52 protein-coding genes and 1 riboswitch (1 of these 53 cut by a window edge) are annotated in these 55,800 nt (G+C 72.4%); of the genes, 14 read left to right on the top strand and 38 right to left on the bottom strand.

The features are described 5' to 3' along the window. From ACFVVO_RS20780 to ACFVVO_RS20770, 3 genes are all read left to right on the top strand, one after another. Positions 1 to 727: the 3' portion of a glycerophosphodiester phosphodiesterase gene (locus tag ACFVVO_RS20780; RefSeq protein WP_390056825.1), read on the top strand. The gene continues 50 nt to the left of window position 1, outside the view; the window shows 727 of its 777 coding nt (coding positions 51-777); its start codon lies beyond the left edge, outside the window; its stop codon occupies positions 725 to 727. Between the two features lie 61 nt (positions 728 to 788). Continuing rightward, entirely contained in the window at positions 789 to 2,135 is a 1,347-nt protein-coding gene (locus tag ACFVVO_RS20775) for an MFS transporter (RefSeq protein ID WP_390056823.1), read from the top strand. A 255-nt stretch (positions 2,136 to 2,390) separates the two neighbouring features. Next, positions 2,391 to 2,765 carry an RNA polymerase-binding protein RbpA gene (locus tag ACFVVO_RS20770; RefSeq protein ID WP_003977404.1) on the top strand — a complete coding sequence of 125 codons (375 nt, stop codon included), beginning with the start codon at positions 2,391 to 2,393 and terminating at the stop codon, positions 2,763 to 2,765. A 106-nt stretch (positions 2,766 to 2,871) separates the two neighbouring features. Here ACFVVO_RS20770 and fxsA read toward each other — a convergent pair whose 3' ends face one another. The 4 genes from fxsA to ACFVVO_RS20750 form a co-directional block, all read right to left on the bottom strand. Next, a complete protein-coding gene (gene fxsA / locus ACFVVO_RS20765) occupies positions 2,872 to 3,423 on the bottom strand; it encodes an FxsA family membrane protein (RefSeq protein ID WP_390056821.1) in 552 nt (183 codons plus the stop codon). Positions 3,424 to 3,477: 54 nt separating this feature from the next. Further along, positions 3,478 to 4,332 (bottom strand): polyprenol monophosphomannose synthase, encoded by an 855-nt coding sequence (locus ACFVVO_RS20760; protein WP_390056889.1) that lies wholly within the window; start codon positions 4,330 to 4,332, stop codon positions 3,478 to 3,480. 499 nt (positions 4,333 to 4,831) lie between these two features. Next, entirely contained in the window at positions 4,832 to 6,436 is a 1,605-nt protein-coding gene (locus ACFVVO_RS20755; RefSeq protein ID WP_390056820.1) for an amidohydrolase, read from the bottom strand. Positions 6,437 to 6,488: 52 nt separating this feature from the next. Continuing rightward, positions 6,489 to 6,929, bottom strand: coding sequence for an Lrp/AsnC family transcriptional regulator (locus tag ACFVVO_RS20750; protein WP_004002750.1), 441 nt, complete (start codon positions 6,927 to 6,929; stop codon positions 6,489 to 6,491). A gap of 289 nt (positions 6,930 to 7,218) precedes the next feature. Between ACFVVO_RS20750 and ACFVVO_RS20745 the strand changes: the two genes are divergently transcribed. Beyond that, positions 7,219 to 7,656 carry a hypothetical protein gene (locus tag ACFVVO_RS20745; RefSeq protein WP_390056818.1) on the top strand — a complete coding sequence of 146 codons (438 nt, stop codon included), beginning with the start codon at positions 7,219 to 7,221 and terminating at the stop codon, positions 7,654 to 7,656. Positions 7,657 to 8,077: 421 nt separating this feature from the next. On the opposite strand, the gene ACFVVO_RS20740 is transcribed toward ACFVVO_RS20745, so the two are convergent. After that, positions 8,078 to 9,250: an acyl-CoA dehydrogenase gene (locus tag ACFVVO_RS20740; protein WP_390056817.1), complete on the bottom strand. Its 1,173-nt coding sequence runs from the start codon at positions 9,248 to 9,250 to the stop codon at positions 8,078 to 8,080. 336 nt (positions 9,251 to 9,586) lie between these two features. Here ACFVVO_RS20740 and ACFVVO_RS20735 point away from each other — a divergent pair, with 336 nt between their 5' ends. Further along, positions 9,587 to 10,834, top strand: a complete 1,248-nt coding sequence (locus ACFVVO_RS20735) for a glycoside hydrolase family 18 protein (protein ID WP_390056815.1) — start codon at positions 9,587 to 9,589, stop codon at positions 10,832 to 10,834. Positions 10,835 to 10,895: 61 nt separating this feature from the next. Here the strand turns inward: ACFVVO_RS20735 and ACFVVO_RS20730 are convergent, their stop codons facing one another. The 5 genes from ACFVVO_RS20730 to ACFVVO_RS20710 all read right to left on the bottom strand — a co-directional run bounded on the left by ACFVVO_RS20730 (position 10,896) and on the right by ACFVVO_RS20710 (position 16,012). Then, the gene (locus ACFVVO_RS20730; protein ID WP_390056813.1) at positions 10,896 to 11,549 is read right to left on the bottom strand and encodes a TetR/AcrR family transcriptional regulator; all 654 of its coding nucleotides are present in this window, start codon (positions 11,547 to 11,549) and stop codon (positions 10,896 to 10,898) included. Between the two features lie 85 nt (positions 11,550 to 11,634). Further along, positions 11,635 to 11,775, bottom strand: a complete 141-nt coding sequence (locus ACFVVO_RS20725; RefSeq protein ID WP_390056812.1) for an SCO1431 family membrane protein — start codon at positions 11,773 to 11,775, stop codon at positions 11,635 to 11,637. Between the two features lie 107 nt (positions 11,776 to 11,882). Then, positions 11,883 to 13,256, bottom strand: a complete 1,374-nt coding sequence (locus ACFVVO_RS20720; RefSeq protein WP_390056810.1) for a peptidase C39 family protein — start codon at positions 13,254 to 13,256, stop codon at positions 11,883 to 11,885. A 215-nt stretch (positions 13,257 to 13,471) separates the two neighbouring features. Continuing rightward, on the bottom strand, positions 13,472 to 15,013 hold the full coding sequence (locus tag ACFVVO_RS20715) for an amino acid permease (RefSeq protein ID WP_390056809.1): 1,542 nt from the start codon (positions 15,011 to 15,013) through the stop codon (positions 13,472 to 13,474). Between the two features lie 42 nt (positions 15,014 to 15,055). Continuing rightward, the gene (locus ACFVVO_RS20710) at positions 15,056 to 16,012 is read right to left on the bottom strand and encodes a hypothetical protein (RefSeq protein ID WP_390056807.1); all 957 of its coding nucleotides are present in this window, start codon (positions 16,010 to 16,012) and stop codon (positions 15,056 to 15,058) included. A 211-nt stretch (positions 16,013 to 16,223) separates the two neighbouring features. Here ACFVVO_RS20710 and ACFVVO_RS20705 point away from each other — a divergent pair, with 211 nt between their 5' ends. Together ACFVVO_RS20705 and ACFVVO_RS20700 are read left to right on the top strand one after the other, a co-directional pair. Then, a complete protein-coding gene (locus tag ACFVVO_RS20705; RefSeq protein WP_390056805.1) occupies positions 16,224 to 16,907 on the top strand; it encodes a uridine kinase in 684 nt (227 codons plus the stop codon). A gap of 431 nt (positions 16,908 to 17,338) precedes the next feature. Next, positions 17,339 to 19,201 (top strand): AAA family ATPase, encoded by a 1,863-nt coding sequence (locus ACFVVO_RS20700; RefSeq protein ID WP_390056804.1) that lies wholly within the window; start codon positions 17,339 to 17,341, stop codon positions 19,199 to 19,201. Between the two features lie 106 nt (positions 19,202 to 19,307). Here ACFVVO_RS20700 and ACFVVO_RS20695 read toward each other — a convergent pair whose 3' ends face one another. From ACFVVO_RS20695 to ACFVVO_RS20655, 9 genes are all read right to left on the bottom strand, one after another. Further along, positions 19,308 to 20,393, bottom strand: coding sequence for a hemolysin family protein (locus ACFVVO_RS20695; protein WP_390056802.1), 1,086 nt, complete (start codon positions 20,391 to 20,393; stop codon positions 19,308 to 19,310). Further along, positions 20,390 to 21,724, bottom strand: coding sequence for a hemolysin family protein (locus tag ACFVVO_RS20690; RefSeq protein WP_390056800.1), 1,335 nt, complete (start codon positions 21,722 to 21,724; stop codon positions 20,390 to 20,392). The genes ACFVVO_RS20695 and ACFVVO_RS20690 overlap by 4 nt, the downstream gene beginning before the upstream one ends. Before the next feature lie 207 nt (positions 21,725 to 21,931). Continuing rightward, positions 21,932 to 22,384 (bottom strand): PH domain-containing protein, encoded by a 453-nt coding sequence (locus tag ACFVVO_RS20685; protein ID WP_390056799.1) that lies wholly within the window; start codon positions 22,382 to 22,384, stop codon positions 21,932 to 21,934. Between the two features lie 15 nt (positions 22,385 to 22,399). Further along, positions 22,400 to 23,248: an ATP phosphoribosyltransferase gene (gene hisG, locus ACFVVO_RS20680; RefSeq protein ID WP_390056797.1), complete on the bottom strand. Its 849-nt coding sequence runs from the start codon at positions 23,246 to 23,248 to the stop codon at positions 22,400 to 22,402. A 53-nt stretch (positions 23,249 to 23,301) separates the two neighbouring features. Then, positions 23,302 to 23,574, bottom strand: coding sequence for a phosphoribosyl-ATP diphosphatase (locus ACFVVO_RS20675; RefSeq protein WP_019983911.1), 273 nt, complete (start codon positions 23,572 to 23,574; stop codon positions 23,302 to 23,304). 34 nt (positions 23,575 to 23,608) lie between these two features. Then, positions 23,609 to 24,094, bottom strand: a complete 486-nt coding sequence (gene ribH, locus ACFVVO_RS20670; RefSeq protein WP_390056795.1) for a 6,7-dimethyl-8-ribityllumazine synthase — start codon at positions 24,092 to 24,094, stop codon at positions 23,609 to 23,611. A gap of 22 nt (positions 24,095 to 24,116) precedes the next feature. After that, positions 24,117 to 25,430: a bifunctional 3,4-dihydroxy-2-butanone-4-phosphate synthase/GTP cyclohydrolase II gene (locus ACFVVO_RS20665; protein WP_390056793.1), complete on the bottom strand. Its 1,314-nt coding sequence runs from the start codon at positions 25,428 to 25,430 to the stop codon at positions 24,117 to 24,119. Continuing rightward, the gene (locus ACFVVO_RS20660) at positions 25,427 to 26,068 is read right to left on the bottom strand and encodes a nicotinamide riboside transporter PnuC (protein ID WP_390056791.1); all 642 of its coding nucleotides are present in this window, start codon (positions 26,066 to 26,068) and stop codon (positions 25,427 to 25,429) included. Before ACFVVO_RS20660 ends, ACFVVO_RS20665 begins: the two co-directional genes overlap by 4 nt. Next, complete coding sequence (locus ACFVVO_RS20655; RefSeq protein WP_390056790.1) at positions 26,065 to 26,670, bottom strand: riboflavin synthase; 606 nt, start codon at positions 26,668 to 26,670, stop codon at positions 26,065 to 26,067. The genes ACFVVO_RS20660 and ACFVVO_RS20655 overlap by 4 nt, the downstream gene beginning before the upstream one ends. 156 nt (positions 26,671 to 26,826) lie before the next feature. After that, positions 26,827 to 26,957: riboswitch (FMN riboswitch) on the bottom strand. Positions 26,958 to 27,266: 309 nt separating this feature from the next. On the opposite strand from ACFVVO_RS20655, the gene ACFVVO_RS20650 reads away from it, so the two are divergent. Continuing rightward, positions 27,267 to 28,010 (top strand): SDR family oxidoreductase, encoded by a 744-nt coding sequence (locus ACFVVO_RS20650; RefSeq protein ID WP_390056788.1) that lies wholly within the window; start codon positions 27,267 to 27,269, stop codon positions 28,008 to 28,010. 250 nt (positions 28,011 to 28,260) lie between these two features. Here ACFVVO_RS20650 and ACFVVO_RS20645 read toward each other — a convergent pair whose 3' ends face one another. Further along, on the bottom strand, positions 28,261 to 29,475 hold the full coding sequence (locus tag ACFVVO_RS20645) for an ROK family transcriptional regulator (protein ID WP_390056787.1): 1,215 nt from the start codon (positions 29,473 to 29,475) through the stop codon (positions 28,261 to 28,263). Positions 29,476 to 29,593: 118 nt separating this feature from the next. On the opposite strand from ACFVVO_RS20645, the gene ACFVVO_RS20640 reads away from it, so the two are divergent. Then, complete coding sequence (locus tag ACFVVO_RS20640) at positions 29,594 to 30,808, top strand: MFS transporter (RefSeq protein WP_390056785.1); 1,215 nt, start codon at positions 29,594 to 29,596, stop codon at positions 30,806 to 30,808. Here ACFVVO_RS20640 and ACFVVO_RS20635 read toward each other — a convergent pair. Continuing rightward, entirely contained in the window at positions 30,768 to 31,226 is a 459-nt protein-coding gene (locus ACFVVO_RS20635) for an acyl-CoA thioesterase (protein ID WP_390056783.1), read from the bottom strand. The genes ACFVVO_RS20640 and ACFVVO_RS20635 overlap by 41 nt on opposite strands. A gap of 198 nt (positions 31,227 to 31,424) precedes the next feature. On the opposite strand from ACFVVO_RS20635, the gene ACFVVO_RS20630 reads away from it, so the two are divergent. From ACFVVO_RS20630 to ACFVVO_RS20620, 3 genes are all read left to right on the top strand, one after another. Further along, positions 31,425 to 32,816 carry a uracil-xanthine permease family protein gene (locus ACFVVO_RS20630; protein WP_390056781.1) on the top strand — a complete coding sequence of 464 codons (1,392 nt, stop codon included), beginning with the start codon at positions 31,425 to 31,427 and terminating at the stop codon, positions 32,814 to 32,816. A 198-nt stretch (positions 32,817 to 33,014) separates the two neighbouring features. Further along, positions 33,015 to 33,701 carry a DUF5995 family protein gene (locus tag ACFVVO_RS20625; protein ID WP_390056779.1) on the top strand — a complete coding sequence of 229 codons (687 nt, stop codon included), beginning with the start codon at positions 33,015 to 33,017 and terminating at the stop codon, positions 33,699 to 33,701. Positions 33,702 to 33,799: 98 nt separating this feature from the next. Further along, complete coding sequence (locus ACFVVO_RS20620; protein ID WP_390056778.1) at positions 33,800 to 34,729, top strand: LLM class F420-dependent oxidoreductase; 930 nt, start codon at positions 33,800 to 33,802, stop codon at positions 34,727 to 34,729. Between the two features lie 41 nt (positions 34,730 to 34,770). Here the strand turns inward: ACFVVO_RS20620 and ACFVVO_RS20615 are convergent, their stop codons facing one another. Together ACFVVO_RS20615 and ACFVVO_RS20610 are read right to left on the bottom strand one after the other, a co-directional pair. After that, positions 34,771 to 36,483, bottom strand: coding sequence for a flavin monoamine oxidase family protein (locus ACFVVO_RS20615; RefSeq protein WP_390056776.1), 1,713 nt, complete (start codon positions 36,481 to 36,483; stop codon positions 34,771 to 34,773). A 49-nt stretch (positions 36,484 to 36,532) separates the two neighbouring features. Further along, positions 36,533 to 37,321, bottom strand: a complete 789-nt coding sequence (locus ACFVVO_RS20610) for a carbon-nitrogen hydrolase family protein (RefSeq protein ID WP_390056775.1) — start codon at positions 37,319 to 37,321, stop codon at positions 36,533 to 36,535. Between the two features lie 305 nt (positions 37,322 to 37,626). On the opposite strand from ACFVVO_RS20610, the gene ACFVVO_RS20605 reads away from it, so the two are divergent. Continuing rightward, on the top strand, positions 37,627 to 38,172 hold the full coding sequence (locus ACFVVO_RS20605) for a Repetin (RefSeq protein WP_390056773.1): 546 nt from the start codon (positions 37,627 to 37,629) through the stop codon (positions 38,170 to 38,172). On the opposite strand, the gene ACFVVO_RS20600 is transcribed toward ACFVVO_RS20605, so the two are convergent. The 13 genes from ACFVVO_RS20600 to fmt all read right to left on the bottom strand — a co-directional run bounded on the left by ACFVVO_RS20600 (position 38,169) and on the right by fmt (position 51,268). Continuing rightward, complete coding sequence (locus ACFVVO_RS20600; protein WP_390056771.1) at positions 38,169 to 38,552, bottom strand: DUF742 domain-containing protein; 384 nt, start codon at positions 38,550 to 38,552, stop codon at positions 38,169 to 38,171. The two genes, ACFVVO_RS20605 and ACFVVO_RS20600, sit on opposite strands and share 4 nt — an antisense overlap. 7 nt (positions 38,553 to 38,559) lie before the next feature. After that, positions 38,560 to 38,997 (bottom strand): roadblock/LC7 domain-containing protein, encoded by a 438-nt coding sequence (locus ACFVVO_RS20595; protein ID WP_390056770.1) that lies wholly within the window; start codon positions 38,995 to 38,997, stop codon positions 38,560 to 38,562. Further along, entirely contained in the window at positions 38,987 to 41,434 is a 2,448-nt protein-coding gene (locus tag ACFVVO_RS20590; RefSeq protein ID WP_390056769.1) for a nitrate- and nitrite sensing domain-containing protein, read from the bottom strand. The genes ACFVVO_RS20595 and ACFVVO_RS20590 overlap by 11 nt, the downstream gene beginning before the upstream one ends. 141 nt (positions 41,435 to 41,575) lie before the next feature. Continuing rightward, complete coding sequence (locus tag ACFVVO_RS20585) at positions 41,576 to 42,028, bottom strand: Lrp/AsnC family transcriptional regulator (RefSeq protein WP_390056768.1); 453 nt, start codon at positions 42,026 to 42,028, stop codon at positions 41,576 to 41,578. Positions 42,029 to 42,055: 27 nt separating this feature from the next. Continuing rightward, a complete protein-coding gene (locus ACFVVO_RS20580) occupies positions 42,056 to 43,543 on the bottom strand; it encodes an amino acid permease (protein ID WP_390056766.1) in 1,488 nt (495 codons plus the stop codon). A 248-nt stretch (positions 43,544 to 43,791) separates the two neighbouring features. Beyond that, entirely contained in the window at positions 43,792 to 44,184 is a 393-nt protein-coding gene (locus ACFVVO_RS20575) for a hypothetical protein (protein ID WP_390056765.1), read from the bottom strand. 184 nt (positions 44,185 to 44,368) lie between these two features. After that, positions 44,369 to 45,811, bottom strand: coding sequence for a GuaB1 family IMP dehydrogenase-related protein (locus tag ACFVVO_RS20570; RefSeq protein ID WP_390056763.1), 1,443 nt, complete (start codon positions 45,809 to 45,811; stop codon positions 44,369 to 44,371). A gap of 94 nt (positions 45,812 to 45,905) precedes the next feature. Beyond that, entirely contained in the window at positions 45,906 to 46,274 is a 369-nt protein-coding gene (locus tag ACFVVO_RS20565) for a barstar family protein (RefSeq protein WP_390056761.1), read from the bottom strand. Further along, complete coding sequence (locus ACFVVO_RS20560) at positions 46,271 to 46,732, bottom strand: ribonuclease domain-containing protein (RefSeq protein WP_390056759.1); 462 nt, start codon at positions 46,730 to 46,732, stop codon at positions 46,271 to 46,273. Before ACFVVO_RS20560 ends, ACFVVO_RS20565 begins: the two co-directional genes overlap by 4 nt. 159 nt (positions 46,733 to 46,891) lie before the next feature. Beyond that, positions 46,892 to 47,935 carry a sugar-binding transcriptional regulator gene (locus ACFVVO_RS20555; RefSeq protein ID WP_390056758.1) on the bottom strand — a complete coding sequence of 348 codons (1,044 nt, stop codon included), beginning with the start codon at positions 47,933 to 47,935 and terminating at the stop codon, positions 46,892 to 46,894. A gap of 90 nt (positions 47,936 to 48,025) precedes the next feature. Then, positions 48,026 to 48,712 (bottom strand): ribulose-phosphate 3-epimerase, encoded by a 687-nt coding sequence (gene rpe / locus ACFVVO_RS20550; protein WP_390056756.1) that lies wholly within the window; start codon positions 48,710 to 48,712, stop codon positions 48,026 to 48,028. A gap of 123 nt (positions 48,713 to 48,835) precedes the next feature. After that, the gene (locus ACFVVO_RS20545; protein ID WP_390056755.1) at positions 48,836 to 50,254 is read right to left on the bottom strand and encodes an RsmB/NOP family class I SAM-dependent RNA methyltransferase; all 1,419 of its coding nucleotides are present in this window, start codon (positions 50,252 to 50,254) and stop codon (positions 48,836 to 48,838) included. Between the two features lie 81 nt (positions 50,255 to 50,335). Next, positions 50,336 to 51,268: a methionyl-tRNA formyltransferase gene (gene fmt / locus ACFVVO_RS20540; protein ID WP_390056753.1), complete on the bottom strand. Its 933-nt coding sequence runs from the start codon at positions 51,266 to 51,268 to the stop codon at positions 50,336 to 50,338. A 259-nt stretch (positions 51,269 to 51,527) separates the two neighbouring features. Here fmt and ACFVVO_RS20535 point away from each other — a divergent pair, with 259 nt between their 5' ends. Beyond that, positions 51,528 to 52,061: a hypothetical protein gene (locus tag ACFVVO_RS20535; protein ID WP_390056751.1), complete on the top strand. Its 534-nt coding sequence runs from the start codon at positions 51,528 to 51,530 to the stop codon at positions 52,059 to 52,061. A 105-nt stretch (positions 52,062 to 52,166) separates the two neighbouring features. Here the strand turns inward: ACFVVO_RS20535 and ACFVVO_RS20530 are convergent, their stop codons facing one another. Both ACFVVO_RS20530 and metK read right to left on the bottom strand, forming a co-directional pair. Next, positions 52,167 to 54,314 carry a primosomal protein N' gene (locus ACFVVO_RS20530; protein WP_390056749.1) on the bottom strand — a complete coding sequence of 716 codons (2,148 nt, stop codon included), beginning with the start codon at positions 54,312 to 54,314 and terminating at the stop codon, positions 52,167 to 52,169. A 180-nt stretch (positions 54,315 to 54,494) separates the two neighbouring features. Continuing rightward, positions 54,495 to 55,703 carry a methionine adenosyltransferase gene (gene metK, locus ACFVVO_RS20525; RefSeq protein WP_390056748.1) on the bottom strand — a complete coding sequence of 403 codons (1,209 nt, stop codon included), beginning with the start codon at positions 55,701 to 55,703 and terminating at the stop codon, positions 54,495 to 54,497. Positions 55,704 to 55,800: the final 97 nt, after the last annotated feature.

The following is a 55,800-nucleotide window of genomic DNA, read 5'->3' as shown; positions in this document are numbered from 1 at the left end:
CCCGATCGCCTTCGCCCACCGGGGCGGGGCGGCCGACGGGCTGGAGAACACCGTGGCCCAGTTCCGGCGCGCCGTCGAGCTGGGCTACCGGTACATCGAGACCGATGTGCACGCGACGGCGGACGGCAGGCTCGTCGCCTTCCACGACGCGACGCTGGACCGGGTCACCGACGGTGCGGGCCGCATCGCCGACCTGCCGTGGCAGGACGTAGGGCACGCGCGCGTGGCGGGGCGGGAGCCGGTACCGCTCTTCGAGGAGCTGCTGGAGACCTTCCCCGGGACCCGCTGGAACGTGGACGTCAAGGCGGGCCCGGCGCTGCGGCCCCTGCTGGAGCTGATCGAGCGCACGGACGCCTGGGACCGGGTGTGCGTGGGCTCGTTCTCCGAGGCCCGGGTGCTGCGGGCGCAGCGGCTGGCCGGGCCCCGCCTGGCCACCTCGTTCGGCACCCGCGGAGTGCTCAGTCTGCGGCTGCGCTCCTGGGGGCTGCCGGCCGCGGTGCGCCGGTCGGCGGTGGCCGCCCAGGTGCCCGAGGCCCAGTCGGGCGTCCCGGTGGTGGACCACCGCTTCGTGCGCGCCGCCCACGCGCGCGGGCTGCAGGTGCACGTGTGGACGGTCAACGAGCCGGAGCGGATGCACCGGCTGCTGGACCTGGGCGTCGATGGCATCATGACCGATCACATCGACACGTTGCGCAAGGTCATGGAGGACCGCGGCGTCTGGGCCTGAGCGGCCGGACACCCGGGTCCCGGCCTTCGCACGGCACTGCGGCGGGGAAGCGAGGGCACGGGTGGGCACCGACACCGTGCGGGCGGGGACGGCCGACGAAGCCGCGGGCCGGCGACGCGAGCAGCGCGGCTGGTACTTCTACGACTGGGCGTGCTCGGTCTATTCGACCAGCGTCCTGACCGTCTTCCTCGGCCCGTACCTCACCTCGGTCGCCAGGAACGCGGCCGACGCCGACGGCTATATGCACCCACTGGGCATCCCGGTCCGGGCGGGCTCCTTCTTCGCCTACTCGGTGTCCCTGTCGGTGATCCTCGCGGTCGTGGTGATGCCCCTGGTGGGCAGCGCGGCGGACCGCACGGGCCGCAAGAAGCCGCTGCTCGGGGCGGCGGCGTACACCGGGGCCGCCGCCACGACGGGCATGTTCTTCCTGGACGGCGACCGCTACCTGCTCGGCGGAGCGCTCCTCGTCGTGGCCAACGCGGCGCAGTCCGTGGCGATGATGCTCTACAACTCCTACCTGCCGCAGATCGCGCCGCCCGGCGAGCGCGACGCGGTCTCCTCCCGCGGCTGGGCCTTCGGCTACGCGGCCGGGTCCCTGGTGCTCGTCGCGAACCTGGTCCTGTACTCGGCGCACGCCTCCTTCGGGCTGACGGAGACGGCCGCCGTACGTATCTGCCTGGCCTCGGCCGGACTGTGGTGGGGCGCCTTCACGCTCGTACCGCTGCGGCGGCTGCGCGACCGGCACACGCGCGTGGAGGGCGCCGCGGCCCCCGGTCCGCGGCAGCTCGCGGCGACGCTGCGGGACATGCGCCGGCATCCGCTGACGCTGGCCTTCCTGCTGGCGTACCTGGTCTACAACGACGGCATCCAGACGGTGATCTCCCAGGCCTCCGTCTACGGCTCCGAGGAGCTTGGGCTCGGGCAGTCCACGCTGATCACGGCGGTGCTGCTGGTGCAGGTGCTGGCTGTGGCGGGGGCGCTCGCCATGGGGCGGCTGGCGCGGGCCTACGGGGCCAAGCGGACCATCCTCGGGTCACTGGTGGCCTGGACGGCGACGCTGGGGGCCGGGTACTTCCTGCCCGCCGGGGCCCCGGTGTGGTTCTTCGTGCTGGCCGCCGGGATCGGGCTGGTGCTCGGCGGCAGCCAGGCGCTGTCCCGTTCGCTCTTCTCCCACCTGGTGCCGGCCGGCAAGGAGGCCGAGTACTTCTCCGCGTACGAGATGAGCGACCGCGGGATGAGCTGGCTCGGCCCGCTGCTGTTCGGTGTGACCTACCAGCTCACCGGGAGCTACCGCTCGGCGATCATCTCGCTGGTGGCTTTCTTCGTCATCGGGTTCGCGCTGCTCGTCCGGGTTCCGGTGCGGCGTGCGATCGAGGATGCGGGCAACCCGGTTCCGGACACGATTTAGCACTCGACACGAAAGGGCGGTAGTGTACGCGTTTGGCCTGCCAGGCGTACCGTTACTGCGCGTCAAAGATGCCGAAACGCTGGGTGACATCTGGCAGCAGATGTGACAAACCGGGCGCCTGTGGGTAGAACAAGGGGCGGCTACGACGGCGACGCATGACCCGGAACGGGAATCTTTACCGCCGACCGGACGTTGACCGGATGACGACGACAGCGACACCTGTCCTGTGGGCGACAAGCCCGGGAGGCACGATTCATGAGTGAGCGAGCTCTTCGCGGTACGCGCCTCGTAGTGACCAGCTACGAGACGGACCGCGGTATCGACCTGGCTCCGCGCCAGGCCGTGGAGTACGCATGCGAGAAGGGGCATCGTTTCGAGATGCCCTTCTCGGTCGAGGCGGAGATCCCGCCGGAGTGGGAGTGCAAGGTCTGCGGGGCCCAGGCACTCCTGGTGGACGGCGACGGCCCTGAAGAGAAGAAGGCCAAGCCCGCGCGTACCCATTGGGACATGCTGATGGAGCGGCGCACCCGTGAGGAACTCGAAGAGGTCCTCGAGGAGCGCCTGGCGGTTCTGCGCTCGGGGGCGATGAACATCGCGGTTCACCCCAGGGACAGCCGCAAGAGCGCGTAAGCGCGAACACACGAAGAACCGCGGGCGCCGTACGTGATCCACGTACGGCGCCCGCGGTTTGGTGCTGTCCGGGAGCAGCCGCGTCGAACGGCCGTGCCCGTGGGGCTCAGCGGGTCAGCGGAGGGCGTTGCCCGCTGGGCTCGGCGGGGTCCTCCCTGATGACCTCGCCCTGCACCACCTTGCCGTCGGGGCGGTGCATGCGGGCCTGCTGGAACGCGTCGCCCAGGCTGCCCGGGGCGGTGCGGCGGAGCCTGCGGTCGAGAGTGCGCTCGGTCCAGCGGCTCACGGCCTTCTGGACCGGCGGGAGCAACAGGAGCAGTCCGGCCACGTCGGACACCAGGCCCGGGATCATCAGCAGCAGACCGCCGAGCATCAGCAGACCGTTGCCGCCGCCACGGGCCGGCGAACCGCCTCGCTGCAGCGCTTCGTTGAGGTTCTGGAAGGCGCGGCGTCCCGCCCGCTTGATGATCACCGAGCCGGCGACGACGCCCGCCACCAGGAGCAGGAACACGGTGGGGCCGCCCGCCGCGCCCGCGACCCGCGTCAGCAGCCAGACCTCCAGCACCAGCCACGCGACGATCCCCAGCGGCAGATACCTGCGCAGCCGGGATCGGCGGGGCCGGGGGGTGGACGGGGAGGTGGGTGCGCCAGTCGTCATGCTCCCAGTGTGCCTGGGCGCGGCTCAGCGCGGGATAAGCGGGCGGCTGGACGGTCAGCGGGCGCCGTGCGGCCGGGTCCGGTCCTGCCCGGCCTTGCCGGTGACCTTGCCGACGCGGTCCCCGACACCCCAGGCGGTGACCCGCCACAGCGCCTCGACCAGGATGTCGCGGCTCATCTTGGAGTCGCCGAGTTCGCGCTCCACGAAGGTGATGGGCACCTCGACCACGTGGTAGCCGGCCTTCACCGCGCGCCGGGCCAGGTCGACCTGGAAGCAGTAGCCCTGCGAGGCGACGTCGTCCAGGCCCAGGCCCTCGAGGGTCTCGCGTCGGAAGGCGCGGTAGCCGCCGGTGATGTCGCGCAGCGGCAGGTCGAGGACGAGACGGGAGTAGAGGCTGCCGCCACGGGAGATGAACTCGCGGGACCTGGGCCAGTTCACCACCCGGCCGCCGGGCACCCAGCGCGAGCCGAGCACCAGGTCGGCGCCCTTGAGCGCGGTGAGCAGCCGGGGCAGTTCCTCGGGCTGGTGGGAGCCGTCGGCGTCCATCTCGACCAGCACGCCGTAGCCGTGTTCCATGCCCCAGCGGAAGCCCGCCAGATAGGCGGCGCCCAGGCCCTCCTTGCCCTTGCGGTGCAGCACCTGGACGTGGTCGTCCTCGGCGGCCAGCTCGTCGGCCAGCTTGCCCGTGCCGTCGGGGCTGTTGTCGTCCGCCACCAGTACGTGCGCCTCGGGGACGGCCTTGCGCACCCGGCCGACGATGGACTTGATGTTCTCCGCCTCGTTGTAGGTCGGGATGATCACCAAGGCCGTGCCGAGCGGACCGAACTGCCTCCCCTGGGCCTTGGCCGCGAGGGTCCCGTCGCCGTCGTTCACTGCTGCCCCTTCATGTCGTACGCAGGCGTCCACCATAATGGCCGCGGCCTGCGATGACGCGACGGCACGGTCGTACGGTGGTGTTGTTTCCACAAGCGTGGGGTAAGAATGCGCTTTTCGGCATCCGCGTTCCGCTGCGGATGGGGGCCCGGCGCCCTTCGGGCCGACCTGGGACCCGCTGGCTGCGGGTCGACCGAAAGCCGTTGTCTACTGAGCTACCGGGCCCCACCCGGGTCACACCTTGCCGACCGGCCGGAGCGTTCCCCCGTCGGCGCGGGCGCTGAGCCTGGCTGCCAGTGACGGTGCCCAGGTGCGGCACACCGTCCCTGACCCAGCGGCGCTGCGACGAGTGCGCGAACACTCCACGGTCGGGCGTCCGGTGGTGGACTCCGCCGAACCTACCGGCCCCCGGCCGCCGACTGTCAACAGCCGCCTGACCTGCACGGACGTATCGCCTGTCGGGGCGAACCCGGAGGATGCGCAGGTAGGGCGAGGCTGCGGCGCCCCATGAGCGCCGTCACGCCACCCCGGGAGATCACTCGCCCGGCCCTACGAACACCGTCCGTCCGCCGACCACGGTGCGCAGACAGCGGGGCAGCTCGCCACCGGGGCTGAGATCGGGCAGGCCGGGGGTGCCGGAGCGCGGGTCGGTGGACCAGCGGGCCACGCGGTCGTCAGGGGCCTGGACGACCAGCTCACCGGTGCGCCAGACGGCGTAGTCGGCGGGCGCGCCGGGCACCAGGACGCCGGCGTCGTCACGGCCGATGGCCCGCCAGCCGCCGCGGGTGTGGGCGGTGAACGCGGCGCGGACGGAGACCCGGTGCTCGGGCGTGTGGTGGAACGCGGCGGCGCGGACCGTGCCCCAGGGGTCGAGTGGGGTGACCGGGCTGTCGGAGCCGAACGCCAGGGGGACCCCGGCCCGCAGCAGGGCGGCGAACGGATTGAGGGTGCGGGCCCGCTCGGCACCGAGACGCCGGGCGTACATGCCGTCCTCGCCGCCCCAGAGCGCGTCGAAGGCCGGCTGCACGGAGGCGATCAGGCCCAGCTCGGCGAAGGCGGCCACGGCCTCGGGGGTGAGCATCTCGGCGTGCTCGACGCGGTGCCGGGCCGCGCGCACCCGGGCGAGGCCGGCCTTCTCGGCGGCCGCGCGCACGCCCTCCGCGACCGCGGTCACCGCCGCGTCGCCGATGGCGTGGAAGCCCGCCTGGAGCCCCGACTCGGTGCAGGCGACGACGTGGGCGGCGACGGCGTCGGCGTCCAGGTAGGCGGTACCGGTGTGCCCGGCGTCGGCGTACGGCTGGTGCAGACAGGCGGTGTGCGAGCCGAGGGCGCCGTCCACGAAGAGGTCACCGGCTGCACCGAGCGCGCCCAGCTCGCGGGCCTTGTCGACGTTCTGCTCGGCCCAGTAGCCGATCACGCGCGGCCCGGGCACCTCGGCCGCGAGCCGCAGCAGGGCGGTGAAGTCGTCCTCGGAGGAGATCTGCGGGCCGCCGCACTCGTGGACCGAGCCGATGCCGAGGGAGGCGGCGTGGGCGAGGGCGGTGCGCTGCGCCTCGGCACGCTGGGCCGGGGTGACGGCGGCGAGGGCGGCTTCGCGCACGGCGTGGTGGTCGTCGGCGGTGAGCGGCGCGTCCTCGCGGGTGACGTCACCGGGGAGCAGGTCCAGCAGGCCGGTGGTGACGACCGCCGAGTGCACGTCGATGCGGGAGAGGTAGAGCGGGCGGCCGCCGGTGGCGGCGTCCAGTTCCGCGCGTGTCGGCGGTCGGCCACCGGGCCAGCGGGCGGCGTCCCAGCCGTGGCCGAGCAGGACGCGGTCGTCGGGCCGTGCGGCGGCGAAGTCGCGGACCAGGGTGAGGGCCGCCTCCAGGGAAGGGGCGCCGGACAGGTCGAGGCCGGTCAGCGCCAGGCCGGTGGCGGTGGTGTGCACATGGGCGTCGGTGAAGGCGGGGGTGACCAGGGCACCGTCGAGGTCGACCACCTCGTCCACGCCGTCGGCGAAGGCGTCGGCGGCACCCTCGGAGCCGACCCAGGCGACCTGGCCCCGCTCCACCACCATGGCGGTGGCGAAGGGGTCGGCGGGGCTGTGGACCTCTCCGCGGCGCAGGAGGACGGTCTTGGGGTCGGCGGACTGCTCACTCATGCCCCACAGTCTCTCGCGCGCGTGGGGCACGCGGGGCACCGGGGCGGACGGTTCAGATCCTCGGGGGACGCGCCTCGTACGGGGTGGACAGCACGACGGTGGTGCGTGTGGAGACCCCGGCCAGGCTGCGCAGCCGGGCGAGCAGCTCCTCCAGTTCGTGCGGGGTGGCGACGCGCACCTTGAGGATGTAGTTCTCGTCGCCGGCGACGCTGTGGCAGGCCTCGATCTCGGGGACGCCGGCGAGGCGGTCCGCGATGTCGTCGGGGGCGCTGGGGTCGAACGGTTTCACCGAGATGAAAGCGGTCATCGGCAGCCCGACGGCCTCGGGGTCGACGACCGCGGCGTAGCCGCGGATGACGCCACGCTGTTCGAGCCGGCGCACCCGCTGGTGCACGGCCGACGTGGACAGGCCCGTGGCCTTGCCCAGGTCTGTGTAGCTCATCCGCCCGTCCTTGACGAGCAGCTGCACGATCTGACGGTCCAGCTCCTCCATGGCGCCAAAACCTACAGTGCGCGTGATCTCCTCGGATACCTGGGCAACGTCGGCCATGCCCGGTTCGCGAGGTGCGCGGAAGCCGCGGCCGAGCCGTCGGGCGCAAGCCGGGCGGACGACGGGGGACAAAAGCACCGCACCGGACACCTCGACGCGGTGTGTGACGAAGACCACAGCGCACGGGCATCCTCCGTGATGGTCTCGTGGTTACCCCCCGGACGTGGCGGGAAGTGCTTGCTGTGGTCGAGGCCGCAGTGCCTTCACGGCCCAGCCTTAGGGGGAGAATCCCATGCAGAGTGTCAAGCGCCCTGGTCGATCCGCGTCCAAGCGGCAGCAGCCGGTCGTCGAGCCCGAGCCGGAGGGCGTCGAACCCGACGCCGACGAGGCCTACGAACTCGACGCCTACGACACCTTCGAGATGTACCGGGTGCTCTGCCCGGACTGCGCGCAGCCCATCGCGCTGCTGGCGGACGAGGAGTTCCTGCCGGAGCACGCGCTGTGCGCCTCGCCGTGGAATCCGTTCGGCCTCACGGTCTGCGCCGGCACGGGCCGCGCCGCGACCGAGGCCCGCCCCGCGGACGAGTCCTTCGCCCCGCAGGAGCAGGACACGGCCCTGCTGCTGACGCTCCCCCAGGGTCTGAACTGGCGGACGCAGCCCTTCTCGCACGTCGGCGGCCCGGGCTCGCGCCCGATGCGCGGGCAGTCGATGGGCCGCCAGGCGGCCTGAGCCACCTCACCCCGTACGAACGCATCGTCCCGCACCACGGCCGCGCGAGCCGCCGTGGTGCGGGACGGACGCGTCCGGAAACAGCCCCTGCGAAGTGATCGCTCACGGGTCCGCCGGGAAGACGGTTCCCGCGGCACGCGGGAGCGGACGCCGGTGAACTGAAGCTCGATTCCGCCGGGCGGTGACCCGTCCGGCCCGCGCCGCGTTCTTCTGGGCATGACCGCCTTGCACACGGCCACCGGGCGTCAGCGCCGCATCTTCGTACCCCGCCCCGCAGGATCGGTTCCGCCGTCCCCGCCGCAGGACCCGCCCATCTACCGCGATCTCATGCGCGCCTGGGCCGACGGGGGCCGCACCCTGCCGGGCCGCCACGATCCGGAGTGGGTCAGGCTGGCGGCCCCGACGGTGCGCAGCGGCGAGTTCAGCGACCCTCCGGTCCTGCCACGTGACGGGCGATGACCATCCGCTGGATCTGGTTCGTACCCTCGACGATCTGCAGGACCTTGGCCTCGCGCATGTAGCGCTCGGCCGGGAAGTCGGCGGTGTAGCCGTAGCCGCCGAGTATCTGCACGGCGTCCGTGGTGACCTTCATGGCCGTGTCGGTGCAGTGCAGCTTGGCCATGGCGGCCTGCTTGGCGAACGGCCTGCCCGCGTCGCGCAGCCGGGCGGCGGCGAGGTAGAGCGCGCGACCGGCCTCGATCTGGGTAGCCATGTCGGCGATCATGAAGCGCAGGCCCTGGAAGTCGCCGATGGGCCGTCCGAACTGCCGGCGCTGGGCGGCGTAGCCGACCGCCTCGTCCAGCGCCGCCTGGGCCAGGCCGATGGCGCAGGCCGCGATGCCGAGCCGGCCCGAGTCCAGGGCGGACAGGGCGATGGCGAAACCCTGCCCCTCCTCACCGAGGCGCCGGCTGTCAGGAACGCGGACGCCGTCGAGGTGGACCTGGGCGGTCGGGCTGCCCTTCATGCCCATCTTCTTCTCGGGCACCGCGCCGCTCAGCCCCTCGGCGTCGCCGGGCACCAGGAAGGCGGTGATCCCGCGCGGGCCGTCCTCGCCGGTACGGGCCATCACGGTGTAGAAGTCGGCGATGCCGCCGTGCGTGATCCAGGCCTTGGTGCCGGTGATCACCCAGTCGTCGCCCTCACGCACGGCCTTGGTGCGCAGGGAGGCCGCGTCGGAGCCGGAGGACGGCTCGGAGAGGCAGTAGGCGCCCAGCAGGCCACCGCCGAGCATGGCGGGCAGGTGCTCCACCTGCTGCTGCTTGGTGCCGTAGGCGGCGAGTCCGTAGGAGGCGAGGGTGTGCACGCTGACGCCCAGGCCGACGGTCAGGCGGGCCGCGGCCAGTTCCTCCAGGACCTGGAGGTAGACCTCGTAGGGCTGGTCGCCGCCGCCGTACTCGGAGTCGTACGGCAGGCCCAGCAGGCCCGTTTCCGAGAGCAGGGTGAAGACCTCGCGGGGGAAGCGCCCGGCGTCCTCCTCCTCGGCCGCCCTGGGCGCGATCTCGCGCTGCGCCATCTCACGGACGAGCGCGAGCAGATCCCTCGCCTCTTCCGTCGGCAGTTGCCGGTCCACCGGCTGCGGGTCGCGGTCCGACATGGCGTCGGTCTCCTCCCTGTTCGGGCACACGGGGCGGGAGTGCGCCTTGGGTGGGGCGGCTCCGCCTGATCGTTCCGTTCCGGCCGAGGCACCCGCTTCCGGGTCTCGGAAGCTGCTGACCAGCGGCTGTGTGCCGTGAGTATGCCCGATCAGCGACCTCCCGTCACCAGTTAACGACCGCTTACTCCAAGAATCCAGCCGAAGCGTTACCCACCCTCGAGATTGGTCCGAACCATTGACCTATTGGTCTAGTCCTCCTACTGTGCATGACCAACGCTTTACCGCGTTCATGCCAATCGGCGCGCGTTCCCCTCTCCCCCACGAGGAGCCACCCCGATGCACACTCCCCACCGCCCCCGCGCCCGGTTCCGGGCACTGGTCGCCGCCGCGTGTTCCGCCGTGCTCGGCGCCGGTCTGCTGGCCGGCGCGGGCACCGCTACCGCCGCCGCCCCGGCCGCCCCCGCGGCCCCGCAGGTCAAGGCCGGTTCCAAGGTCGTCGGCTACTTCACCGAATGGGGCACCTACGACCGCAAGTACTACGTCAAGAACATCGAGACCTCGGGCTCCGCGGCCAGGCTCACGCACATCAACTACGCCTTCGGCAACGTCACCGGCGGCAAGTGCGCGATGGGCGACTCCTACGCGGCGACCGACCGCGCCTACACCGCCGCCGAGTCCGTCGACGGGGTGGCCGACACCTGGGACCAGCCGCTGCGCGGCAACTTCAACCAGCTGCTGAAGCTGAAGAAGAAGCACCCGGGCCTGAAGGTGCTGTGGTCGTTCGGCGGCTGGACCTGGTCCGGCGGCTTCGGCGAGGCCGCCAAAAACCCGGCCGCCTTCGCCCAGTCCTGCTACGACCTGGTGAAGAACTCCAGGTGGGCGGGTGTCTTCGACGGCATCGACATCGACTGGGAGTACCCGAACGCCTGCGGCAACACCTGCGACACCAGCGGCCGGGAGGCCTTCAAGAACGTCATGGCCGCCCTGCGGTCGAAGTTCGGCTCCGGCAGCCTGGTCACCGCGGCGATCACCGCGGACGCCACCAGCGGCGGCAAGATCGACGCGGCCAACTACGCGGGCGCGGCGCAGTACGTCGACTGGTACAACCCGATGACCTACGACTACTTCGGTGCCTGGGATGCGGCCGGCCCGACCGCCCCGCACTCCCCGCTGAACTCCTACTCGGGCATCCCGAAGGCCGGCTTCCACACCTCGGCGACCATCGCCAAGCTCAGGAGCCTCGGCGTCCCGGCCTCGAAGCTGCTGCTCGGCATCGGCTTCTACGGCCGCGGCTGGACCGGGGTCACCCAGGCGGCGCCGGGCGGTACGGCGACCGGCCCGGCGGCGGGCACGTACGAGCAGGGCATCGAGGACTACAAGGTGCTGAAGACCAGGTGCCCGGCCACCGGCACCGTGGGCGGCACGGCCTACGCCAAGTGCGGCAGCGACTGGTGGAGTTACGACACCCCGGCGACCATCGGCACGAAGATGGCGTACAAGAACCAGCAGGGTCTCGGCGGCACGTTCTTCTGGGAGCTGAGCGGCGACACCGCGAACGGTGAGCTGATCAAGGCGATCAGCTAGCCCCCGGGAAGGTGGCGTTCGGGCGTGGAGCGGAGAAGCGCGAGCCCCCGTTCCACGCCCGCTACGCGTCGCGGCGCGCGGGCGGCGGTGCCGGGTAGGACGGGTCCATCTCCTCAACGGCGCGCAGTGCCCCGCCGAGGGTCTTCACCAGCAGGTCGCGCATGGTGTCCCGGGGCAGTTCGGGGCGGTCGATCCAGTCGAGGGTGGCACCCTCCACGCTGCACACCCAGGAGAGCAGCCCCATGCGGGCCAGCGGCGCGATGTCCCGGCGGCCGTACGCCCCTTCGGCGATCGTGGCGACGATGGCCTCTCGGACGCCGTCCCGGATGGCGTGCACCTCGGTGTCGAAGCCGACCCCGCCGCTGACGATGGCGCGGTAGGCGGCCTGGTGATGCTCGGCGAAGCGCAGGTAGGTGTCGATGGTGCGGTGGACGCGGTCCACGGCGGGCAGTTCGAGGCCGCTCGCGGCGAAGTCGACCAGGTCGGCGACGGAGGCGTGGATGATCGCCAGGTAATAGCCGCGCTTGGACTGGAAGTAGTAGTAGATCAGCCCCTTGGCGACGTGCGCCTGCCGGGCGATGTCGTCCATGGACAGCGCGTCATAGGACGTGTCGGCGAACAACTTCCGTCCGATGGCGATGAGTTCGGCGCGACGCGCCTCGGAACGCTCGGTGCCGCGCACCCGGGGACGGACGGCGGCACGCTGAGGACGCATATTCACTTTCGACCCTGGTCTAGGAGGTCGGCGGGACGTCCGCAGTATGTCAGAACATGCCGGCCCGGCGCGGGGCCGGGCCGGTTCAGAGCAGGCCGAGCCGGGTCACCAGCATCGCGACCACCACGACGAGCACCCAGCCCATGACGTGCTCGAGGATCTCCGGGCCGTCTTCCTTGGGGCCGCCGGTGCCGACGCGGGTGGCGGTGGCCGGGTGTGCGGTCATGGCTTCTCACAGAGTTCGGACGTACGAAGTGGAATCTCCCCACCCGTTTGTCCACCTTGCCACCTGCGACGGCGCCTGCGGCGGAGACGTTGCTCACACGGTCCGGATCAGCACACCCCCACCGCCGCGAGCGCCTTGCGCTGACGCGCCGTCGGGTGGGCCGGGAAGTAGAGGTAGCAGACCCCGCCCGTACCGCTTCTGACCTTGCCGTTCGCGTCGTACCGCTTGGTCCTGAGCCAGATGTTCTCGAACTCCCGCCGCAGGTACACCCGCCGTACCGCCTCGTCGCTCGGCGAGGCCGGGTCGTTGGCGATCACGTCACCGTCGGCCGTGAAGCCGATCACGGTCATGAGGTGGCCCGAGGTGCCGTATCCCGCGCCGGTCAGCTCGGTCTTGAGGAAGGACTGGGACGTTATGGCCGGGATGCCGGCCGCGACCAGGGTCTCCACGTCGGTGAGTGAGGTGAGCCGGGTGACCACTCCCTGGATGCCGTCGAACGTGGCCGCGTAGGCGGCGTTGAACGGCCAGTTGCCGCAGCCCTCGTACTGGTTGTCGTAGGTCTGGCGGGCCGCGTGGTCCACCTGCGGGTCGGCGTAGGACGGGTCGACCCAGGACAGCTGCTCGGGGGTGAGCCGGCCGCCCCAGTACTCGATGATCATCTGCGAGGAGGTGGGGCTGCACCAGGCCTCGCCGCCGTTGTCGTACTCGGGGTACTGGCCCTTGTGGATCTCCTGCGAGTAGCGCGGGACGGCCAGTTCCCGGGACAGGGCGGAGGCGGACGCGGGGACGGTGAAGCGGTCGGGGATGTCGGAGCCCATGGCGCCGAGCCGCCACACGGTCGGGGTGAGGCGCGTGCCGGGCGTGCGGTAGAGCGTGAGGCGCAGGCGGTAGGAGGCCAGGCGGAGACCGGTGCTCGCGTCGTCGATGGCGAAGGTGTCGGTCCAGATGGTGCTCTTGCCGTCGGTCTGGTCGTCCACCGAGGTGCGCTTGATGTCCTGGTCGCCGGCGGCCCAGCGGCCCATCACGTACCAGGGGGTGTCCGTGCCGTCGGAGTACGTGCCGCACAGCTCGACCTGGAGCCAGGTGCCCTCGGGGGTGTGCGCGTTCCAGGAGGCGATGACCTCGGTCGCGGGCACGGCGAGCCGGTGGACCGGGGAGGTCCAGGTCGCGTACTCCCAGGTGGCCGTACGGCCGGTGTGCGGGTCGGTGTAGTCGGTGCGGCCGGCGGCGGCCCCGATCTCGGCGCCGGGGCGGCGGCCCGGGACGGCCCGGACGCCCTCCGCGGTACCGCGGCGCCAGTCAAGGAACGAGGTCCAGGCGTGGTAGTCGACGGGGCGGCCCGGCGCGGCGGCGGTGCCGGTACCGGTGCCGGCGGGCGCCGATGCGGTGGCCGCGGCCGCGGGCATGGTTCCCGAGGCGACCGCGGCGACCACCGCGGCGGCGAGAACGGTTCTACGGGAGGGCTGCTGGGCTCTGCTCATGGGCGCGGTTACCCCTAGGTGTCCGGGTCGGGACTGGTGCGGTTGGTGCGCCAACTATGAACGGAGACGGCATGCCCCTGCCAGCACTTCGCCGTACGGCGCGCCACCAATATTGGTCTAGAACAGTGATGGGACCTACGGGAGTGCGCCGGGGAGTGCGCCACGGCCCCGGCGCGGGCGGTGTGCCGTGCGCCGGGGCCGTGTCGTTCAGCGGGTCAGATGAGGTCCATAGCGGCGACCTCGTCGGGGCGGCCGTAGCTGACCGGTCCCTGGAAGCGGCGGCGGGCGGTGGCGAACCACCAGAGCGTGGCCACGAGCAGGACGACGGCCAGCGCGATCGGCGCGTAGTTGAAGGAGTCGGCGGTGATGGGCGAAGCCTGCGGCAGCATGAACAGCACGCTGCTGAGCAGGATCCAGGTCACCGCGACCCAGCCGATCGGCTTGCCCCAGCGGCCCAGGTGCCAGGGGCCGGGCTGGAACTCGTCGCCGAGCCGCAGCCGCAGGAAGACCGGTACGGCGTAGGCGAGGAACAGCCCGACCACGTTGACGCTCACGATGGCGGTGAACGCCGTGTGCGACCACCAGCCCGGGATCACCAGGGCGAGCGAGCAGCCCACCGCGAGCCACACCGCCTTGACCGGCGTCCGGGTGCGCACCGAGACCGTGTGCCACCAGCGGGAGCCGGGCATGGCGCCGTCCCGGGAGAAGGCGAAGATCTGCCGGGTGTTGCTGGTGAGGTTGGCCAGACCGCAGAAGAGCATGGCGCCGATGACGATGAGCAGCATCACCTTGGCGACGCCGAGGCCGAGGCCGTCGATGAGAATCTGGACGGGCGGCGCGGCCGAACCGGCCACCTTGCCGTAGTCGCTAATGCTGTAGACCAGCGCGAGCATCAGGATCAGACCCGTGATCGCCGAATAGCCGATGGCACGGGTGATGCCCTTCGGCGCGTTGACCGTCGCCTGGACCGTTTCCTCGGACATGTGGAAGCTGCCGTCGAAGCCGGTGAAGGTCCAGCTGGTGACCAGCAGACCGAGCATGCCGCCGTAAAGTCCGTTGGTGAAGCCGGTGTTGTTCTCGAAATGCGTCACGAAGGACGCGGACTGATGATGGTCGGGCATCACGATGAGTGCGGTCACGATCACCACGAGTCCGATCAGGAGCCACCACACGGAAATACGGTTCAGTAGGGCGACGAGCTGGACCGTGAAGGTGTTGGCGAGTCCCTGCGCCACGATGACCACTGCCGTGATCAGGACCGTCTGGTGCGTGGTCGGCTGGTACGAGGGCCACTGCAGGGCGACGAAGGCCTGGATGAACGTGGCCGCCGCGTAGCCGGTGGCGGCGGTGCCGCCGATCTGGCCCACGAAGTTCAGCCAGCCGGTGAACCAGGACCAGGCGCCTTTGTGCCGCTTGGCGAGTTTGCCCGCCGAGAAATACAGCGCACCACTCGTCGGATACGCCGACGCCACCTCCGCCATCGCCGCGCCGATGAACAGCACCATGACGGAGACGCCGATCCAGCCGAACACGAGAATACGGGGGCCACCCGCGTTCATGCCGAATCCGAAGGACGAGAAAATACCCGAGAGGATATTGATGATGGTGAAGGAGATCGCGAAATTGTCGAACGCCTTGAAGCGCCGGGTGAGTTTCCGCGGATAACCCATCGCGTGCAGGGTCGCGTCGTCGTCGAGCACGACCGCGTCCTCTCCCCCGCGGGCGTTCGCCCGTGGAGCCGATATCCGTTCCGACACAGATCGACCTTTCTTTTGGTGGGGGGGCGGAGCAGGTACGGGTCAGGCGGGTCCAGGGACGGGCAGGCCGCAGCCGCGCCGGGCCCGGGAGAGCTGTTCGGCGGGCTCACCGAAGGCGCTCCAGGGCATGCGCGAGGCGTACGGGCCCATCGCCGTGAAGACCGCCCGGGCCTCGAACCCGCACTGGGCCATGACCAGCGCGTGCGCGAGGTAGGCCAGGTCGAGCACCGGGGTGAAGCGGTAGTCGGCCACCGAGGGCAGCCAGCTGTGGTAGACCGCGAGCGCGGTGGAGCGCCACTGGGGCTGCTCCCAGACCCGGTCGGCGAGCAGCTGGGTGGGGTTGTAGCTCTCGACCAGGGCGACCAGCGGCAGCAGCCGGAGGGCGGAGGCCGAGGGCGCGCGCTGGCTGAGGAAGGCGGCCACGTCCCAGGCCGCGTTGACCGAGCCGCCGTAGCGGGTGAAGAAGCAGGACAGGAAGCGGTGGTGGCCCTCGCGGTGCCACGGGTCCAGGGACAGGACGTGCGCGAACAGCCGCCACGGGCCGGACGGGGCGGTGAGCAGCCCCTGCGGGGCGGGATCGCGCAGCCGGTGCAGCCGGGCCATGGTGAGCTTGGCGACCCAGGGGGTGGGGTCGCCGGGGGCCAGGGCCGCGGCCCGGTCGCAGGCGGTGAGCGCTATCCGCTCCAGCGCCTCGGCCCGTTCGTCGCGCGCGTCGGCGGCTCGCATCGCACGCTGCACGGCCACCCGGGCCCACAGCAGCGCCGCCTCGGGCGTCGGCTCCTCGGCCAGCCAGCGTTCGACGAGATCGGTGCCGGCGGCCTCGGAAGCCAGCACGAGCGAGCGGTGGGCACGCAGGGCGAAGTCGGAACGCGTCTCGGCGAGGGCTTCACCCGCGCTTCGATAACGGCCGGCGCGCACATCGACGCATACGCGCGCCAGGACACGGTCGTCGGCCGCCGGGTGCCACACATACTGCCCTTCGAATAACTCCGCGGCCATGTTCTCCTGTCCGTCCCCGTTACGACGCGCCGCACTCGCGCAGGAGGCACCTTACTCAGCAGTCGGCGCGCCTGGAACGCCGAATTTCACATATCGGTCAACGGATTTGGATGCTTAATCCGTTTGATTGACCGGTGGCCGACCAGTGGTTCAAGAAGTGACGTTTTCGTGCCACCCCGGGTCCCGGCGCCGGCCCGCGGGCACCGGCGTTATGGGCTGCTACTACACTGTTTCCGGAAAACGCCCCCCACCGCACCACACCTCGGGAATCGCCATTCACGACCTCGCCGCCCGGCTGCGCGGCCTGCCCCCCTCGCTGGGGCCGGTCCGCCTGATCGCCGTCGACGGGCACGCGGGGTCCGGGAAGTCCACCTTCGCCGGGCGGCTGGCCGCCGCGCTGGGCGGGGCGCCGGTGCTGCACCTGGACGACATCGCCAGCCACGAGCGGCTCTTCGACTGGACCGAGCGGCTGACGGCTCAGGTGATCGACCCACTGGGCCGGGGCGAGTGCGCGCGGTACAACCCCTACGACTGGCACGCCCGGGCGTTCGGCCCGCCGCGGCCGCTGCCGCCCGCGCCCGTGATCGTCATCGAGGGAGTCGGCGCCGGCCGCCGGGCACTGCGGCCGCATCTGGCGCGGCTGCTGTGGATGGAACTGCCGCGGGAGGAATCCTGGGCGCGCGGCCGGCTGCGGGACGGGGAGGAGCAGCGCGGGTTCTGGTCCGGGTGGGTCGAGGCGGAGCACGCGCACTTCGCCGCCGACCCCTCGCGCCCCCATGCGGATCTCCTGGTGCGGCAGACACCGGAGGGATACGAGGTGCTGACGGGACCGGCGGGCACCCCCGGACCGGACCAGAACGTCACTCACGGTGACGGATCGTCCGCAGGATGGTGAGCGCAACAAGACCCTTGCGGGGGAACTTCTTTGAGTGCTCCGGGTCCGCTTGACCCGGGAGCCGTGCAGGTCTTACGTTCTGAATGTGCGGCCATTCGGAGCCGCCCGCAGACGCGAAGCCCCCGGTTGTTCCCCCGTGATCGGGGGCTTCGTTCTGCCCGCGGACCGTCCTTCCGGCCGTCTTGTGCACCGAATCGCTCACCCTGGGTCACCATTTCGTGTGCGCCCCATCTGCTCCCACCTCGCCGAACGGGCCGTGCGGCACCCTTCGGCACGCGGTCGTACCCCGGGTACGATGCCCTCGGTGCGACCTTCGAGCGACTGCCTCGCGCACCTGCAACTCCGGTCCGCGGCACAGCGGTTCGTCCGCGGCGGCCGTCGGGCGACTGCCCGGCGGTGAACCAACGGGGGCACGGTCTGTGGGGGACGTGATGGACTTCGGCATGCAGGGCCCCGAGGCCCCGGCCGACCTCGCCTGGCTGCGAGGTGTGGACGCCTACACGATGGGCGCCTATCCCCAGGCGGAGGAGGAGTTCCGCGTCGCGGTCCGGATGGACCCGGGGATGGCGGACGCCTGGCTCGGACTGCACGCGCTGCGGGTCGACACGACCACCGCGCTGCTAAGGATGTTCCGGCACCGGGAGCGCTTCGGGGAACAGCGCGCCCGGCACCGCCGCACCCTCAACTCCTGGTACTGGCTCGGCTGGTGGGTGCAGCCGGTGCTGGAGAGCCCTCGCGATCTGCTGCTGGCGCACGCCTCGCACTGGCTGGACGGCCGGCACGTGCCCGAGCTGGACCGGGCGCTCGCCGGGCTGCCCCCGGTGGACACCGACCCACAGGTCCGCTTCCTGCACGCCTGCCGCGCCTATCTGGTCAAGGACTGGGACCAGCTGGTGCGGCACACCGACCCGCTGCTCGACGATCCCCTGCTCGGCATCGAGGCGGGCCTGTTCGGCGGCATGGCCCGGGTCCGCATGGAGATGTACGGCCAGGCCGAGCCACTGCTCGCGGCGGCCCTGATGCGCTGCCGCAGCGAGCAGCCGCAGCGCAAGGAGCTGCGGTACTGGCTGGCGCGGGCGCACGAGGGCACCGGCCGCAGCGCCGCCGCGCTCCCCCTGTACCGGGCGGTGCACCGGATCGACCCGGCCTTCATGGACACCTCGGCCCGGCTGGCCGCGATCGCCGAGGGCGACGGGTACGACGATCCGGCCGACCTCGCGGCGATCACCCTGACCGGTGCCGGCGCGGACGCCATGGACGGGCCGGACACGCTCGATCCGCTCTTCGGCACGGAGGGCCGCGACCTGCGGCTGACGGAGCCGGATCTGCCGACCGGGCCGCTGCCGTCGGTCTCCGACCCGTTGGTGCGCGTGAAGAGCGGGGTGCCCTCCTCCGTCCTGCCGGCCGGGCCGACCGATCCCGCCTTACTCGAGGAGGCCCTCGCCGAGCTGGAGCGGATGGTGGGGCTCGAGCCGGTCAAGCGCCAGGTCAAGGCGTTGTCCGCGCAGCTGAACATGGCGCGGCTGCGGGCGGGGCAGGGGCTGCCGGTACAGCCGCCGAAGCGGCACTTCGTGTTCTCCGGGCCGTCGGGTACGGGGAAGACCACGGTCGCGCGGATCCTCGGGCGCGTGTTCTACGCGCTGGGGCTGCTCGGCGGCGACCATCTGGTGGAGGCGCAGCGGGCCGATCTGGTCGGGGAGTACCTGGGGCAGACGGCCGTGAAGGCCAACGAGCTGATCGACTCCGCGATCGGCGGGGTGCTGTTCGTGGACGAGGCGTACTCACTGTCCAACTCGGGGTACGGCAAGGGGGACGCGTACGGCGACGAGGCGCTGCAGGTGCTGCTGAAGCGGGCCGAGGACAACCGGGACCACCTGGTGGTGATCCTGGCCGGCTACCCGGAAGGCATGGACCGGCTGCTCACCGCGAACCCCGGGCTCTCCTCCCGCTTCACCACGCGGGTCGACTTCCCCTCCTACCGGCCGCTGGAGCTCACCGAGATCGGCAAGGTGCTCGCGGCGGAGAACGGGGATCTGTGGGACGAGGAGGCGCTGGAGGAGCTGCGGTCCATCGCCGGGCACGTGGTCGATCAGGAGTGGATCGACGAGCTGGGCAACGGGCGCTTTCTGCGGACGCTGTACGAGAAGAGCTGTGCGTACCGGGATCTGCGGTTGTCGGGGTATCCCGGGGCGCTGTCCCGGGGGGATCTCGCGACGCTGCGGCTGCCGGATCTGATGCAGGCGTACGGGGAAGTGCTGTCGGGGCGGGGGCCGCAGGATCCGTCGGCTCTTTAGGCGCCGGTGACTGTCTTCGGCCCGGGGCCCGCGTCCGCGGCGGTGCCTGCCTCCGCGCGGCACCGCCCACCCGGCTGGGTGGGCGGTGCCGCGCGCAGGCTTGTGGTCAGGCCATGGCCTGTTCCGGGTTTTCGGTCGCTCTGGCTTCGGTGAGTTTTATGTCCGGGAGTCTGCGGTGGGCCGGGTCGCGGACCTCGCCGACCAGGAGTTCCAGGACGTCCTCCAGGGCCACCAGGCCCAGGATCCGGCCCGAGGCGTCCGCGACCTGGGCCAGGTGGGTGGCCGCCCGGCGCATGACCGTCAGGGCGTCGTCCAGCGGGAGTTCCGAGCGGAGCGTGGTCATGGGGCGCCAGACGTGCTGGGGGACGGCCCGGTCGGAGTTCTCCAGGTCCAGGACGTCCTTCACATGGACGTATCCCATGAAGGGGCCCTTGTCCCCCGCCGCGACCGGGAAGCGGGAATAGCCCGTGCGGGCCGTCAGCTGGACGATCTCGCCCGGGGTGACCGACGGCGGCACCGTGATCAGGGACTCGCGCCGCAGCAGGACGTCCGTCACCGGGCGGGAGCCCAGCTCCAGCGCGTCCTCCAGGCGCTCCTGCTCCTCGGGGTCCAGCAGGCCCGCCTGGCCGGAGTCCTCCAGCAGACGGTTGAGCTGCTCGCTGGTGACGACTGCCTCGACCTCGTCCCTGGGCTCGACCCGGAAGAGCCGCAGGATGCCCTGGGCGCAGGCGCCGAGGGCCACCGTGATGGGCCGGCACACCCGGGCGAAGGCGACCAGCCCCGGGCTGAGCCACAGCGCGGCCTTCTCGGGGGCCGCCATCGCGAGGTTCTTCGGCACCATCTCGCCGATGACGAGGTGGAAGAAGACCACCGCGGCGAGGGCGATGGCGTAGCCGAGCGGGTGGATCATGCCTTCTGGCAGCTGGATCCACTCGAAGACCGGCTCCAGCAGGTGCGCGACGGTGGGCTCGGCGACCGCGCCGAGGGTCAGCGAGCAGACCGTGATGCCGAACTGGGCGGCGGCCATCATCTGCGGCAGCCGCTCCAGGCCGTACAGCACCTGCCGGGCCCGGGCCGTGCCCAGCGGTTCGATCTGGCTGCGGCGGACCGAGACGAGCGCGAACTCGGCGCCGACGAAGACGCCGTTGGCGAGCACGAGCAGCGCGGCAAAGAGCAGTTGGAGGACGCTCATCGGACGGCCTCCATGACGTTCACGGCCGGGGCCGTGCGGACCAGACGGACCCGTTCGGCGCGGTAGTGGCCCACCTGGCGCACGGCGAGCCGCCAGCCGGGCAGTTCGGCCCGGTCGCCGGGGGCCGGGATGCGGCCGAGCAGGTCGGCGACGAGTCCGGCGACGGTCTCGTACGGCCCCTCGGGCACGTCGAGGCCTATGCGCTTCAGGACGTCGACACGGCAGCCGCCGTCCACGTCCCAGGCGGGCCGGCCGTCCTCCGGCGGAGCGGGGGCCAGCTCGGGCACGTCCTTGGCGTCGTGCTCGTCGCGGACCTCGCCGACGAGTTCCTCGACGATGTCCTCCAGGGTGACCACGCCGGCCGTGCCGCCGTACTCGTCCACGACGACCGCGATGGGCTGCTCGCTGCGCAGCCGGGCGAGGAGGGGCTGGACGGGCAGCGTCTCGGGCACGAGCAGCGCCCTGCGCGCGATACGGCCGACCGGGGTACGCAGCCGGTCGTTCACGGGTACCGCCAGCGCGTCCTTGAGGTGGGCCATGCCGACCACGTCGTCGATCTTCTCCCGGTAGACGGGGAAGCGGGACAGCCCGGTGGCCCGGGTCAGGTTGACCACGTCCTCGGCGGTGGCCGAGTCCTGCAGGGCGCTGACCTTGACCCGGGGGGTCATGACGTGCTGCGCGGTCAGGTCGCCCAGGGACAGGGTGCGTACGAACAGGTCGGCCGTGTCCTGTTCCAGGGCGCCCGCCTGCGCGGAGTGCCGGGCCAGGGACACCAGTTCACCCGGGGTGCGGGCGGAGGCCAGCTCGTCGGCGGGCTCGACGCCGAGGGCGCGCACCAGCCGGTTGGCGACCGTGTTCAGCGCGGAGATCACCGGTCGGAACAGCCGGGAGAAGAGGTGCTGGGGGCCCGCGACGAAGCGCGCGACCTGCAGGGGCCGCGACACCGCCCAGTTCTTGGGCACGAGTTCGCCGATCACCATCTGGATCGCGGAGGCCAGCAGCATGCCGGTGACCACGGCCACACCGGAGACGGCGCCCGGGGGGATGCCGATCGCCGTGAACGGGCCGTGCAGCAGCGCGGCCAGGGCCGGTTCGGCGAGCATGCCGACGACCAGGGAGGTGATGGTGATGCCGAGCTGGGTGCCGGAGAGCTGGAAGGAGAGCTCCTTCAGCGACTCCACGACCGTGCCGGCGCGCTTGTCGCCCTCGGCGGCGGCCTTCTCGGCGTCCGGCCGCTCGACCGTCACGAGGCCGAACTCGGCCGCCACGAAGAAGCCGTTGGCCAGGATCAGCAGGAACGCCGCTGCGAGGAGCAGCAGTGGGGTGGTCATGATGCCGCCGCCTCCATGTGCTGTGGGGAGGGGGCGGCGCAGGTACTACAGGACGATCCGTCCATCGCCGGAGGGGGTCACTCCTCGGGTAGCAGGAACCCCCGTGCACCGGGCGCGGCGCCACAGGGGTGGAGGCGCGACGAAAAACGCCTCCACCTCCAGATTAATCAAGACACGGCCCGGTGTGGCAGGGCGGACGCCACCGAGTCATTCCTGATCTTCGCCGGCCGGGGCCGCCGAGCGGGCCTCGGCGAGCGCCCGGAGCGCCCGCGCGTCGGCGATGGCGCGCTGCTTGGCGAGGCCCGGCTGGATGCCGAGCGCGGGCAGGCTGGTGCCGTCGCTGAGGTTGAGGAACACCCAGGGATCGCCCGGACGGAGGTTCACCTGAAGGATTTCCGCCCAGGCCAGGCGCCGTTTGCTCGCGATGTTGACCACGGTGACGCCGGACTCGTCGGCGACCACCTTGACCCGGGCTAGCTGGGCCAGCGCCCAGAAGATGAGCGCTCCGGTGACGAAGAAGCTGACCCGCTCACCCGGACCGAGGTCCAGCAGCATGGCGACACCTGAGATGACCAGGAAGATCGCCACACCGGCGGTGAGCAGGATCACCCGCGTGTGGCCCGGCCGGAAGGTCACGGGGAGGGTGGGAGTCTCGGACATCTGTTCGCGTACCCCTTACAGGCGGCAGGCGTGAATGGCGGTGGTCAGGATGGCCCGGGCGCCGATCTCGTAGAGGTCGTCCATGATCCGCTGCGCCTCCTTGGCCGGGACCATGGCGCGGACGGCGACCCAGCCCTCGTTGTGCAGCGGGGAGACGGTCGGCGACTCCAGGCCGGGGGTGAGTGCGACGGCCTTCTCGAGCTGCTCGACGCGGCAGTCGTAGTCCATCATCACGTAGGTCCGGGCGACCAGGACGCCCTGGAGGCGGCGGAGGAACTGCTGGACCTTGGGCTCCTCGCCGTCGGCGCCGGTGCGGCGGATGACGACGGCCTCGGACTTCATGATGGGTTCGCCGAAGACCTCCAGACCCGCGTTGCGCAGGCTGGTGCCCGTCTCGACGACGTCGGCGATGACCTCGGCGACACCCAGCTCGATCGCGGTCTCGACGGCGCCGTCCAGGTGGACGACGGAGGCGTCGACGCCGCTGTCGGCGAGGTGCCCGGCGACGATGCCCTCGTAGGAGGTGGCGACCGTCCGGCCCTTGAGGTCCGCCAAGCCCGTAGCGGTGCCGGGCTTGGCGGCGAAGCGGAACGTGGAGCGGGCGAACCCGAGCGGCAGGATCTCCTCGGCGTCGGCACCGGAGTCGACCAGCAGGTCGCGGCCGGTGATGCCGATGTCGAGCCGGCCGGAGGAGACGTAGATCGCGATGTCACGGGGGCGGAGGTAGAAGAACTCGACCTCGTTCACCGGGTCGACGATCCGCAGCTCCTTGGACTCCCGGCGCTGCTGGTAGCCGGCCTCATGCAGCATGTCCGCCGCAGGGCCGGACAGGGAACCCTTGTTGGGGACGGCGATGCGCAGCATGAGGTCGGCTTCCTTTGCGTTCAGTCAGACGGGGGATCGTGAGCCGGCGCGGCTCAGAGGTGGGCGTAGACGTCGTCCAGGGAGATGCCGCGGGCGACCATCATCACCTGGACGTGGTACAGCAGCTGCGAGATCTCCTCGGCGGCCGCCTCCTTGCCCTCGTACTCGGCGGCCATCCACACCTCGGCGGCCTCCTCGACGACCTTCTTGCCGATGGCATGGACCCCCTTGCCGACCAGCTCTGCGGTGCGGGAAGTGGCGGGATCGCCCTGGGCGGCCTTGTGTTGGAGCTCGGTGAAGAGCTCCTCGAAAGTCTTCTTGGACATGGTGATTCCCACCCTACGCGGTGTGGGCGACTCCTCAGTGCCAGGGTTCGGATACCGAGCGGAGCGTGGCCGCGGTGGCGACCGCCGCGGTGACCGCCTCGTGGCCCTTGTCCTCGTTGGAGCCCTCGATGCCGGCCCGGTCCAGGGCCTGTTCCTCGGTGTCGCAGGTGAGCACGCCGAAGCCGACGGGGACGCCGGTCTCGACGGAGACCTGGGTGAGGCCCTGGGCGACGCCCTGGCACACATAGTCGAAGTGGGGGGTTCCGCCGCGGATCACGACGCCGAGGGCGACCACGGCGTCGTAGCCGCGGCCCGCGAGGACCTTGGCGGCGACCGGGAGCTCGAAGCTGCCGGGGACCCTGATCAGGGTGGGCTCGTCGATCCCCAGCTCGTGCAGGGCGCGCAGGGCGCCGTTCACCAGACCGTCCATCACCTTCTCGTGCCACTGGGCCGCGATGACGGCGACCCTGAGGTCGCTCGCGCCCCGTACGGACAGCTCCGGTGCACCCTTGCCGCTCACATCTCTCCTCAGTGCTGTTCGCTTACTGGTTGCCGCAGGTGGACGCGGGCGCGGCCGCGGAGGCGGCCACGGCCGGGGTGTCCAGCCAGGGCAGGTCGTGTCCCATCCGGTCCCGCTTGGTGCGCAGGTACCGGAGGTTGTGCTCGCCCGCCTGGACGGGCATCGGCTCGCGGCCGGTGACCTTCAGGCCGTGGCGCAGCAACGCGTCGGTCTTGTCGGGGTTGTTGGTCATCAGGCGGACGCCGCGCACACCTAGGTCGGCGAGGATCCGCGCGCCGGCGCCGTAGTCGCGGGCGTCGGCGGGCAGGCCGAGTTCGAGGTTGGCGTCGAGGGTGTCGCGGCCCTGCTCCTGCAGTTCGTAGGCGCGCAGTTTGGACAGCAGGCCGATGCCGCGCCCCTCGTGTCCGCGCAGGTAGACGACGACGCCCCGGCCCTCGGCCTGGATGCGTTCCAGGGCGGCGTCGAGCTGGGGGCCGCAGTCGCAGCGCAGGGAGGCGAAGACGTCGCCGGTGAGGCATTCGGAGTGGACGCGGACCAGGACGTCCTCGCCGTCGCCGATCTCGCCGTGGACGAGGGCGACGTGCTCGACGCCGTCGACGGTGGAGCGGTAGCCGTAGGCGGTGAAGGTGCCGTGCCTGGTGGGCAGGCGGGTCTCCGCCTCGCGGCGGACGGTGGGCTCGCTGCCGCGGCGGTAGGCGATCAGGTCCTCGATGGAGATGATCGTCAGGCCGTGCTTGCGGGCGAACGGGATCAGTTCGGGCAGCCGCAGCATCCGGCCGTCCTCGCCGGCGATCTCCACGATGGCGCCGGCCGGGCGCAGGCCCGCGAGCCGGGCGAGGTCCACGGCGGCCTCGGTGTGGCCGTCGCGGGTCAGCACGCCGCCGGGCCTGGCGCGCAACGGGAAGACATGGCCGGGGCGGACCAGGTCCGTGGGCTCGGCGGTGCCGCTCGCCAGCAGTCGGAGCGTGGTGGCGCGGTCGGCGGCCGAGATGCCGGTGCTGACGCCGTGCGCGGCGGAGGCGTCCACGGAGACGGTGAAGGCGGTCTTCATCGACTCGGTGTTGTCCTCGACCATCTGCGGCAGCCGCAGCCGGTCCAGTTCCTCACCTTCCATGGGGGCGCAGATCAGGCCCCGGCACTCGCTCATCATGAAGGCGATGATCTCGGGGGTGGCCTTCTCTGCGGCGATGACGAGGTCGCCCTCGTTCTCCCGGTCCTCGTCGTCGACGACCACGATCGGGCGGCCGGCCGCGATGTCGGCGATGGCCTGCTCGACGGGGTCGAGCCCGAAGTCCTCGATGCGGTCGGTGCGGTGGAGCAGAGGTGCCGAGGTCATGCCGGCGCTCCTTCCAGAACGGGCCGCGCGTCCTTGCGGGAGCGCAACCACCAGTCGCGCATGCCCCACAGGACGAGCGCGCCGTAGATGACGTAGACGAAACCGGAGAAGGCGTAGCCGTTGGCGAAGTTGAGGGGCACGCCGACGAGGTCGACGAGCAGCCAGGCGATCCAGAACTCGACCATGCCCTTGGCCTGGGCGTACATGGCGACGATGGTGCCGACGAAGATGTAGGCGTCGGGCCAGGGGTCCCAGGAGAGGGACGGGTAGGCCTTGAACAGCAGGGCGACGGCGACGGTGCCGGCGGCGGCAGCGGCGAGCATCGCCGCCCGCTCGGTCAAGTTGGCGAACCGGGGGATGATGTGGCCGTCCTGGGCGCGGTCCTTGCGGCGCTGCCACTGCCACCAGCCGTACAGCGCGACGACCATGACGACGGCCTGCTTGCCCGCGCTGCCGGCCAGGTGGCCGTAGAAGGCCCCGAAGAGGACCAGGCCGGACAGGAACTGCACGGGCCAGGTCCACAGCGAGCGGCGCCAGCCGAGGGCCAGGGTGATGAGGCCCAGGATGTTGCCGGTCATGTCGGACCAGATGATGTGCTGGCCGAAGAGGGTGAAGGCCTCGGAGTTCATCCAGTTCACTTGCCGTCCCCCTGTCCGGCCGCGAGCAGCCGCTCCACGTACTTGGCGATGACGTCGACCTCGAGGTTGACCGGGTCGCCGGGCTGCTTGTGGCCGAGCGTGGTCAGGGCGAGGGTGGTCGGGATGAGGCTCACCGTGAAGTAGTCGGGGCCGGCGTCGACGACGGTGAGGCTGATGCCGTCGACGGTGATGGAGCCCTTCTCCACGACGTAGCGGGCGAGGTCCGCGGGCAGCGAGACCTTCACGATCTCCCAGTTGTCGGACGGCTTGCGCTCCAGGACCTGTCCGGTGCCGTCCACGTGCCCCTGCACGATGTGCCCGCCGAGACGCGCGCCCACCGCGGTGGGGCGCTCGAGGTTGACTCGGGAGCCGACACCGAGCGCGCCCAGGCTGGAGCGGTTCAGCGTCTCGGCCATGACGTCGGCGGTGAACTCGTCGCCCTCGTGGTCGACGACGGTGAGACAGACCCCGTTCACGGCGATGGAATCGCCGTGCTGCGCGCCCTTGGTCACGACGGGGCCGCGAAGCCGGAAGCGGGAGGCGTCGCCGAGATTCTCGACGGCGGTGACCTCACCCAGCTCTTCGACGATTCCGGTGAACACTTCCCGGGTCCTCCTGCCTCATGGGGCACGGACTCCGGGGCCTGTCGAAGACGACAGAATGAACGGGAAGACAGCTCCGGGACGACGCCGAACAGGGACCCGTCCGCATGCGGACGAGCCCAGATACGGCGACGCGCATGAGAACATGCCCGCCCGCCGCGCACTGCCTCCCATCCGGACTTTAACCGTCGGTCCAGGAATTTCACCTGGTCAACCGGCCGCTGGAAGCGACCGGGTCGCGGACTGTAACCGCCGGTTCGGACTTTCACCGACCCCGGAGTGCGCTGCTTCTGGTACAGGGCCAGTGTGCCACGGCCGCCAGGGGTCCATGCGGGTGAATGATGTGGAGTGACTCACAGACCGCCCGTCCAGTCCTCCCCGAGGAGCCTATTGGTCCGGACCATTGACGCACTGGTCTAGTCCTTTTAGGGTGCGGGCGGGCCCGGCGGCGGTGACGACGGCCCTTGCCCGCCGCCGGGCCGCCAGGGTGGATGCGGCCCGCCGCGGAACTGTCACATTTCGCGGGGCCGCGTTGTCTCAGCGGACGAGGGCACTTCACTCAGGAGTGCTCCGGTGTCCGGAGGGACGGAAACAGCATGACCACGATCCTGGTGACCGGCGGAACCGGCACGCTCGGCCGGCCCGTCACCGAACGACTGCGGGCGGACGGGCACGAGGTGCGGGTGCTCAGCCGGCACACCCGGCCGTACGCCGTCGACCTGCGCGAGGGCGGCCCCGCCCTGGACACGGCCCTCGCGGGCGTGGAGACGGTCGTGCACTGCGCGAGCAACCCTCGCGGCGGGGACGAACGAGCGGCGGACCACCTGATCGCGGCGGCACGGCGGGCCGGTGTGGGTCACCTGCTCCACATCTCCATCGTGGGCGTCGACCGCGTGCCGCTCGGCTACTACGAGTCGAAGCTCGCGGTGGAGCGGCGGATCGAGGAGTCGGGGCTCGGCTGGACCGTGCTGCGGGCGACACAGTTCCACGACCTGGTGGCCTCGGTGCTGCGGGGACTCGCCAGGTCACCGGTCCTGCCACTCCCGGCTGGGGTGCCGGACCAGCCCATCGAGGTGGCCGAAGTCGCGGACCGGCTGGCCGAGTTGGCCGTCGCGCCGCCGGCCGGGCGGGTTCCCGACATGGGCGGTCCGCAGGTGCGGTCGTTCGAGTCGCTGGCCCACGCCTACCTCCGGGCGACCGGGCGGCGCCGGGCCGTGGTGAACGTACCGCTCCTCGGCCGCGCCTACCGCGCCTTCCGCGCGGGCGGCCATCTGGCGCCGGAGCAGGCCGTGGGCAAGGGCACCTTCGAGGAGTACCTGGCACGGCGGCCGGGGCGGTAGCGGTCGCCGGGCGGGGCCGACGAGGCTCCGCCTGAGCAGATTCCGGCGGGCGGCCCGGGACGAACGCCCAGTCGCCGGACCGGCGGGCCGGACCGGCCCCTCCCGGATGAGTCCTACCGGTCGGCCGGGGCGCTAACGGTCACCGGGCGGGGGCCGACGAGGCTCCGCCCGGGCGGGTTCCGGCGGCCGGCCCGGGACGAACACCCAGTCGCCGGACCGGCGGGCCGGACCGGCCCCTCCCGGACGGGTCCTACCGGTCGGCCGGGGCGAACAGTTCGTCCTGGGCCCGGTCCCGGGCCGTCAGCAGGGCGCCGCGCAGGACCGCGGTGCCGCCGAGGCGGCCGGCCCGGACCTCGGTGACCAGCGGCGACATCCGGCGGAGCCGCTCGGCGACGCGCTCGGCGAGCACCGCTCCCCCGGCCTGCCCGATCTCCCCGCCGAGGACGACGCAGCCCGGGTCGAGGATGGAGACGACGGAGGCGGCCCCGATGGCGATCCGGTCGGCGAGGGCGTCGAGGAAGCGTTCGGCGGGGCCGGTCTCGGCCGTTCCGCCGGGCGGGTCCGTCACCCGTGCGACGGCCGCGCGCACCACCACCGCCACGCCCGGACCGTCCGCCGGCTCCGCCCCCGGCAGTCCGTGCTCCCCCGCCAGCCGGGCGATCGCCGCGGCTCCGGCCAGGGAGTGGAAGCCGCCGTCGCAGTCCGTCGCCGACGGCAGGGTCACCGTGCCCGGGACGGGCAGGAAGCCGATCTCGCCCGTGCCGCCGGAGGCACCGCGGCGCAGGGCGCCGTCCAGGACGACCGCGGCGCCGACGCCATGGCCCAGCCAGAGCAGGACGAAGGTGTCCCGGTCGCGGGCGGCGCCCTCGCGCTGCTCGGCCAGGGCGGCCAGGTTGGTCTCGTTCTCCACGGTCACTCGGGCCTCGGGCAGCCGTTCCTGCAGGGCCGCGGCGAGCCGGCGATGCCAGGCCGGCAGTCCGCCGGAGTCGCGGAGGTCGCCGGTGGCGGGGTCGACGAGGCCCGGCGCCCCGATCCCGACGGTGTGCAGCCGCCGGCCTCCGGCCTCCTTGACCGTCCGCTCCACCGCCGTCACCGCCCGCTCCACCGCGAGCCCGGTCCCGGTGTTCCCGCCGATGGGCACCGAAGCCTCGGCCAGCACGCGCCCCACCAGATCGGAGACCAGCACGAAGACACCCTCGGTACGTACGTCGAGCGCGGCCAGGTGGGCGCGGTCGGCGACGATGCCGTACAGCCGGGCGTTCGGGCCGCGGCGCTGCTCGCCGGACTCCCCCACCACCGTGATCAGACCGGAGGCGCCGAGCCGCTCGACGAGATCGGCGACCGTGGGCCGGGACAGTCCGGTCAGCTGCTTCAACTGCCCTGCCGTCAGCGGACCTTCCCGCTGAAGCAGGCGCAGGGCGAGCCGGTCGTTGATGGCCCGGGCGGTGCTCGGTGATGCGGGCATGACGGGCATCCTCCCAGACGGGCGCGGCCGAGTTTTCCACTATCTATCAGGTAGGGTCCCTGATAGTTTACGCGGTGCAGCGACGGCGCTGCGGGTAACTCCGGGGAGGGACTGGTACATGGGTGACGTGAGCCATGCACGTGACGAGGTGAGGCGCGCCCGGTACGCCGTGGCGGCCGTGTTCGCCGTGCACGGCGCCGTGACCGGTTCCTTCGCCACCCGGGTGCCCTGGGTGCAGGAGCATGCCTGGCTGAACACGGGGCAGCTCGGCTTCGCCCTGGCGTTCACGGCGTTCGGCGCCTCGTGCGCGATGCCGCTGGCGGGCCGGATCAGTCACTCCTTCGGCAGCCGTACGGCGCTGCGCGGGCTGCTCGCGCTGTGGACGCTGTCGCTGGTCCTGCCGTCCCTCGCGCCGAACATGTACACGCTGTGCCTGGCGATGTTCGCCTACGGCGCGAGCGCGGGCATGGCCGACGTCGCGATGAACGCCCTGGGTGTCGAGGTGGAGCGGCTGCTCGGCAAGTCGATCATGTCGGGCCTGCACGGGATGTGGAGCGCGGGCGCGCTGATCGGCTCGGCGGCCGGCACGCTCGCCGCGCACCTGGGCGCCGACGCGCGCCTGCACTTCGCGCTGGCCTCTGCCGTCCTCACCGTGCTCGGCCTGGTGGCCTGCTCGGGCGTGCTGGACGTGCAGCCCGCCGAGGACGAGGAGCCGCCCCCGCGGTTCGCGCTGCCGCCCCGCTCGGCGCTGCTGATCGGCGCGGTCGGGTTCTGCGCGGTGTTCGCGGAGGGGGCGAGCCTGGATTGGTCGGCGGTGTTCCTGCGGGACCGGCTGGACAGCTCGGCCGGGGTCGCGGCCGCGTCCACGACCGGGTTCATGCTGACCATGGCGGTCGCCCGGATCGCCGGGGACGCGGTGGTGAACCGCTTCGGTGCGGTCCGCACCGTGCGGGCCGGCGGTGTGCTGGCCGGGCTGGGCGGCCTGCTGATCGTCCTCGCCGGGCACCCGGCACCGGCGATGGCCGGGTTCGCGCTGATGGGTCTCGGCATCGCGGTCGTCGTACCACTGTGCTTCGCGGCGGCCGGGCACGCCGGCCCCAACCCCAGTCAGGCCATCGCGGGCGTGGCGACCATCACGTACACCTCGGGGCTGATCGCACCCAGCCTGATCGGCGGGGTGGCGCAGGCGACCAGCCTGATGGTCTCGTTCTGCGTGGTGACCCTGCTGGCCTGCGGTCTCGCGGTGTTCGCGGGTGTGCTGCGCACCGCCGAGCGCGGCGGCCGCGGCCAGGTCAGTCCGCGGGTCGCAGAAGTTCCCGGCCCACGGCCCTGAAGGCGTCGCTCCATGGCGCCGGGCGCAGCGTCGTCGCGTCCAGCCGGACCAGGACCCGGGTACCGCGGGCGTAGGTCTGCGCGCCGTCGGCCGAGCAGAAGCGGAAGCCGTAGGTGAGGCCCGTGGTACCTAGCCGCTCCAGCCAGAGGTGGACGGCGTAGGTGCCCGGGCGGGTCACCGGTGCCTCGTAGCCGATGCGCAGCTCGCGGACCGCGTTGCAGGCGTCGCCTGCGGCGTGCCAGTCGCCGTCGAAGCGGACGCCGTGCTCGTTCCACAACTCGGTCCAGGCGCGCTCGACCATCAGCGGGTAGCGGGCGTTGTGCAGCAGTCCGAGCGCGTCCAGGTCGTCGAAGTGGACGGTGACGGGGATCAGCCGGCCGTGGGCGACGGCGGGGGCGATCGGGGCTTCGGCGGTCACGGAGGTGCTCCTGGGCGATGGGGCGGGGACGACATGGACCACTCCATACTAAGCGACCGCTCAGGAGAGTCGGCAGGTCACCGCAGGTCAGCCCCGTGCACGCGGTCCACGGGCGGGGCCGGGTGCGCGTGAAGCCGCCAGGTACCCCTGACAATGGTCTGGAACAGTCTTCACATACAGAGAAAGCGAAACCCCACCATGGACCTCGGCGTGCGCTGGAAGCTGCACGGTGACGGGCGCACGCCCGCACCCGGAGCGGTGGTACGCCCCGACGAACGGCTCTCCTGGCCGCGCACGGTGGGCCTGGGCGCCCAGCATGTCGTGGCGATGTTCGGAGCCTCCTTCGTGGCCCCCGTGCTCATGGGCCTGAACCCGAACCTGGCGATCATGATGTCGGGCGTGGCGACCGTGATCTTCCTGCTCGCCACCCGGGGCCGCGTCCCGAGCTATCTGGGCTGCTCCCTTTCCTTCGTCGGCGTGGCCGCGGTCATCCGGGCGCAGGGCGGCACGAGCGCCACCGTGACCGGCGCGGTCCTGGTGGTCGCCGCCGTGCTGTTCCTGGTGGGACTCGCGGTGCAGCACTTCGGCGCGCGGATCATCCACGCCGTCATGCCGCCGATCGTCACCGGCGCGGTGGTGATGCTGATCGGCTTCAACCTGGCTCCGGTGACCGCGTCGACCTACTGGCCGCAGGACCAGTGGACCGCCCTGCTGGTGATGCTGTTCACCGGCCTTGCGGTCGTCTGCCTGCGCGGTTTCTGGTCGCGGATCGCGATCTTCCTGGGGCTGGTCTTCGGGTACGGGATCTCCTGGGCCTTCGACCGGATCTTCGGGAAGATCCACTCGGTGGACGCGAGCGGCAAGCTCACCGACCACTGGCGGCTGGACCTCTCCGGCGTCTCCAAGGCCGACTGGATCGGCCTGCCGTCCTTCCACGGACCCTCGTTCCAGTGGTCGGCGATCCTGGTCGCCCTGCCGGTCGTCATCGCACTGATCGCGGAGAACGCGGGGCACGTCAAGGCGGTCGGGGAGATGACCGGCGATCCGCTGGACGACAAGCTCGGCACCGCGATCTCCGCGGACGGCGTCGGCTCGATGCTGTCGACCGCGGTGGGCGGCCCGCCCACCACCACCTACTCCGAGAACATCGGCGTGATGGCCGCGACCCGCGTCTACTCCACCGCCGCCTACTGGGCCGCAGCCTGCTTCGCGCTGCTCTTCGGCGTCTGCCCGAAGTTCGGCGCGGTCGTCGCCGCGATCCCGGGCGGGGTGCTCGGCGGCATCACCGTCATCCTCTACGGCATGATCGGCCTGCTCGGCGCGCAGATCTGGATCAACGCCAAGGTCGACCTGCGCAACCCGCTGAACCTGGTGCCGGCCGCCGCGGGCATCATCATCGGCGTCGGCAACGTCGCCATGAAGTTCACCGACACCTTCTCGCTCAGCGGCATCGCGCTCGGCACCCTGGTCGTCATCACCGGCTACCACGCGCTGCGCGCCTTCGCGCCCGCCCATCTCAAGACGCAGGAGCCGCTGCTGGACGAGGGCACGTCCAGCTACGACGAGAACGGTCAGCGCGCCAAGTCGTAGGCGTACGACGGCGTGAAGGTACCGGCCGCGCTCCGCCCGGCGGGCGGCCAGGCGCCGGGCTCGTGAACCCAACACGGTGTCGCCGCCCTGCTCTCCCGCGCTGTGCCGCTCCCCCGGTCCGCCCCGCGTTCCCCCGTTCCGGGGAAGCATCGGGCCGGTCGGCACGCGGGCCCGCCCAGGGCTGCGACCCTTCCCCCCATGGCGCAGTTGCAACACTTCACCGCTCCCGTCGACGCCGTCCTGGCCCGGATGCGCGCCCTCGACGCGGAGCTGCCCGAGCCGGACGGGGTCGCCGTGTTCAACCGCGTCTACCTCGCCGTCACCGAGGAGGTCGGCCGGCGCCTGGACGCGGGGGTGTTCGCGGACCGGCGGGCGGCGGCCACGCTGGACGTACGGTTCGCCGAGCGGTACCTGGCGGCGGTCGACGCGGTGGCCCGGGACCGCCGTCCGCCCGCCTGCTGGCGGCCCCTGTTCCAGTTCCGCCGCCACCCCGGGGTACGGCCGCTGCAGTTCGCGCTCGCGGGCATCAACGCGCACATCGGGCACGACCTGGCGCTCGCCGTGGTGGACGCCTGTCGCACGCTCGGCTGCGAACCGGCTGATCTGGAGGACGAGTTCGACCGCGTGGGCGACCTCCTCGGCTCGCTGGAGGAGCGCATCCGCGAGGATCTGATGCCGGGTCCCGACGTGCTCCAGATCGCCGACCCGATCACCCATCTGCTGGGCTCCTGGAGCCTGGAGCGGGCACGGGAGGCGACCTGGGCGGCGGCCCGGGCGCTGTGGGCGCTGCGCCACTGCGGGGACCTCGCCGGGGAGTTCACCGAACGGCTGGACGCGGCGGTCGGCTTCGCGGGGCGGATGCTGCTGACGCCGTACGGCGACTGAACCGGGGCGTTCCGGCCAACCTCCGCCGGGTCTCCTGGAACTCCGCGGCGATCTCTGTAGGTTGAACCGGAAACCGACCGCGAAGGAGCTCACGGCACATGGCTACTCGGCTGGGCCTCGGCCTCCCGCAGAACCGGCAGTACGACCTGGGCAGGGACGTACCCGACGTGGCACGCACGGCGGAGCGGATCGGCTACGACAGCCTCTGGGTGTACGAGCGCGCTCTGTTCCCGGAACCCGCGGGGCAGGGCCTGTACGACATCCCGGGGCTCCCCTGGCCCGACTCCTACCGCGGCGTCGCCGAGCCGCTGGTCACCCTGACCCTCGCCGCGGCCGTCACCGAACGCGTCCTGCTGGGCTCCAGCGTGCTGGTCGCGCCGCTGCACCTGCCCTTCCAGCTCGCCAAGGCCCTCGCCACGCTGGACGCGGCGAGCGGCGGCCGGGTGCTCGCCGGTTTCGGCACCGGCTGGTCCCACGACGAGTACGCGGCGTCGGGCGTACGGCCCTTCGAGGAGCGCGGGCAGGTGCTGGACGAGCTGATCGAGGTGTGCCGGGCGGTGTGGGGCCCGGACCCGGTCGTGCACGAAGGCCGGATCACCCGGATCTCCTCCGCGGTGGTCGGCCCCAAGCCGGCCCGGCCGATCCCGATCCTGCTCGCGGCGAGCGGCAGGCGCGCGCAGCGGCGTCTGGTGGACCACGCCGACGGCTGGCTGCCGGTGGGCATGGGCGTCGAGCGGATCGGCGCCCAGTGGGCCGAGTTGCGGGACCTGGCCGCCGAGCGCGGCCGCAAGGAGCCGATCCGGACGGTGCTGCGGGTCAACGCGGTCCACTCGGCCAAGCCCTATGAGGGCGACGGGCGGCGGCCGTTCCAGGGCGACGCCGACCAGATCGTCGAGGACCTGGTCCGGCACGCCGAAATCGGCCTGGACGAGATCCTGGTGGACCTGCAGAGCACCCCGCGCGACGCCCAGGAGCTCAAGGACGTCGCCGCCGAGGTGTTCGAGAAGGCGCGGGCGGCCGGGGTCTGAGCCCGGCCGCCCGCGCCTCGGTCTGTTCTCCCCGGGCCCGGTCAGTCCTCGGGCAGTTCCACCGGGGCGATCTCGTCGTAGACGTCGCCCGGGCCCGGGTTGGTCGGGTCGGTCTCGCCGCCGAAGTGGTGCATGACTCCCCAGACCGCGTTCAGCGCGGTCTGGATCGCGCCCTCGGCCCAGCCGGCCGTCCAGGAGATGTCGTCACCGGCGAGGAAGATGCCCCGCTTGTCCTCGGGCAGCCGGTCCTGCATGAAGTGCGTGAACAGGCGCCGCTGGTAGCGGTAGTGGCCGGGCAGGTTGGCCTTGAACGCACCCATGAAGTAGGGCTCGTTCTCCCAGGAGACGGTCACCGGGTTGCCGATGATGTGCTTCCTGATGTCGACCTTCGGGTAGATCTCGCCGAGCGACTTCAGCATGACCTCCATCCGCTCGTTCGCGGACAGCGGCAGCCACTTCAGGCTGTCGTCGCACCAGGTGTACGACAGGCAGATCACGGCCGGCTTGTCCGGGCCGTCGTCCAGCAGGTAGGTACCGCGCGTCATGCGGTCGGTGAGCGTCATCGACATGACGTCCCGGCCGGTCGGGTTCCCGTTGTCGTCGACGGCCTTGTCGAGCCAGAACGGCCGGTCGACGGGCACGAAGAGCTTGCTGGACTCCATGTAGTGGGTGCGCTCGATCGCCGTCCAGTGGTCGATCGGGAAGAGCGAGTCGTCGCAGGCGATCTTCGACAGCAGCATCCAGGACTGGGCGGTGAAGACGGCCGCCTGGTAGGTGCGGATGTCGCCGTCCGCGTCGGTGACGGTGATCCGGTTGCCCGAGGTGCGGTGCAGCCGGGTCACGGCGGGGCGGGGCTCGCCGTCCACGTGCAGGGCCTTCAGCGAGGTGCCGTACGGCCAGTGGACGATCTTCTCCGGCTCGCGCTCCCAGAGGCGGAGCGGCAGTTGCTGGGAGCCGCCGACGATGCCGCGGTGGTGGTCGTCGGCCTCGGTGTAGACGACGCGCAGGATCTCCAGGATGGAGTTCGGGAAGTCGGTGTCCCAGCCACCGGTGCCGAAGCCGACCTGGCCGAAGATCTCCCGGTGCCGGAAGGACCTGAAGGCCTCGGAGTCGCAGAGGAAGCCGTAGAAGGTCTGGTTGTCGAGCTTCTCGACCAGCCTGGCCCAGATCTCGCGGATGCGCGGCACGTCCCGCTCGCGCAGGGCGCGGTTCATGTCGGAGAAGTCGGCGCCGTCCTCCAGGCACCTGTTCCATGCGTCGGCGACGTCGCGGTACACCTGGGGCAGGTCGTCGGCGGTCTCGGCGTAGTGCGACTCGCCCTTGAGGTCCACGACGGTGGACGGGGTGGCCTCGGCGAGCGGGTTCGGGAACGGCCTGGTCTCCAGGTCCACCAGGTCGATGTAGTGCTGCAGCGCGGTGGAGGACGGTGGGAAGCGCATCGCGCCCATCTCGGCGGTCAGCGACTCGTCGCAGCCCTCGAAGCCGATCGTGCGCAGCCGGCCGCCGAGCTGGTCGGCCTCGTAGACGACGGGCTTGAGGCCCATCTTCATCAGCTCGTAGGCGGCCACCACGCCGGACAGACCGCCGCCGATGACGGCGACCTCGGTGCCGTGCTCGGTCGCCGGGATCTGGCCGAGGCCCGCCGGGTGGGCGAGGAAGTCGTCGTAGGCGTAGGGGAAGTCCGGGCCGAACATGGTGATCGGCGGCTGCTGCTCGTCTGCGTGCTCGACGGCGTTGGGCACGGTGGACGTCATGGGGTACGGACTCCTTGCGCGGGGGTGGATCTGGGAAAGCTCGGGAGGATCAGACGAGGGACCGGTACAGACCGGGGCGGCGGTCCTTCAGGTACGGGTTGGTCTCGCGGGAGGCGGCCAGGAGGCCCGGGTCGGCGTCGGCGAGGACCAGTTGCTCCTCCCGGCCGGCGCGGGTGCGGGCGACGCCGTCGGGGCCGGCCAGGACCGACAGGCCGACGAACTCGAACTCGCCCTCGTGGCCGACCCGGTTGACGTACGCCACGTACATCTGGTTCTCCCAGGCCCGCACCGGCACCAGGGACTCGGCGACGAACTGGAAGGGGTGCATCTGCGCCGTCGGCACGACGAGGAGGTCGGTGCCGGCCAGGGCGTGCGCCCGTACGTTCTCCGGGAACTCGACGTCGTAGCAGATCATCAGGCCCACGGTCAGCCCGTTCAGCTCGGCCTGGACGACCGGCTGCTCGCCGGGCGTGAAGTGGTCCCGCTCGAAGCAGCCGAAGAGGTGGGTCTTGCGGTAGTTCGCGAGCCGGGTGCCGGCTGCGGAGATCAGCTGGGCGGAGTTGTGAACGGCGTCGCCGGCACGCTCGGGGTAGCCGTAGGCGATCGCCAGACCGTGCCGGCCGGCGATCTCGGCGATCGCGTCCGCGGACTCGCCGTCGGCGGGCTCGGCGAGGCGGGCGATGTCGTCGCCGATCGCGTACCCGGTGAGGAACATCTCCGGCGCGGCCAGCAGCGCGGCTCCCGCGGCGGCGGCCCGGCCCGCGGCCTCGTCGAGAACCTCGAGGCTCTCGGCGATCGAGCCGGGGCGGCCGGAGCTCTGGAGCAGGGCGGTGCGCATGCGTGTCCTCACCGGGAAGGGGGTTTGGGGGGCCAGTTAGAAGGTACGGTCGGCGCGCTCGGCCGGACAAGAAGGAGCCGTTGCGCGCCGGTACGCGGTTCGTTGCGTGGCAAGGGGGTCGGACGGCGATTCGTTGCGTGCCCCGCGGAAGAGCCCGAGTACGCCCTGAGACGCAGGTCACGGCGGGGTTTCCCCGCCGGACGGGGGAGGCGGGACACCGCCTCGGGAGCGATGTGCGGAAGGGCACGCCGCCGGGAGAGTGGTGGGCGTTCGGTTCACACGATCGGCCTGCGGAAAGGACCGTCATGCAGCGTCGTACGAGGATCGCCGCCGTCACCGCCGCCCTGCTGATCACCGCCGGAGCGGCCGGATCGGCGACGGCTTCCGGCCAGGGCCCGCGGCAGCACCACCGGCACGAGGCCGCCGCGCTCACCGGCACGGCCAAGCTGTACCGGTCGGCCGGGGACGACATCACCTTCTCCTTCGACGCGCAGTTGGCGGCGAAGGACACCAGGACCCCCACGAAGGCCACCGGCACCTTCCGGTTCCGTCACTACCTGCACGGCGAGGGCGCCTGGGCCAGGGCGAAGGTCGACTGCCTGATCACGGGCGGGAAGGTGGCCGTCGTATCCGGGGTGATCACCGACTCGAACCTGCCGGGCGCCAAGGGCGCGCGGGTCGGGGTCACCGTCCACGATCTCGGCCGGCACGACCGGCTGGGTTACAGCTGGGCGGCGACGCAGGACATGGGGCCGAGGGACCTGCCCAAGTGTGTCTCGTCGGCGCCGTTCGAGAAGGTGCGGCAGGGCACGGGCGACTTCCACGTCGTGCCGTGGCAGCCCGCGCTCTAGAGCTCCCGCAGCCGCTCCACGATCTCCCTGAGCAGTTCCGGATCGGCGGCGGGGCCGGTGACGGGGTGGCGGCCCGGCTCGTCGATGCGGACCAGACCGGCCTCGGCCAGGTCGCCGAGCAGGACGCGAACGACGGTCAGGGGCAGGTCGGCGTCCGCCGCCAGTTCGGCCACGGGGCGCGGGCCCCGCCGGACCAGGTCGAGCAGAGCCGCCGGGGCGTGGTCGAGGACCGGCCGGGCCGCGCCGTCCGGCTCCGGCGCGGTGACCCGGGACATCAGGTCGATGGGGTGCCGGTCCGAGGGGCGAGTGCGGCCCCGGGTCACGGTGTAGGGGCGGACCATCGACCCGGTCTCGTCCTCGTACCAGTGCTCGTCGCTCACCGCGGGGTCAGGGGGCCGAGCGGGTGGCGGCGTCCAGGTGGCGGCCGAGGCGGCGGACCAGCAGGGCCATTTCGTGGGCGAGCTGTCCGACGTCGGTGCTCGACTCGCTCAGCACGGCGAGCCGGCTGCCGTGGCCGGCCGGGGTGATGAAGAGGTAGGCGTCCTCCAACATGACCATCGTCTGCCGCACCCCGCCCGCCTCGAACCGCTCCCCCACCGAGCGGGCCAGCCCGTGGAAGCCGGAGCAGACGGCGGCCAGGTGCTCGACGTCCCGGTCCGGTATTCCCTCCGAGCAGCTCAGGGGCAGGCCGTCGGCGGTGAGCAGCACGGCCTGACGGACATGGTCGGTGCGGGCCACCAGGTCGTCCAGCAGCCAGCCGAGGCCGGTGCCGGGGGCACCGGCCGGCATGGCCGGGTTCGCGGGGGTCTGGTCGTCACCGTGCATCGTCGGTGTCCGTCCCTTCGTCGGCGTGGGTGGTCGCTGCGTCCCGTTCACGAGGGGCCGCCGCGTCCGGGGCGGCGGCCGTGGGCAGCCCTCTGCGGCCACGGTCCAGACCGCGCTGGAAGGCGCCGAAGACCGCCCGCATCTCCTCGGCGTCGACCTCACGCACCGGGGGCACAGTTCGGGCCGGCGGCTCGTCCCGCAGCTCCCGGACGAGAGAGGCCTGGCGGGTCCGGGTGGGCAGGACGGGGGGTTGGTCGGGGACGGGGGCGCCGTGCGGTTCGGGGGCAACGCGGGCGCCGTCCGGCACGGACGCCGGCGCGGGGGTGCGCCGCGTCCGGGACGGCAGCTCGGGGGCGGGGAGCTGGTCGGGCGCGGGAGCAGCGGGGGTGCCCCGGGGGGCGGGCGCCGGTGCGAGGATGCTCCGGGTCCGGGACGGCAGCTCCGGTGTCGGGGCCGCACCGGACGGCGGCTCCGGCGCCGGTGTCCCGACGGGTGTCCGCGGTCGCCGTGCCCCGGCCTCCGCCGGTTCCCCGTCCGCCAGCACCGCCGGAGGCAGCAGCACCACCGCCGTCGTACCCCCGTACGGCGAATCCCCGAGGCTCACCTCGATGCCGTGCCGGGCGGCGAGGCGGCCGACGACGTACAGGCCGAGGCGGTCGTGCCGGGTGGGGTCGAAGGCGTCGGGGTCGTTGAGGGTGCGGTGCGCCTCGGCGCGCTGCTCGGCGTCCAGACCGAGCCCGCGGTCGTCGATCTCCAGCACGAACCCGCCGCCGACCCGCCCGGGCCGCAGCGTGACCTGGGTGTGCGGCGGCGAGAACAGCGTCGCGTTCTCCAGCAGTTCGGCGATGAGGTGGACGACGTCGGCGACCGCGTCGGCCGCGATGCCCACCTCGGGCATCGGCGGCACCACCACGCGCGTGTAGTCCTCGATCTCGCTCACCGCCGAGGCGACCACGTCCGCCACGGGCACGGGCCGACGCCAGCGGCGGCCGGGCGCCGCGCCGGAGAGGATGATCAGGCTCTCCGCGTGCCGGCGCATCCGGGTGGTCAGGTGATCGATGCGGAACAGCTGACGCAGGATCTCCGGATCGTCGGTCCGCCGCTCCAGCGTGTCGACGAGCTTGAGCTGCCGGTGCACCAGTGCCTGGTTGCGCCGCGCGATGGTGAGCAGCACCGCGAACAGCCCCCGGCGCAGGCCGGCCTGTCTGACGGCGGCCTCCACGGCGGCCAGGCGCGCGGTGTTGAAGGACCGGCCGACCTGGCCGATCTCGTCGTCGCGGACCTCGTCGGCGGCGAGCGGGGGCGCCTCGGCGAGCGCGTCCACCTCCTCGCCCGCGCTCAATCGCCGCATGACGTCGGGGAGTTGTCGCGCGGTGAGGACGTCGGCCGCGTCCCGGAGCGTTTCCAGACGGCGTGAGACGCGCCGTGCTCCGCGCACCGCGAGCCACAGCGACAGCGCCACGGCGGCCAGCCCGACCGCTCCGACGACGGCGGCCTTCGTCAGCTCGTGGTAGGCGAAGGCCCGGCCGCGCGCGGCGGAGTTCTCGGCGGAGCGGGTGCACAGCCGCATGTAACGCTTGACGGCCCGGTCGGTGGTCGACCGCCAGGTGTCCGCCGCGACGGCCCGCCCGGCTCCCGCGGCGCCGGCCCGCAGCAGCGCGTCCTCGCCGCGCACCAGCGAGCGGTGCGGCTCGGTGCGCTGGAACTCGTCGAACAGGCTCCGCGAGTCGGCGGGCAGGTCCGGTACGTACGTCCGCTCGAAGACCCGCCGGTCCTCGATGGTCGCGGTCAGGGTGTCGTACTGCCGGCCGGTCAGCGTGCCCGCCGCCCGCGCCCCGGCCACCAGGGCGTCCTCCCGGGACACGAACTCCCGCACCCGCACCAGCTCGATGACGACCTGCGACTCCCGGGCGAGCTGCCCGGCCTGGAGGGCGGTGAGCGTGGACTGGACGTCGAAGCCGGGCTCGACGAGCTCGCCGTACTCCTCGACGGCCCGGTCCCAGGTGACCCGCCGGGTCAGTACGCGTTCGCGCAGGCCCTCCAGCTTCCCGGTGGCCGCGACCATGGCGTCCACGGCCTGCCGCTGCCGGCCGGTGAGCCGGCCGCGGTCGCCGCCGCGGACCGCCCGCCGCATGGCCTCGACGGCCCGGTCGGTGCGGCGCTGCTGTCCGAGCAGGTCGCCGGCGACGGCGGTGTCGAGGTGGGCGCCCAGGTAGGCCGCGGACATCCGGCGTTCGATCTGGATCTGACCGACCGCGGTGTCCACCGGGGTGCCGAAGTCCTCGTACACCCCTTGGAGCCGGACGAGGGCGCGCGGTTCGGCGGTGACGGACACCATGGTGAAGCTCCACAGGCCCATCAGCGCGACGGCCGGGGCGAGGGCGAGCGCCACGATCCGCGCGCGGACGGTGGTGGGACGGCCGACGGGCCAGCGCATGGGTTACCTGCCGGTATTACCAGTCAGTAGAAAGTCCGGCACAACCTACGGGACGATGATCCGGACCGCAATGGTGACCTGCGGTAACTCCGGATCACCTCCGGGACGGTTTCCGGGCGACCACCGACGTAAAGCGGGGTTCTAGCCCGGAGCCCCCGAGGAGAAGCGGCGCAGCAGCGGTGACAGCACCAGCACCGACTTGGTCCGCTCCACGAACGGCTCACCGGCGATGCGCTCCAGCACCCGTTCGAAGTGGCGCATGTCGGAGGCGAAGACCTGGACGATCGCGTCCGCGTCACCTGTGACGGTCGACGCGGCCACGACCTCCTGGTAGCGCTCCAGGCCCCGCTGGATGGTCTCCGGCGAGGTGTTGCGCCGGCAGTGGATCTCGACGAACCCCTCGGTCTCCCAGCCGAGCGCCGCCGGGTCCACCCGGACGGTGAACCCGGTGATGGCTCCGGTGGCCCGCAGCCGGTCCACGCGCCGTTTGACGGCGGGCGCGGACAGGCCGACGAGCTGCCCGATGTCCGCGTAGGAGCGGCGCGCGTCCTCGGCGAGGGCGTGCACGATGCGTTCGTCGAGATCGTTCAGCACGGGGGGTGGTTCATTTCTCCGGGTCGGTCACTTCTCCGCCGCCACCGCGACGTCCTCAGCGGTCGCGAGACGGGAACGGCGGTAGCCGTACCCGAAGTAGAACACGAGGCCGACCGCCATCCAGACACCGAAGACCACCCAGGTGACGGCGGACAGGCTCCCCATCATCCAGACGCAGAAGGCGAAGCCCAGCGCGGGCAGCACCGGCGACAGCGGGACGCGGAAGGTACGCGGCATGTCCGGGCGGGTCCGGCGCAGCACCACCACGGCCACGTTGACCAGAGCGAAGGCGAACAGCGTGCCGATGCTGGTGGCGTCGGCCAGTTGGCCCAGCGGGACGGCGGCGGCGAGGACGCCGCAGAACAGCGACACGATCACCGTGTTGGCGCGGGGCGCGCCGGTCTTCGGGTGGACCCTGGCGAAGACCTTCGGCACCAGTCCGTCTCGGGACATGGCGAAGAGGATGCGGGTCTGGCCGTAGAGCACGGTCAGGACGACGCTCGCGATGGCGATGACGGCGCAGAAGGCCAGCAGGGTGGCCCAGAAGCTCTGCCCGGTGACGTCCCGCATGATCTGGGCGAGCGCGGCCTCGGAGTCGTTGAACCTCCGCCAGGGCCGCGCGCCGACGGCGACGGCCGCCACCAGCACGTACAGGGTGGTCACGATGACGAGGGACAGCATGATCGCGCGCGGCAGGTCCCGCTGGGCGTTCTTCGCCTCCTCACCGGCGGTGGAGGCGGCGTCGAAGCCGATGTACGAGAAGAACAGCGTGGCGCCGGCCGCGCTGACGCCCGCCATGCCGAACGGCATGAAGTGCGCGTAGTTGCCGGACCTGAAGCCCATGAAGCCGATGGCGCAGAACAGGATCAGCGCGGCGATCTTCACGCACACCATGATCGTGTTGGCCCGCGCGGACTCCTTGGCGCCGCCGAGCAGGAACGCCATCGCGAGGAGCACGACGATCAGGGCGGGCAGGTTGAAGACGCCGCCGTCGCCGGGCGGGGCGGACAGGGCGTCCGGGATGGTGACGCCGATGGTGCCGTCGAGCAGTTCGTTGAGGTACTCGCCCCAGCCGACGGCGACGGCGGCGACCGAGACGCCGTACTCCAGGAGCAGGCACCAGCCGCAGACCCAGGCGATCAGTTCGCCCATGGTCGCGTATGCGTACGAGTACGAGGATCCGGAGACCGGGATGGTGCCCGCCAGCTCGGCGTAGGACAGGGCCGAGAACAGTGCGGTGAGCCCGGCGATCACGAAGGAGAGGGTGACGGCCGGACCCGCCTTGGGAACGGCCTCGCCGAGGACGACGAAGATGCCGGTGCCGAGGGTGGCACCGATGCTGATCATGGTCAGCTGCCACAGCCCGAGGGACCGTCGCAGCGTTCCTCCCTCGCCCTGGCCGCCCTCCGCGACCAGGCGTTCCACTGGCTTGCGACGCATGAGGCGCGCGGCGACGCCCGGGGACGCGGGGGCGGCCGTTCTCTGGTCCTGCGGGGGTGCGCCTTGGTCGAGCACGTGCTGGCTCCTTTTCGCTGCCGGTCAGGACGGACGAGGACCGGCGGAAGCCCGTAAGGGCAGGAACCCGCCGAGCGGAGTCCCCGCCACGCCACCTACAGCGCAGCACCCTATGAGGCGCGGCTTCGCGGGCGTAATGCAGCAGAGTTGCGCATACCCGCATGATCATTGCGTTGATCGGGACCGGGTGCCCATTTGTTGCGCCCGGACCGCGAACCGTTGCGCGGCGGCCCCTTCGGTCCCTTTTCTCACGTTTCCTCCGACTCCCCCGAGACCGCCCGGGCCGCCGCCTCGTCGGCCACGTCGAAGCCCGCCTGCCCGGCCTTCCCGCAGGCTTGCGCCTTGGCCTCGATCCAGCGCGCGTGCGCCTCCCAGGCGGCCTGTTTGCTGGTGCCGAGCGCGGCCCCGATCTGGGCCCAGGAGGCACCGGCCTCACGTGCCGCTCGCACGGTGAGCTGCCGCCCGTAGGCGGCCTTGCGGGCGACGACCTCGCTGAGCGCGAGCAGTTCCAGCAGCTCGTCCCTGCCGGGCGCCCGCTCGCCACCGCCCCCGGCGAGGGACTCGCGCATCCGCAGTCCGTCCAGGCGCGCGACGGCGGTGAGCAGGGTGTGCTGCGACTCGATGCCCTGTGGTGTGGTCATACCGCCAGGATTGTCGTCAAGGACCCCTGACGCAAAGGGAGCCTGACGGGCGGGTCGGGTGCGGAAGGTTCGCACCCGGCCGACGCGTCCGCCGCGGACGCGCCGACGGCCCCCGGCCGTCCCGGTAACGGGATCGGCGAGGGCCGTACGGAAGGGTGCCGGGGCCGGGTTCCGGCCGGCGTGGTCAGTTCCAGCTGGCGTGCAGCGCCTTGCCCTCGGCGTAGCCGGCGGCGCTCTGGATGCCGACGACGGCCTTCTCGGCGAACTCCTCCAGGGAGCCGGCGCCGGCGTAGGTGCAGGAGGAGCGGACGCCCGCGATGATCGAGTCGACCAGGTCCTCGACGCCCGGGCGGGCCGGGTCGAGGAACATGCGGGAGGTGGAGATGCCCTCCTCGAACAGCGCCTTGCGGGCGCGGTCGTAGGCGGACTCCTCCGAGGTGCGGTTGCGCACCGCGCGTGCGGAGGCCATGCCGAACGACTCCTTGTAGAGGCGGCCGTTCGCGTCCTGCTGGAGGTCGCCGGGGGACTCGTAGGTGCCCGCGAACCAGGAGCCGACCATCACGTTGGACGCGCCGGCCGCGAGGGCCATGGCCACGTCGCGCGGGTGCCGGACGCCGCCGTCGGCCCACACGTGCTTGCCGTACTTCCTCGCCTCGGCGGCGCACTCCAGGACCGCGGAGAACTGCGGCCGGCCCACGCCGGTCATCATCCGGGTCGTGCACATCGCGCCGGGGCCGACACCGACCTTGATGATGTCCGCGCCGGCGTCGATCAGGTCCTTGACGCCCTCGGCGGAGACGATGTTGCCCGCCGCGATCGGCACCTGCGGGTCGAGGGCGCGCACCAGCTTGATCGCGCTGATCATCGACTCCTGGTGGCCGTGCGCGGTGTCGATGACGAGCGTGTCCACGCCCGCGTCGAGCAACTGCTTGGCCTTGCCGGCCACGTCGCCGTTGATGCCTACGGCGGCGGCGACACGCAGCCGGCCGTTCGCGTCCACGGCCGGGGTGTACAGCGTGGCCCGCAGGGCGCCCTTGCGGGTCAGGATGCCGGCGAGCCGGCCGTCCTTGTCCACCGCCGGGGCGTAGCGGCGGTTGTGCGTGTCGAGGGTGTTGAAGGCCTCGCCCGGGTCGATGTCGGCGTCCAGCAGCAGCAGGTCCTTGGACATGACCACTTCGAGCTGCGTGAAGCGGTCCACGCCGCTGAGGTCCGCGTCGGTGACGACGCCGACCGGCCGCTGCTCCTCGTCGACGACCACACCGGCGTTGTGCGCACGCTTGGGCAGCAGGGCCAGAGCGTCGGCGACGGTCTGGTGCGGGGCCAGCACGATCGGGGTGTCCAGCACCAGGTGGCGGCTCTTGACCCAGGAGACGACGTCGGTGACCACGTCGTTCGGGATGTCCTGCGGGATGACCACGAGGCCGCCGCGCCGGGCGACCGTCTCGGCCATGCGGCGGCCGGCGATGGCGGTCATGTTGGCGACGACGAGCGGGATGGTGGTGCCCGTGCCGTCCGGCGAGCCGAGGTCCACGCCCTGCCGCGAGCCCACCGCGGAGCGGCTCGGCACCATGAACACGTCGTCGTAGGTCAGGTCGTACGCGGGCTGGATGTCATTGAGGAAACGCACGTGCCGCACATCCCAGTCGATCAGAGGTGACCCCCCGACGGGTGCGCCAGGGGGAAAAGAGCACGTACTTCATTGTCCCATGACGACCGGCCCGTCACGCCCCCACAGAACCTCCAGGCCCGCCGGAAGGGGGCTGGGAGGAACCTCCAAGCACGAGGGCGACGGTCAGCGCCGGCATGACGCGCATGGCGTGCGAGAACACGTCCTGGGCGGTCTCCCACTCCTCCGGCCGCGCCTTCGCGTACGCCTGCCAGCCCCGGACGACGAGGAGCAGCCCTCGCCCCGCGGCCTCCTCGGGCCAGACGGACAGGTCGGACAGGGAGTCGGCCAGCGCGTCCCAGTTTCGGCCGAACCAGTCGGGCAGCGACAGGGCCCGGGCCGCGCGGTCCATCAGGCCCGCCTTGTCCGTGACCCCGTCGAGGTCGAGGGCGACCACGAGCCGGCCCGTCAGGTCTTCGGTCATCTCAGCACCGCCCGGAACGAGTTGTAGTGATCATCGGTGTAGTAGATCTCCCCGTCCCGCCCGGTGACCAGCCGTCGTGCCCCGCGGTCCGGTGAACCCGGGGTGGGCACCGTGTACTCGTGGTAGTGACCGCGCGGCTGCTTCGGCAGATGTCCCTCGAAGTTCCCGAACACGACCCCGTCCCTGGCGTACGGGAAGGGGCCGCCCTTGTCGATGAGGGCGAGCGTCCTGCGCGCCTCGGCCGGCAGCCGGGACTCCTGGACGGTGGCCATGCCCCGGGCCCATTCAGGGGCCGACGCGCTCGTGCCCGCCGGCGCGGCTCCGCCCGTGCCCGAGCAGCCGGTCAGCAGGACCGCCAGCGCCAGCAGCGCCCCCGCGAGCACGGCGGGAACGCACCGCGCCCCGGCATGGAGAACGGACCTCGGGAACGCGTCGGGGACGAACCGCGGCAGCAGCATGCCGCCGATGCTGTCACGGCCGTCCCGTCACGTCCTCACCGCGACCCGTCGATGGGGCCCGGCAGAGCCCGGCAGGCTCCGTCGAGCCCGCCGGGTCCCGTCGCTGCGCCGACGTGGTCCGTCAGTGCCCGACGGGGGGGCAGTGCCCGACGGGGTCCGTCAGTGCCCGTCGGGGTCCGTGCGGCTGAGCGTGGGCTTCGGCGCCGGCCCGGCCGTCATCAGGTAGTCGGCGGCCGAGGTGTCGGTGACCAGGCTGGTGACCAGCCCGGAGCGCAGCACCGCGTCGATCGCGGACGCCTTGCGCTGCCCGCCGGCGATCGCCACGACCTCCGGGATGCGGCGGAGCTGCTCGGCCTTGACCGTGATGCACCGCTCCCCCAGGTCCCGCCCGATCCGGCGCCCCTCGGCGTCGAACAGGTGGGCGGCCATCTCGGCGGCGACACCGAGGGAGGCGTAGTGCGCGCGCTCCTCGTCGCTGAGCATGTCGTGCACCGTCGAGATGCCGGGCTCCCAGGAGCCGATGGAGACACAGGCGACCGTGACCTTGTCGAAGTACTCGTAGGCCCGGGCGATCCCCGTCTGGTTGCGCAGCGCGGCCGCGGTGGCCGCGTCCGGCAGCAGCATCGGCGCGTAGATGGGATGGGCGTCGCCGCCCGACACCTGGGCGGCGCGGCGCACGGCCTCCACCGAGCCGCGCTCGGAGGTCCCGGCGTCGTACACGCCCGTGAGCTGCACCACCGTGCACGGCGGCAGCCGGTCGAGCGCGGCCGCCATGTGGATGGTGGACCGGCCCCAGGCCAGCCCGAGCACATCCCCCTCGTTGACGAGCTCGCCGAGCAGATCGGCGGCGACCTCGCCCAGATTCTCGGGGTCGGGGGTCTCCTCCGCCTCGGCCGGGGACTCGACCACGACGGCGTGCCTCAGGCCGTAGCGGGCGCGGAGCGCGTCGGAGCGCTCGGCGTCCAGCTCGGCCGGCACACGGATCTCGATACGCACGAGATCCCGTTCGAGGGCCGTCTCCAGGACCCGGGCCACCTTGAAGCGGCTGACGCCGAACTCCTCCGCGATCTGGATCTTGGATTTGCCCTCGAGGTAGAAGCGGCGGGCCATGGCCGCCGCCTGGACCAGCTCAGCGGGTCCCATCCGCATGGCTGACCGGCCCGCCGACATACCCGACACGGCGATCTCCTCACTGCTGTTCACACTCTGGATTCGCCGTTCATCCTTGCAGATCCGGCGCGGCTGATCCGCCCACATGGGCGGCGTTCACTCAAGCGTTCACGTGGCCGTGGCTCAGTGGCCGCACGCCCAGGACGCCTTGGCGGTCGCGGAATCCGCCTGGGCGCGCAGCGCCCGCACCGCCTCCACCGGGTCGTCGGCCCCGTAGACGGCCGAGCCGGCCACGAAGACGTCCGCGCCCGCGTCCGCGCACCGCTCGATGGTCGAGGCCGAGACACCGCCGTCGACCTGCAGCCACAGCTGGAGACCGTGCTTGCCGATCAGCTCCCGGGTGCGGCGGATCTTCGGGAGCATGATGTCGAGGAAGGCCTGACCGCCGAAGCCCGGCTCGACCGTCATGATCAGCAGCATGTCGAGTTCCGGCAGCAGGTCCTCGTACGGCTCGATCGGCGTCGCGGGCTTCAGCGCCATGGAGGCGCGGGCGCCCTTGGCGCGGATCTCCCGGGCGAGCCGCACCGGCGCGGCGGCCGCCTCGACGTGGAAGGTGACCGAAGAGGCCCCCGCCTCGACGAACTGCGGCGCCCAGCGATCGGGGTCCTCGATCATCAGATGGCAGTCCAGCGGGATGCCCGTGGCACGCGCGAGGGACTCCACGACCGGCACCCCGAGCGTGAGGTTGGGGACGAAATGGTTGTCCATGACGTCGACATGGAGCCAGTCGGCTCCCTCGACCGCCTTGGCCTCGTCCGCGAGGCGGGCGAAGTCGGCGGACAGAATGCTGGGGTTGATCTGCGCGGCCATGACCCAAGCCTGCCATGCCGCCGCGCTTGCCTGTAACGGCGGTCCATCGAGGTTGTGCTTCGGCTGCGGGCCGGTACGGGTTGGTCGCGCAGTTCCCGCGCCCCTGGGGAACGCCGGCCGGTGTCAACCGGTGCGGCGGATCAGGGCCAGGTACATCGCGTCGGTGCCGTGCAGATGCGGCCAGAGCTGCACGTCAGGTCCCTCGCCGAGCGCCGGGACGCCGGGCAGCAGGGGGCGGGCGTCGATCAGCTCGGTCTCCGGGCGCTGCTTGAGCATGTCGGTGACGACCGCCCTCGTCTCGGCGAGATGCGGCGAGCAGGTGGCGTAGCCGACCACCCCGCCGACCCGCACCGAGTCCAGCGCGGTGCGCAGCAGGGCGCGCTGCAGCGGCCCGAAGGTGTCCAGGTCCTCCGGGCGGCGCCGCCACCGTGCCTCGGGGCGCCTGCGCAGGGCGCCGAGCCCGGTGCAGGGAACGTCCATCAGGACCCGGTCGAACGAGCCGGCCCGCCACGGCGGCCGGGTCCCGTCGGCGGTGACGACCTGGTACGGGCCCGGGTTGCCCTGGAGGGCCCTGGCCACCAGTCCCGCCCGGTGCGGCTGCTTCTCCGCGGCCAGCAGCGCGGCCCCGCGTTCCGCCGCGAGGGCGGCCAGCAGCGCGGCCTTGCCGCCGGGACCGGCGCAGCCGTCGAGCCACGTGGCGTCGGGGCCGTCGAGCGGAGCGTTCGCGAGCGCGAGCGCGACCAGCTGGCTGCCCTCGTCCTGCACCCCGGCCCGCCCCTCGTGCACGGCCCGCACCGCGCCCGGCTCGCCGCCCTCGGCCAGCCGCACGGCGAACGGCGACCAGTGGCCCGGCACGGCGGCGTACTCGCGCAGCAGTTCCTCGGTGGTGGCCCGGCCCGGCCGGGCGACCAGCGTGACCTCGGGCCGCTCGTTGTCGGCCGCCAGCAGTTCCTCGATGCCGGCCCGGCCGCCACCGAGGGAGTCCCACAGCGCGGAGACGACCCAGCGGGGATGCGAGTGCACGACGGCGAGATGGTCCTCGGGATCCTCGTCGTAGGGCGGCGCGACCTTCTCGATCCATCCGTCGAGATCGTTCTGGGCCACCTTCCTCAGCACCGCGTTGACGAACTTGGCCCGCCCGTCGCCGAGCACCACCCGCGCCAGCTCCACGGAGGCGGACACGGCGGCGTGGGTCGGGATCCGGGTCCCGAGGAGCTGGTGCACGCCCATGCTGAGCACGTCGAGCACCGGCGGGTCGACCTCGCGCAGCGGGCGGTCGACACAGGCGGCGATGACGGCGTCATAGGTGCCCTGCCGGCGCAGCGTCCCGTACACCAGCTCGGTGGCGAGAGCCGCGTCCCGCGCGTCGAAGTCGCCCTTCTCGCGGGCCTTGCGCAGCAGCGGCGGCAGGACCAGGTTGGCGTACGCGTCCCGTTCGTCCACCGCGCGCAGCGCTTCGAAGGCCAGGATGCGGACGGGGTCCTTCTGGGGACGGCGGTAGGGCTTGGCGGGCCTGCGCGGCCGCTGGGACTGGTCGCTCACGAAAAAGGTGCTCCGGATGTGAAGAAGGGGATGCGGTTCCCAGCGTACGTCGCAGCGGCCGCGCCGCCGCCGCTCGGGGCCTCAGCCCCCGAGCGTCTCCCCCTCCGCGATGCGCGCCCCGCGCGCCCAGTCGGCGGCCCGCATCGGCTTCTTGCCCTGCGCCTGCACCCACAGCAGCTCGACGGCGTACGAACCGGTGCCCACGTGCACGCTGTTCTTGCCGCCCGCCAGTAGCCCCGGGGTGAGGCCGGTGCGCTCGGGAACGGGCGTGACCTGGACGAGCTTGAGCCGCTCGCCGCGGAACGTGGTCCAGGCGCCGGGCGCGGGCGTGCAGCCGCGCACCACCCGGTCGACGCGGAGGGCGGGTGCCGCCCAGTCCACCTGGGCGTCCTCGACGGTGATCTTGGGTGCGAGGGTGATGCCGTCCGCCGGCTGCGGTACGGCCTTCAGGGTGCCGTCCGCGACGCCGTCCATGGTCGCGGCCAGCAGTCCGGCGCCGGCGAACGCGAGCCGGGTGAGCAGGTCGCCGCTGGTGTCGGTGGGCCGGACCTGCTCGGTGACGGTGCCGTACACCGGCCCCGAGTCGAGCCCCTCCTCGATGAGGAAGGTGGAGGCCCCGGTGATCTCGTCGCCCGCCATGAGGGCGTGCTGCACGGGTGCGGCCCCGCGCCAGGCGGGCAGCAGGGAGAAGTGCAGGTTGACCCAGCCGTGCGCCGGGATGTCCAGGGCGACCCTCGGCAGCAGGGCGCCGTACGCGACCACGGGGCAGCAGTCCGGGGCGATCTCCCGCAGCCGCTCCAGGAACTCGGGGTCGCGCGGCTTGGCCGGCTTCAGCACCTCGATCCCGGCCTCCGCCGCCCGTTCGGCCACGGGGGACGCCACCAGCCTGCGCCCCCGTCCGGCCGGCGCGTCGGGCCGTGTGACGACGGCGGCCACCTCGTGCCGCCCGGAGGCGAGGAGAGCGTCCAGGGCGGGAACGGCGACCTCGGGGGTACCGGCGAAGACGAGCTTCATGGGCGGGATCGGGCCTCTCGGGCGGGGGTTGGACGGGCAGCGCACCAGTCTATGGCCCGGCCCGGTCCCCCGCCCCACCCGCCGCGAACGCGCGGCCGCCGACGGCGACCGGGCCGGGTGACGGGCGGCGTACGAATATGCCCGTACGCCCCCACCCCGTGACCAGCGGAGCGTCTACGCGTTGGTCAAGAGAGAGTTGACCACATCCGGCCGCGCCAGCGGCCCAATTCCTTTCAACGCCGGTTCGAGAGGCTTGTTCATGGCCGACCACGCAACCCACGACGCCCAGGCCCGGGCCAGCCTGCACTTGCTGGTGCGGGACATCGAGCGGGTCCGCCGGCAGGTGGACGCGCTGCGCACGCTCACCGCCCAGTTGGGCAACGTCTACCGTCCGCGCCGTTCCGGCCCGTCCACGGGCTTCGTCGTCTACGGACGCGCCCCCGCCCCCACGGTCCGTCTCGCCCAGGAGCTCCGGGACAGCGTCGAGACGCTGGTCACCGCCGCCGTGGACTTCGACCGCTCACTCGGCTTCTCCTGGGACGCGGTGGGCTCGGCCCTCGGCGTCACCAAGCAGGCGGTGCACCGCCGTTACGGCGCCCGCCGGGCCGCGACCCAGGCGGCCGCCGAGAACGAGCGGGCCACGGAGCCGCCCGGCACCCGCACGCTCGACGCGCTGCCCGCGGTGCCGACGGTTCCCGCGGCCCGTTCGATGCCGACGCAGCCGACCGCGGGCAGCCCGACGCTCCGCGACGACGCCCGGCCGACGGCCTTCCCGGGCCCGCGCAACGGCTGAGCGCACCGCCCGGCCCGACCATTCCTGCCCTCCCGGGAGGCACCGGGAGGGCAGACGTATACCCGGGGAGGGCGCGGGACTCGTCCGGGCCGCGGCCGGCGGCTCTCAGCCGATGTCCGGGGGATCGATCCGCACCCGCACCGGCTCCTCGCTCCCCCGCGCCATCCGCGCGGCCTGAGCCGTCCTCAGAGCGGCGGCCAGTGCGGCCCCACTGCCCGGCGGCACCCGCACCAGCGCCCGTTCCCAGTGCTCACCGGGCGGCGGCGCACCGGGCCTGCGGGGCCGGCCCGGCAGCGTGGGGGGCACTGGCACCGGCCCCAGCACCTCGGCGTCCGCGGGCAGTTCGACGGTGCCGAGGAACTCGGCGACGGCCTCGGCCGACCCGGACACGGCCGCCATCCGGGACACCGGAGGGAAGCCCAGCTCGGCCCGCTCGGCCAGCTCCCGCACCGCGTGCCCCACGGGGTCCCAGCGCACCAGCGCCTGCACGGGGCGCAGGGTCGGCTCGGCCACCACGACCACCGTCCCCCGCTCGCCCTGCGGCCGGACGAGCGCCCCGGCGGCGATCCACCGGCGCAGCGCCTCCTCGCCGGCCCGCAGGTCGGGCCGCCCGAGCATGGCCCATCCGTCCAGCAGCAGGGCCGCCGCGTAGCCGCTCTCGGCGACGGGCTCGGCCCCCGGCGTGCTCACCACCAGCGCGGGCGTGTCCGGCACCGTGTCCAGTACATGCTCGCGCCCCGAGGTGCGCACCGGCACGGCGGGGAAGGCCCGCCCCAGCTCCTCGGCGGTCCGCCGCGCCCCCACTATCTGGGCCCGCAGCCGGAAGCTCCCGCACTCCGGGCAGTGCCAGGCCCCCTCCTCGCGCCCGCACCAGCCGCACCGCGGCGCACCGGCGTCCCGTGCCTCCAGCGGGCCCGCGCAGTGCCGGCACCGGGCCGGCGCCCGGCACTGCGCGCAGGCCATGCGCGGCACGTAACCGCGCCGGGGCACCTGCACCAGCACCGGGCCGTGCCGCAGCCCCTCCCGGACCGCCTGCCAGGCGAGTGTCGGCAGCCGGGCGGCGCGGGCGGCCTCGTCGCGCGCGAGATCCTCGTCCCCGACCGTGCGCACGAGGGGGGCGGCCCCCCGCACCTGCTCCCGGCCGGCGGCCAGGGGCCGCGCCCAGCCGCTCTCGACGAGCTGGGCCGCCTCGACCGTGCAGCTCCAACTGCCGAGCAGAAAGGCGCACTTGTCGAGCGTGGCGCGCAGCAGCAGCACATCCCGCGCATGCGGCTGCGGGGCGTGCTGCTCGCTGTGGCTGCCGTCCCCGTCGTCCCAGATGGCGACGAGCCCGAGATCCCGCACGGGAGCGAACATCGCCGCCCGGGTGCCGACGACGGCGCGCACGGACCCGCGCCGCACCGCGAGCCACTGCGCGTACCGCTTCTCGGGGCCGGCGTCGGCGGTGAGCAGCACATGCTGGCCCTCGCCGAGCAGCGCGGTCAGCGCGGCGTCCACGCGCGCGGCCGCCCGCCCGTCCGGTACGACGACGAGCGCGCCGCGTCCCGAGGCGAGCGTGGCGGCGACGGCCCGGGCCAGCTCGTCGCTCCACAGCGGCCCCGGCAGAGCGCTCCACACGGCCCGCGGGGCGGCACCGGCGGCCAGCGACTCGAGAAAGGCGCCCCCGTGCCCGTACCGCGCCCATGAGGCGGGCTCCGGCGCCGGCGGCGGGGGCAGCGGGGCGGGCGACGGCCGCCGCTCGGCCCGCGCGCTGCGCGGCGGCACGGCGAGCTGCAGCACATCGGCCAGGCTCCCCGCGTACCGGTCGGCCACGGCCCGCACGAGCCCCAGCAGCTCGTCGCTGAGCACGGGCTCGGGCGACACCACCTGGGCGAGGGCGGCCAGCGGCCCCGGGTAGTCGGACTCGGCCCGCCGCTCGACGATGAACCCGCCGATGAGCCCGCCGCCCTCGCGCCGCCCCTCGCGCACGCGCCCCCGCCCGGCGCCGAACCGCACCCGCACCCTGACGCCGGGCTGCGCCTCGGCGTCCAGTTCCTCGGGCACCGCGTAGTCGAAGTACCGGTCGAGGTGCAGTACGCCCTTGTCGACGAGCACCCGCGCCACGGGCAGCTCTCCGGCCAGCGCGGCGCCCCGCCAGGTCCGCGGCTTGGCCCGGGGCACCTTGGCCCCCCGCACGCTCTCCCGGATGAGCGCGAGCTGCTCCGGCGGCGCACCCTCGGCCCCGCCGCCCCCCGAACCGTTCTCGCTGCTCACGCTTGCATTCTTACCAAACGCCACCGACAACCGGCGCCCGAGCGGGATCCACCCGATGCCGGGAGGCGCGGACAGAGGGCGTGGACGGGACGGCGCGTGGACGGTGCGGGAGCGCCGGACACACGCCGAGGCCCGGCCCCCGAAGGGAAGCCGGGCCTCGGCGGGACGACCGGGACGGGACTACAGGCCCGCGGCCTTGCGCAGGGCGTCCACGCGGTCCGTGCGCTCCCAGGTGAAGTCGGGAAGCTCGCGGCCGAAGTGGCCGTACGCGGCGGTCTGGGCGTAGATCGGGCGGAGCAGGTCGAGGTCGCGGATGATCGCGGCCGGACGGAGATCGAAGACCTCGTCGATCGCCTTCTCGATCTTCTCGTGGTCGATCTTGGCGGTGCCGAAGGTCTCCACGAACAGGCCCACCGGCTCCGCCTTGCCGATGGCGTAGGCGACCTGGACCTCGCAGCGGGAGGCCAGGCCCGCCGCCACGACGTTCTTGGCGACCCAGCGCATGGCGTAGGCGGCGGAGCGGTCGACCTTGGACGGGTCCTTGCCGGAGAAGGCGCCGCCGCCGTGGCGGGCCATGCCGCCGTAGGTGTCGATGATGATCTTGCGGCCGGTCAGACCGGCGTCGCCCATGGGGCCGCCGATCTCGAAACGGCCGGTCGGGTTGACCAGCAGCCGGTAGCCCTCGGTGTCCAGCTTGATGCCGTCCTCCAGCAGCGCCTTCAGCTCGGGCTCGACGACGAACTCGCGGATGTCGGGCGCGAGCAGCGACTCGAGGTCGATGTCCGAGGCGTGCTGGGAGGAGACCACGACCGTGTCGAGGCGCACGGCCTTGTCGCCGTCGTACTCGATGGTGACCTGCGTCTTGCCGTCGGGGCGCAGGTAGGGGATGGTGCCGTTCTTGCGGACCTCGGAGAGGCGCTTCGAGAGGCGGTGCGCCAGGAAGACCGGCAGCGGCATCAGCGTCGGGGTCTCGTCCGCGGCGTAGCCGAACATCAGGCCCTGGTCGCCGGCGCCCTGCTTGTCGAGCTCGTCCTCGTCGCCCTCGACCCGGGACTCGTAGGCCGTGTCGACGCCCTGCGCGATGTCCGGGGACTGCGCGCCGATCGACACCGAGACGCCGCAGGAGGCTCCGTCGAAGCCCTTCTTCGAGGAGTCGTAACCGATCTCGAGGATCTTGTTGCGGACCAGGGTCGCGATGTCCGCGTAGGCCTTGGTCGTCACCTCGCCGGCCACGTGCACCAGGCCGGTGGTGATCAGCGTCTCGACGGCGACACGCGAGGAGGGGTCCTCGCGCAGCAGCGCGTCGAGAATGGTGTCGCTGATCTGGTCAGCGATCTTGTCGGGGTGACCCTCGGTCACGGACTCCGAGGTGAACAGGCGACGGGACACAACGCTCCCTGGGGTTGCAGCGGCTGCTGGCTGATCATTGGCGGACAACGCGGGAGCTGCGCCCGACGTCGTCCGTGAACAGTTTATCGGTCGCACT

This window comes from Streptomyces sp. NPDC058145 (assembly GCF_042884245.1).
In the GTDB taxonomy this organism is placed as follows: Bacteria; Actinomycetota; Actinomycetes; order Streptomycetales; family Streptomycetaceae; genus Streptomyces.
Note: the sequence above shows the minus strand (reverse complement) of the source record. Positions and strands in the feature narration are given on the sequence as shown.

Bases quoted from the DNA above. Each gene is read 5' to 3' on its own strand.
- ACFVVO_RS20770 (WP_003977404.1), top strand. From the start codon at position 2,391: ATGAGTGAGCGAGCTCTTCGCGGTACGCGCCTCGTAGTGACCAGCTAC.
- fxsA (WP_390056821.1), bottom strand. From the start codon at position 3,423: ATGACGACTGGCGCACCCACCTCCCCGTCCACCCCCCGGCCCCGCCGA.
- ACFVVO_RS20760 (WP_390056889.1), bottom strand. From the start codon at position 4,332: ATGGTGGACGCCTGCGTACGACATGAAGGGGCAGCAGTGAACGACGGC.
- ACFVVO_RS20755 (WP_390056820.1), bottom strand. From the start codon at position 6,436: ATGAGTGAGCAGTCCGCCGACCCCAAGACCGTCCTCCTGCGCCGCGGA.
- ACFVVO_RS20750 (WP_004002750.1), bottom strand. From the start codon at position 6,929: ATGGAGGAGCTGGACCGTCAGATCGTGCAGCTGCTCGTCAAGGACGGG.
- ACFVVO_RS20745 (WP_390056818.1), top strand. From the start codon at position 7,219: ATGCAGAGTGTCAAGCGCCCTGGTCGATCCGCGTCCAAGCGGCAGCAG.
- ACFVVO_RS20740 (WP_390056817.1), bottom strand. From the start codon at position 9,250: ATGTCGGACCGCGACCCGCAGCCGGTGGACCGGCAACTGCCGACGGAA.
- ACFVVO_RS20735 (WP_390056815.1), top strand. From the start codon at position 9,587: ATGCACACTCCCCACCGCCCCCGCGCCCGGTTCCGGGCACTGGTCGCC.
- ACFVVO_RS20730 (WP_390056813.1), bottom strand. From the start codon at position 11,549: ATGCGTCCTCAGCGTGCCGCCGTCCGTCCCCGGGTGCGCGGCACCGAG.
- ACFVVO_RS20725 (WP_390056812.1), bottom strand. From the start codon at position 11,775: ATGACCGCACACCCGGCCACCGCCACCCGCGTCGGCACCGGCGGCCCC.
- ACFVVO_RS20720 (WP_390056810.1), bottom strand. From the start codon at position 13,256: ATGAGCAGAGCCCAGCAGCCCTCCCGTAGAACCGTTCTCGCCGCCGCG.
- ACFVVO_RS20710 (WP_390056807.1), bottom strand. From the start codon at position 16,012: ATGGCCGCGGAGTTATTCGAAGGGCAGTATGTGTGGCACCCGGCGGCC.
- ACFVVO_RS20705 (WP_390056805.1), top strand. From the start codon at position 16,224: ATGGGCTGCTACTACACTGTTTCCGGAAAACGCCCCCCACCGCACCAC.
- ACFVVO_RS20700 (WP_390056804.1), top strand. From the start codon at position 17,339: ATGGACTTCGGCATGCAGGGCCCCGAGGCCCCGGCCGACCTCGCCTGG.
- ACFVVO_RS20695 (WP_390056802.1), bottom strand. From the start codon at position 20,393: ATGAGCGTCCTCCAACTGCTCTTTGCCGCGCTGCTCGTGCTCGCCAAC.
- ACFVVO_RS20690 (WP_390056800.1), bottom strand. From the start codon at position 21,724: ATGACCACCCCACTGCTGCTCCTCGCAGCGGCGTTCCTGCTGATCCTG.
- ACFVVO_RS20685 (WP_390056799.1), bottom strand. From the start codon at position 22,384: ATGTCCGAGACTCCCACCCTCCCCGTGACCTTCCGGCCGGGCCACACG.
- hisG (WP_390056797.1), bottom strand. From the start codon at position 23,248: ATGCTGCGCATCGCCGTCCCCAACAAGGGTTCCCTGTCCGGCCCTGCG.
- ACFVVO_RS20675 (WP_019983911.1), bottom strand. From the start codon at position 23,574: ATGTCCAAGAAGACTTTCGAGGAGCTCTTCACCGAGCTCCAACACAAG.
- ACFVVO_RS20665 (WP_390056793.1), bottom strand. From the start codon at position 25,430: ATGACCTCGGCACCTCTGCTCCACCGCACCGACCGCATCGAGGACTTC.
- ACFVVO_RS20650 (WP_390056788.1), top strand. From the start codon at position 27,267: ATGACCACGATCCTGGTGACCGGCGGAACCGGCACGCTCGGCCGGCCC.
- ACFVVO_RS20645 (WP_390056787.1), bottom strand. From the start codon at position 29,475: ATGCCCGCATCACCGAGCACCGCCCGGGCCATCAACGACCGGCTCGCC.
- ACFVVO_RS20640 (WP_390056785.1), top strand. From the start codon at position 29,594: ATGGGTGACGTGAGCCATGCACGTGACGAGGTGAGGCGCGCCCGGTAC.
- ACFVVO_RS20630 (WP_390056781.1), top strand. From the start codon at position 31,425: ATGGACCTCGGCGTGCGCTGGAAGCTGCACGGTGACGGGCGCACGCCC.
- ACFVVO_RS20625 (WP_390056779.1), top strand. From the start codon at position 33,015: ATGGCGCAGTTGCAACACTTCACCGCTCCCGTCGACGCCGTCCTGGCC.
- ACFVVO_RS20620 (WP_390056778.1), top strand. From the start codon at position 33,800: ATGGCTACTCGGCTGGGCCTCGGCCTCCCGCAGAACCGGCAGTACGAC.
- ACFVVO_RS20615 (WP_390056776.1), bottom strand. From the start codon at position 36,483: ATGACGTCCACCGTGCCCAACGCCGTCGAGCACGCAGACGAGCAGCAG.
- ACFVVO_RS20610 (WP_390056775.1), bottom strand. From the start codon at position 37,321: ATGCGCACCGCCCTGCTCCAGAGCTCCGGCCGCCCCGGCTCGATCGCC.
- ACFVVO_RS20605 (WP_390056773.1), top strand. From the start codon at position 37,627: ATGCAGCGTCGTACGAGGATCGCCGCCGTCACCGCCGCCCTGCTGATC.
- ACFVVO_RS20595 (WP_390056770.1), bottom strand. From the start codon at position 38,997: ATGCACGGTGACGACCAGACCCCCGCGAACCCGGCCATGCCGGCCGGT.
- ACFVVO_RS20590 (WP_390056769.1), bottom strand. From the start codon at position 41,434: ATGCGCTGGCCCGTCGGCCGTCCCACCACCGTCCGCGCGCGGATCGTG.
- ACFVVO_RS20575 (WP_390056765.1), bottom strand. From the start codon at position 44,184: ATGACCACACCACAGGGCATCGAGTCGCAGCACACCCTGCTCACCGCC.
- ACFVVO_RS20565 (WP_390056761.1), bottom strand. From the start codon at position 46,274: ATGACCGAAGACCTGACGGGCCGGCTCGTGGTCGCCCTCGACCTCGAC.
- ACFVVO_RS20560 (WP_390056759.1), bottom strand. From the start codon at position 46,732: ATGCTGCTGCCGCGGTTCGTCCCCGACGCGTTCCCGAGGTCCGTTCTC.
- rpe (WP_390056756.1), bottom strand. From the start codon at position 48,712: ATGGCCGCGCAGATCAACCCCAGCATTCTGTCCGCCGACTTCGCCCGC.
- fmt (WP_390056753.1), bottom strand. From the start codon at position 51,268: ATGAAGCTCGTCTTCGCCGGTACCCCCGAGGTCGCCGTTCCCGCCCTG.
- ACFVVO_RS20535 (WP_390056751.1), top strand. From the start codon at position 51,528: ATGGCCGACCACGCAACCCACGACGCCCAGGCCCGGGCCAGCCTGCAC.